Annotated in this window: 52 protein-coding genes (2 of these 52 running past the window's edge); 31 read left to right on the top strand and 21 right to left on the bottom strand. The window is 60.7% G+C overall.

What is annotated here, in order from left to right; genetic code table 11:
- A protein-coding gene (locus tag AACH73_RS14480) for an alkaline phosphatase PhoX (RefSeq protein WP_272742642.1) crosses the window boundary here: on the bottom strand, positions 1-1,287 show its 5' portion. It extends 150 nt beyond the left edge of the window; only the first 1,287 of its 1,437 coding nucleotides appear in the window; it begins with the start codon at positions 1,285-1,287; its stop codon lies beyond the left edge, outside the window.
- 276 nt (positions 1,288-1,563) lie between these two features.
- Here AACH73_RS14480 and rplM point away from each other — a divergent pair, with 276 nt between their 5' ends.
- From rplM to AACH73_RS14605, 25 genes are all read left to right on the top strand, one after another.
- Positions 1,564-2,040 carry a 50S ribosomal protein L13 gene (gene rplM, locus AACH73_RS14485; protein WP_272742643.1) on the top strand — a complete coding sequence of 159 codons (477 nt, stop codon included), beginning with the start codon at positions 1,564-1,566 and terminating at the stop codon, positions 2,038-2,040.
- 2 nt (positions 2,041-2,042) lie between these two features.
- A complete protein-coding gene (gene rpsI, locus AACH73_RS14490; protein ID WP_013480297.1) occupies positions 2,043-2,525 on the top strand; it encodes a 30S ribosomal protein S9 in 483 nt (160 codons plus the stop codon).
- A 245-nt stretch (positions 2,526-2,770) separates the two neighbouring features.
- Complete coding sequence (gene argC / locus AACH73_RS14495) at positions 2,771-3,703, top strand: N-acetyl-gamma-glutamyl-phosphate reductase (protein ID WP_338735743.1); 933 nt, start codon at positions 2,771-2,773, stop codon at positions 3,701-3,703.
- A 1-nt stretch (position 3,704) separates the two neighbouring features.
- On the top strand, positions 3,705-3,944 hold the full coding sequence (locus AACH73_RS14500; protein ID WP_272742645.1) for a hypothetical protein: 240 nt from the start codon (positions 3,705-3,707) through the stop codon (positions 3,942-3,944).
- A complete protein-coding gene (locus AACH73_RS14505) occupies positions 3,944-4,204 on the top strand; it encodes a DUF1467 family protein (protein ID WP_272742646.1) in 261 nt (86 codons plus the stop codon). Before AACH73_RS14500 ends, AACH73_RS14505 begins: the two co-directional genes overlap by 1 nt.
- A 93-nt stretch (positions 4,205-4,297) precedes the next feature.
- Positions 4,298-5,617 carry a proline--tRNA ligase gene (gene proS, locus AACH73_RS14510; protein WP_272742670.1) on the top strand — a complete coding sequence of 440 codons (1,320 nt, stop codon included), beginning with the start codon at positions 4,298-4,300 and terminating at the stop codon, positions 5,615-5,617.
- Complete coding sequence (locus AACH73_RS14515; protein WP_272742671.1) at positions 5,617-6,900, top strand: lipoprotein-releasing ABC transporter permease subunit; 1,284 nt, start codon at positions 5,617-5,619, stop codon at positions 6,898-6,900. Before proS ends, AACH73_RS14515 begins: the two co-directional genes overlap by 1 nt.
- 7 nt (positions 6,901-6,907) lie before the next feature.
- Positions 6,908-7,606 carry an ABC transporter ATP-binding protein gene (locus AACH73_RS14520; RefSeq protein WP_338736357.1) on the top strand — a complete coding sequence of 233 codons (699 nt, stop codon included), beginning with the start codon at positions 6,908-6,910 and terminating at the stop codon, positions 7,604-7,606.
- 265 nt (positions 7,607-7,871) lie between these two features.
- Positions 7,872-11,300: a DNA polymerase III subunit alpha gene (gene dnaE / locus AACH73_RS14525; protein WP_338735744.1), complete on the top strand. Its 3,429-nt coding sequence runs from the start codon at positions 7,872-7,874 to the stop codon at positions 11,298-11,300.
- Positions 11,301-11,552: 252 nt separating this feature from the next.
- Positions 11,553-12,320, top strand: coding sequence for a 30S ribosomal protein S2 (gene rpsB / locus AACH73_RS14530; RefSeq protein WP_013480305.1), 768 nt, complete (start codon positions 11,553-11,555; stop codon positions 12,318-12,320).
- 189 nt (positions 12,321-12,509) lie between these two features.
- The gene (gene tsf, locus AACH73_RS14535; protein WP_013480306.1) at positions 12,510-13,412 is read left to right on the top strand and encodes a translation elongation factor Ts; all 903 of its coding nucleotides are present in this window, start codon (positions 12,510-12,512) and stop codon (positions 13,410-13,412) included.
- A 171-nt stretch (positions 13,413-13,583) separates the two neighbouring features.
- On the top strand, positions 13,584-14,315 hold the full coding sequence (pyrH, locus tag AACH73_RS14540) for a UMP kinase (protein ID WP_272742648.1): 732 nt from the start codon (positions 13,584-13,586) through the stop codon (positions 14,313-14,315).
- 171 nt (positions 14,316-14,486) lie between these two features.
- Positions 14,487-15,044 (top strand): ribosome recycling factor, encoded by a 558-nt coding sequence (gene frr, locus AACH73_RS14545; RefSeq protein ID WP_272742649.1) that lies wholly within the window; start codon positions 14,487-14,489, stop codon positions 15,042-15,044.
- Between the two features lie 92 nt (positions 15,045-15,136).
- Entirely contained in the window at positions 15,137-15,895 is a 759-nt protein-coding gene (gene uppS, locus AACH73_RS14550; protein ID WP_272742650.1) for a polyprenyl diphosphate synthase, read from the top strand.
- The gene (locus AACH73_RS14555) at positions 15,879-16,709 is read left to right on the top strand and encodes a CDP-archaeol synthase (protein WP_272742651.1); all 831 of its coding nucleotides are present in this window, start codon (positions 15,879-15,881) and stop codon (positions 16,707-16,709) included. The genes uppS and AACH73_RS14555 overlap by 17 nt, the downstream gene beginning before the upstream one ends.
- Positions 16,706-17,905 carry a 1-deoxy-D-xylulose-5-phosphate reductoisomerase gene (gene dxr, locus AACH73_RS14560; RefSeq protein ID WP_272742652.1) on the top strand — a complete coding sequence of 400 codons (1,200 nt, stop codon included), beginning with the start codon at positions 16,706-16,708 and terminating at the stop codon, positions 17,903-17,905. Before AACH73_RS14555 ends, dxr begins: the two co-directional genes overlap by 4 nt.
- A 44-nt stretch (positions 17,906-17,949) precedes the next feature.
- The gene (locus AACH73_RS14565; RefSeq protein ID WP_338735745.1) at positions 17,950-19,152 is read left to right on the top strand and encodes a M50 family metallopeptidase; all 1,203 of its coding nucleotides are present in this window, start codon (positions 17,950-17,952) and stop codon (positions 19,150-19,152) included.
- A gap of 80 nt (positions 19,153-19,232) precedes the next feature.
- The gene (gene bamA, locus AACH73_RS14570; RefSeq protein ID WP_338735746.1) at positions 19,233-21,641 is read left to right on the top strand and encodes an outer membrane protein assembly factor BamA; all 2,409 of its coding nucleotides are present in this window, start codon (positions 19,233-19,235) and stop codon (positions 21,639-21,641) included.
- Positions 21,642-21,678: 37 nt separating this feature from the next.
- Positions 21,679-22,350 carry an OmpH family outer membrane protein gene (locus tag AACH73_RS14575; RefSeq protein WP_272742655.1) on the top strand — a complete coding sequence of 224 codons (672 nt, stop codon included), beginning with the start codon at positions 21,679-21,681 and terminating at the stop codon, positions 22,348-22,350.
- Positions 22,351-22,593: 243 nt separating this feature from the next.
- Positions 22,594-23,607, top strand: coding sequence for a UDP-3-O-(3-hydroxymyristoyl)glucosamine N-acyltransferase (gene lpxD, locus AACH73_RS14580; protein WP_272742656.1), 1,014 nt, complete (start codon positions 22,594-22,596; stop codon positions 23,605-23,607).
- Between the two features lie 8 nt (positions 23,608-23,615).
- Entirely contained in the window at positions 23,616-24,113 is a 498-nt protein-coding gene (fabZ, locus tag AACH73_RS14585; RefSeq protein ID WP_272742657.1) for a 3-hydroxyacyl-ACP dehydratase FabZ, read from the top strand.
- Complete coding sequence (lpxA, locus tag AACH73_RS14590; RefSeq protein WP_272742658.1) at positions 24,110-24,895, top strand: acyl-ACP--UDP-N-acetylglucosamine O-acyltransferase; 786 nt, start codon at positions 24,110-24,112, stop codon at positions 24,893-24,895. Before fabZ ends, lpxA begins: the two co-directional genes overlap by 4 nt.
- Positions 24,895-25,740 carry a UDP-2,3-diacylglucosamine diphosphatase LpxI gene (gene lpxI / locus AACH73_RS14595; RefSeq protein ID WP_272742659.1) on the top strand — a complete coding sequence of 282 codons (846 nt, stop codon included), beginning with the start codon at positions 24,895-24,897 and terminating at the stop codon, positions 25,738-25,740. Before lpxA ends, lpxI begins: the two co-directional genes overlap by 1 nt.
- The gene (gene lpxB / locus AACH73_RS14600) at positions 25,709-26,890 is read left to right on the top strand and encodes a lipid-A-disaccharide synthase (RefSeq protein ID WP_272742660.1); all 1,182 of its coding nucleotides are present in this window, start codon (positions 25,709-25,711) and stop codon (positions 26,888-26,890) included. The genes lpxI and lpxB overlap by 32 nt, the downstream gene beginning before the upstream one ends.
- A gap of 138 nt (positions 26,891-27,028) precedes the next feature.
- Entirely contained in the window at positions 27,029-28,252 is a 1,224-nt protein-coding gene (locus tag AACH73_RS14605) for a serine hydrolase domain-containing protein (RefSeq protein WP_272742661.1), read from the top strand.
- Positions 28,253-28,307: 55 nt separating this feature from the next.
- Here AACH73_RS14605 and gltA read toward each other — a convergent pair whose 3' ends face one another.
- Complete coding sequence (gltA, locus tag AACH73_RS14610; RefSeq protein ID WP_338735747.1) at positions 28,308-29,597, bottom strand: citrate synthase; 1,290 nt, start codon at positions 29,595-29,597, stop codon at positions 28,308-28,310.
- A 562-nt stretch (positions 29,598-30,159) separates the two neighbouring features.
- Here gltA and AACH73_RS14615 point away from each other — a divergent pair.
- On the top strand, positions 30,160-30,828 hold the full coding sequence (locus AACH73_RS14615; protein ID WP_272742663.1) for a DUF4131 domain-containing protein: 669 nt from the start codon (positions 30,160-30,162) through the stop codon (positions 30,826-30,828).
- Entirely contained in the window at positions 30,798-32,243 is a 1,446-nt protein-coding gene (locus tag AACH73_RS14620; RefSeq protein WP_338735748.1) for a ComEC/Rec2 family competence protein, read from the top strand. Before AACH73_RS14615 ends, AACH73_RS14620 begins: the two co-directional genes overlap by 31 nt.
- On the opposite strand, the gene lexA is transcribed toward AACH73_RS14620, so the two are convergent.
- The 4 genes from lexA to AACH73_RS14640 form a co-directional block, all read right to left on the bottom strand.
- Entirely contained in the window at positions 32,240-32,947 is a 708-nt protein-coding gene (gene lexA / locus AACH73_RS14625; protein ID WP_272742665.1) for a transcriptional repressor LexA, read from the bottom strand. The genes AACH73_RS14620 and lexA overlap by 4 nt on opposite strands.
- Positions 32,948-33,057: 110 nt before the next feature.
- Positions 33,058-33,852, bottom strand: coding sequence for an indole-3-glycerol phosphate synthase TrpC (gene trpC / locus AACH73_RS14630; RefSeq protein ID WP_272742666.1), 795 nt, complete (start codon positions 33,850-33,852; stop codon positions 33,058-33,060).
- Positions 33,853-33,855: 3 nt separating this feature from the next.
- Positions 33,856-34,869, bottom strand: a complete 1,014-nt coding sequence (gene trpD, locus AACH73_RS14635) for an anthranilate phosphoribosyltransferase (protein WP_272742667.1) — start codon at positions 34,867-34,869, stop codon at positions 33,856-33,858.
- Complete coding sequence (locus tag AACH73_RS14640) at positions 34,862-35,455, bottom strand: aminodeoxychorismate/anthranilate synthase component II (protein ID WP_013480326.1); 594 nt, start codon at positions 35,453-35,455, stop codon at positions 34,862-34,864. Before AACH73_RS14640 ends, trpD begins: the two co-directional genes overlap by 8 nt.
- A 213-nt stretch (positions 35,456-35,668) precedes the next feature.
- Between AACH73_RS14640 and AACH73_RS14645 the strand changes: the two genes are divergently transcribed.
- Together AACH73_RS14645 and AACH73_RS14650 are read left to right on the top strand one after the other, a co-directional pair.
- Positions 35,669-36,682 carry an IS30 family transposase gene (locus AACH73_RS14645; protein ID WP_338734282.1) on the top strand — a complete coding sequence of 338 codons (1,014 nt, stop codon included), beginning with the start codon at positions 35,669-35,671 and terminating at the stop codon, positions 36,680-36,682.
- Positions 36,683-36,796: 114 nt separating this feature from the next.
- Positions 36,797-38,092, top strand: coding sequence for an ISNCY family transposase (locus tag AACH73_RS14650; protein ID WP_338735749.1), 1,296 nt, complete (start codon positions 36,797-36,799; stop codon positions 38,090-38,092).
- Between the two features lie 484 nt (positions 38,093-38,576).
- Here the strand turns inward: AACH73_RS14650 and AACH73_RS14655 are convergent, their stop codons facing one another.
- From AACH73_RS14655 to dusB, 9 genes are all read right to left on the bottom strand, one after another.
- Positions 38,577-41,006, bottom strand: a complete 2,430-nt coding sequence (locus tag AACH73_RS14655; RefSeq protein ID WP_338735750.1) for a beta-galactosidase — start codon at positions 41,004-41,006, stop codon at positions 38,577-38,579.
- A gap of 66 nt (positions 41,007-41,072) precedes the next feature.
- Positions 41,073-42,620: a DHA2 family efflux MFS transporter permease subunit gene (locus tag AACH73_RS14660; protein ID WP_272742077.1), complete on the bottom strand. Its 1,548-nt coding sequence runs from the start codon at positions 42,618-42,620 to the stop codon at positions 41,073-41,075.
- Between the two features lie 4 nt (positions 42,621-42,624).
- Complete coding sequence (locus AACH73_RS14665) at positions 42,625-43,053, bottom strand: MarR family transcriptional regulator (protein ID WP_272742076.1); 429 nt, start codon at positions 43,051-43,053, stop codon at positions 42,625-42,627.
- Between the two features lie 193 nt (positions 43,054-43,246).
- Positions 43,247-44,593 (bottom strand): GTPase HflX, encoded by a 1,347-nt coding sequence (gene hflX, locus AACH73_RS14670; protein ID WP_272742075.1) that lies wholly within the window; start codon positions 44,591-44,593, stop codon positions 43,247-43,249.
- 115 nt (positions 44,594-44,708) lie between these two features.
- Positions 44,709-44,957 carry an RNA chaperone Hfq gene (hfq, locus tag AACH73_RS14675; protein WP_013480329.1) on the bottom strand — a complete coding sequence of 83 codons (249 nt, stop codon included), beginning with the start codon at positions 44,955-44,957 and terminating at the stop codon, positions 44,709-44,711.
- A gap of 181 nt (positions 44,958-45,138) precedes the next feature.
- Entirely contained in the window at positions 45,139-46,011 is an 873-nt protein-coding gene (locus tag AACH73_RS14680; RefSeq protein WP_338735751.1) for a D-amino-acid transaminase, read from the bottom strand.
- 116 nt (positions 46,012-46,127) lie between these two features.
- Entirely contained in the window at positions 46,128-47,531 is a 1,404-nt protein-coding gene (locus AACH73_RS14685) for a sigma-54 dependent transcriptional regulator (RefSeq protein ID WP_272742073.1), read from the bottom strand.
- Complete coding sequence (locus tag AACH73_RS14690) at positions 47,531-49,741, bottom strand: PAS domain-containing sensor histidine kinase (protein WP_272742072.1); 2,211 nt, start codon at positions 49,739-49,741, stop codon at positions 47,531-47,533. Before AACH73_RS14690 ends, AACH73_RS14685 begins: the two co-directional genes overlap by 1 nt.
- 244 nt (positions 49,742-49,985) lie before the next feature.
- The gene (dusB, locus tag AACH73_RS14695; protein ID WP_272742086.1) at positions 49,986-50,969 is read right to left on the bottom strand and encodes a tRNA dihydrouridine synthase DusB; all 984 of its coding nucleotides are present in this window, start codon (positions 50,967-50,969) and stop codon (positions 49,986-49,988) included.
- A gap of 65 nt (positions 50,970-51,034) precedes the next feature.
- On the opposite strand from dusB, the gene AACH73_RS14700 reads away from it, so the two are divergent.
- Positions 51,035-52,177 (top strand): bifunctional 2-C-methyl-D-erythritol 4-phosphate cytidylyltransferase/2-C-methyl-D-erythritol 2,4-cyclodiphosphate synthase, encoded by a 1,143-nt coding sequence (locus tag AACH73_RS14700; RefSeq protein ID WP_338735752.1) that lies wholly within the window; start codon positions 51,035-51,037, stop codon positions 52,175-52,177.
- A gap of 273 nt (positions 52,178-52,450) precedes the next feature.
- Here the strand turns inward: AACH73_RS14700 and AACH73_RS14705 are convergent, their stop codons facing one another.
- The 6 genes from AACH73_RS14705 to AACH73_RS14730 form a co-directional block, all read right to left on the bottom strand.
- Positions 52,451-53,260 carry an MBL fold metallo-hydrolase gene (locus AACH73_RS14705; protein WP_272742070.1) on the bottom strand — a complete coding sequence of 270 codons (810 nt, stop codon included), beginning with the start codon at positions 53,258-53,260 and terminating at the stop codon, positions 52,451-52,453.
- Positions 53,257-54,033: a TatD family hydrolase gene (locus AACH73_RS14710; RefSeq protein ID WP_272742069.1), complete on the bottom strand. Its 777-nt coding sequence runs from the start codon at positions 54,031-54,033 to the stop codon at positions 53,257-53,259. Before AACH73_RS14710 ends, AACH73_RS14705 begins: the two co-directional genes overlap by 4 nt.
- Before the next feature lies 1 nt (position 54,034).
- A complete protein-coding gene (locus AACH73_RS14715; protein ID WP_272742068.1) occupies positions 54,035-55,045 on the bottom strand; it encodes a DNA polymerase III subunit delta' in 1,011 nt (336 codons plus the stop codon).
- 1 nt (position 55,046) lies between these two features.
- Positions 55,047-55,685 carry a dTMP kinase gene (tmk, locus tag AACH73_RS14720; protein WP_272742067.1) on the bottom strand — a complete coding sequence of 213 codons (639 nt, stop codon included), beginning with the start codon at positions 55,683-55,685 and terminating at the stop codon, positions 55,047-55,049.
- Positions 55,686-55,747: 62 nt separating this feature from the next.
- On the bottom strand, positions 55,748-56,512 hold the full coding sequence (locus AACH73_RS14725; protein WP_338735754.1) for a septal ring lytic transglycosylase RlpA family protein: 765 nt from the start codon (positions 56,510-56,512) through the stop codon (positions 55,748-55,750).
- A 72-nt stretch (positions 56,513-56,584) separates the two neighbouring features.
- Entirely contained in the window at positions 56,585-56,938 is a 354-nt protein-coding gene (locus AACH73_RS14730) for a DUF1304 domain-containing protein (protein WP_272742065.1), read from the bottom strand.
- Positions 56,939-57,136: 198 nt separating this feature from the next.
- Between AACH73_RS14730 and AACH73_RS14735 the strand changes: the two genes are divergently transcribed.
- Positions 57,137-57,671, top strand: partial view of a hypothetical protein gene (locus tag AACH73_RS14735; RefSeq protein ID WP_272742064.1) — the 5' portion only. Its footprint extends 125 nt past the window's final position; 535 of the gene's 660 nt are visible here — the first part of the coding sequence; the start codon lies at positions 57,137-57,139; its stop codon lies off the right edge, out of view.

Consider the following 57,671-nt stretch of genomic DNA (forward strand, 5'->3'; position numbering starts at 1 on the left):
GGCGAAGGTCGTGACCTTGCCGTCACGGGTGAGTATCTTCAGATGGTTTTTCAGCGTGTCGGAATAGCGGTCTTCGCAGGCGAAGATCTGACCGCGCGGTGAAACGACGATATTGTCCACATAGTCGAACAGCAGGTCGTTGTTCGGCTCGGCAAAGAGCTGGATACGGCCGGGGGCGCGGGCCTCCTGAGGTGTGCCTTCGTGGGGGCTGGGCACATAGCGCATGATCTGGCCGTTTTCGCCGGGACCGCCGGAGGTGCAGGTAAAGTAAAGCTCGCCCTCGCCGAAGAAAATGCCTTCTTCGCGCGCGAACTGCGCCGCGCCCTTGGCGTGGGCGCGGGTGCGCAGATCGTTATTGGGGCTTTCGACCTCGTCGAGATCGACCCATTCGCTTTCAAACCAGTCGCCCTGCTGCCAGAAGATACCGCTCTTGTTGTCGGTAAGGGCGTGCGGCTTGCCCTTGATGACCAGGGCCTGCAACCTACCGCCTTCCCGCAGCTTGCCCGGCACCTTGGGGATGAAGCGATAGAAGGCCGAGTCCCCGGCGTCTTCGGTCAGATAGACGATACCGGTCTTGGGATCGACGGCTACGGCCTCGTGCTCGAAGCGGCCCATGGCCTTGATGGGTTCAGCCTTGACGAGGCCTTCGGCGCGCGCCGGGACTTCGAAGACATAGCCATGGTCCTTGCCGACGCCGTTGGGGGCCTTTTGCGAGGTTTCCTCACAGGTCAGCCACGAGCCCCAGGGCGTCGGGCCACCGGCGCAGTTGGTCGAGGTGCCGACCAGCGACAGGTGATGGCTGACCAGTTTCTGTTCCTTAATATTATAGACCAGCGTGGTGGTGCCGCCGTGCAGCGGCCGACCGTCGGGCGCGAAGTCATAGACCCTGGCCGCATCGACCTTGCCAAACAGTTCGTTCTGCGCGCCGAAGGGGCCCATCTTGCTGAGGCTATGCTTGATTTCGTGGTTGCGCACCAGCAGCACCGTGTCCGGGCCGTGCGGGAAGCAGGCCATGCCGTCGTGCTTGCCCGGCACGATCAGGCCATCGCTCATGGTTTCGCCCTGACGCGAGAAAATGCGATAGGTGAAACCGGCGGGCAGGTCGGCGATACCGTTGGGGTCCTTCACCAGCGGGCCATAGCCTTCGATCTGATTGACATAGGTATCAGACGCATTTTCCGTCAGGCGGTGGGCCGCGGCGGCCTTGCTGATCCACAGGGCCATGCCGGTAAAGGCCGCAGAGGTGGCCAGGGACGAAGACAGGACGGTACGACGGGACAGCGACATGGGAACACCTTTGCGCGGGAAGGGAAGGTATCGTTTGGAATCGGATACGCCTTCTGTAAAGACAGGGGCGCACAGAATTATGACGTTTGAATACGGTAATTTAATACCTAATTCAAAAATACCAATAAAAACAATTGCCTGTTTCAATTTTTGTCAAAAATAAGTGTTGACGCGGCTATTTGCCTCGTCTATACGCTCCCGACTTTTCCGGCGGTGGCGTCTGTCACGGCGGGAAGCACCCGTTTCAAACCCCGGATTTCACCAAAGGAATCTCCCATGCTTACCTCTGCGACCGCGGCGCTCAAGCCCGCCAATGTCGAGAAGAAGTGGATCGTGATTGACGCCCAGGACGCCGTTGTTGGCCGTCTGGCTTCCTTCATCGCCATGCGTCTTCGCGGCAAACACAAGCCGGACTATACCCCGCACGTCGATTCCGGCGACTACGTCATCGTCATCAATGCCGACAAGGTGCACTACACCGGCAAGAAGCTGACGGACAAGATCTTCTACTGGCACACCGGTCACCCCGGCGGCGTTAAGCAACGCACCATGGGTCAGATCCTCAGCGGCAAGTACCCTGAGCGCGTCCTGACCAAGGCGGTTGAGCGTATGCTGCCCAAGGAATCGCCGCTGGCCCGCGCCCAAATGACCCACCTGCGTATCTACGCCGGTTCGGAGCACCCCCACGAAGCTCAATCGCCGGAAGTCATCGACTTCAAGGCCCTGAGCCGCAAGAACGTCCGGAGCGTCTAAGAATGTCTGAAGTTCAAGCTCAAGGCCTCGAAGCCCTCGCTTCCCTGTCGTCGAACCCTGAAAATGCGCCGGTCGAGCGCGTTCAGCAACTCGACAAGTACGGCCGCGCCTATGCCACCGGCAAGCGTAAGAACGCCGTCGCCCGCGTCTGGATCAAGCCGGGTTCGGGCAAGTGGATCATCAACGACCGCGCGCAGGAAGTCTATTTCGCGCGTCCGGTTCTGCGCATGATGATCGCTCAGCCGCTGAACCTGACCGACCGCGCGTCGCAATTCGACGTCATCGTCTCGGTCCACGGTTCGGGTCTGTCGGGTCAGGCGGGTGCTATCCGTCACGGCCTGTCTAAGGCTTTGACCTATTACGAGCCCGCCCTGCGCCCGGCGCTGAAGGCCGCGGGCTTCCTGACGCGCGACTCGCGTGTCGTCGAGCGTAAGAAGTACGGCCGCGCCAAGGCTCGCCGTTCCTTCCAGTTCTCGAAGCGCTAATGGAGGTCTTGGGGGAAACTTTGTTTCCCCCAAGTGCCCCCTTCCGGAATACGGAGAAAAACACCCTCGGGGCGGCGGTTTGGTCGTCTTGGGGGTGTTTTTCGCTTTTTTCAGGGCTGTTTTCCCAATAAGACGCTCTGACTTCATATCTCCCCAACGTGTTGGGGAGGGGGACCGCACGAGCTTGCGAAGCAAGCGAGATGTGGTGGTGGGGTATCTTTCGTCCGCTGACCAAGGAGCGTATCATGTCCCATAAGGTTTTCATCGACGGCGAAGCCGGCACCACCGGTCTGCAAATCCGCGAGCGGCTGGAAAAGCGCCCGGAGATCGACCTGATCCGCCTGAGCGATGATCGCCGCAAGGACACCGAAGCCCGTCGCGAAGCGCTCAATGCCGCCGATGCCGTCATCCTCTGCCTGCCCGATGAGGCGGCGAAGGAGGCTGTAGCCCTGATCGAAAATCCGGACGTGGTGGTGATTGACGCTTCGACGGCGCACCGCGTCGCTGAGGGCTGGACCTACGGCTTTCCCGAAATGACCGAGGATCAGCGCGATCTCATCCGCGCCTCAAAGCGCATCAGCAATCCCGGTTGCCACGCCACCGGCTTCATTGCCCTGACGCGGCCTCTGGTCGAACTGGGCGTCCTGCCGCCATTCTTCCCGATGGTGGCCACGTCGCTGACCGGCTATAGCGGCGGCGGCAAGGCCATGATCGCGGAGTTCGAAAGCGGGCAGGGGCGCGAACGCATCTATGCCACCGGCCTGACGCACAAGCACCTGCCGGAAATGCAGCTCTATGCCGGGCTGGAAACCGCGCCGATTTTCTCGCCGACCGTCGCCAATTTTGCGCAAGGCCTGATCGTCGAGGTGCCACTGCACCTGTGGGCCCTGCCGGATGCGCCTGACCTGCCCACCATCTACAACATCCTCACCGCCCACTATGCCGGTGAACCCTTTGTGCGCGTCGCTTCGCCCGAAGAAACAGCGGCGGCCACCTCGGTCAATGGCGATGCCTTACGCGACACCAACCAATTGCTGATCCACGTCTTCGGTCAGGAAGACGGTGACACGGCCAACCTGGTCGCGGTGTTCGACAATCTGGGCAAGGGAGCGTCGGGCGCGGCGGTGCAGAATCTCAACCTCGTGCTGGGCCTCGACGAAACCGCCGGACTGCTCTGAGATGAGAGCGGTTTGGCTCGCTCTGGCCATCACGGTTGCGCCGGTTTCCGCCCAGACCGCCCCGGCATCCCCCACCGCTTCGGTGGCGCCGGTAGCAGAAAAGGCTGAAACCTCTGAACATAAAGGCGGCTTTCCGTGGGTGACCTTTATCATCCTGTTTGTGGTGTTTGGCGGCTTGACGATGTTCCGCAAAAAGGACCAATCTTCCCCTGATGTGACGGATAAGGACAAGGCGTCATAATGGGACCTCTGACCAGCATTGCCATTCTTCTGATGATCTGGTGGGTGACTCTGTTCGCCGTCCTGCCGTTCGGCAATATCAGCCATCACGAAGCGGGTATTAAAACCAGGGACGGCGGTGATCCCGGTGCGCCGGTCTTCCACAACCTCAAAAAGAAGCTGCTGATCAATACGGCGGTGGCCGTGGTGGTGTGGCTTATCGTTCTGGTGATCGTCAACTATCACCTCATTCCGCTGCCGGAAATCCCAGCGGCCAGATAGGCCCGTCCTATTTCCGCCTTTTTAGCATTGATCAATGACGGCGAAGCTGGCTAGTACAGGGCCAGTTTGCTGCAATCCCAAGGTTCCCTGCCCATGCGCCTGTCGCGCTATTTGCTTCCGTTGCTTAAGGAAAATCCTTCCGAAGCCCAGATCGTCTCGCACCGTCTCATGCTGCGCACCGGCATGATCCGTCAGGAGGCCGCCGGTATCTATGCCTGGCTGCCGCTGGGTCTGCGGGTGCTGCGCAAGATCGAAAAGATCGTGCATGAGGAAATGCAGCGCGCCGGTGCGGTCGAGCTTCTGATGCCGACCCTGCAACTGGCCGATCTGTGGCGCGAGTCGGGTCGCTATGACGACTACGGTCAGGAAATGCTGCGCATCAAGGACCGTCATGAGCGCGAGATGCTCTATGGCCCGACCAATGAGGAAATGATCACGGAAATCTTCCGTGGCACGGTCAAGTCCTACAAGGATTTGCCGATGAACCTCTACCACATCCAGTGGAAGTTCCGCGACGAGCAGCGCCCGCGCTTCGGCGTCATGCGCGGCCGTGAGTTCCTGATGAAGGACGCCTATTCGTTCGACATCGACGAGGTCTCGGCGCGCAAGGCCTATAACCGCATGTTCATCGCCTATCTCAACACCTTCAGCCGTCTGGGCCTGAAGGCGGTGCCGATGCGCGCGGATACCGGCCCGATCGGCGGCGACCTCAGCCACGAATTCATCATCCTCGCCGAAACCGGCGAAAGCGCCGTCTTCTGCCACAAGGATCTGGTCGATATGCCGGCGCCCGGTGCCGATGTGGACTGGGACGATCTGCAAGGGCTGGTTGATCAGCGCACGTCGCTCTATGCCGCCACCGAAGAAATGCACGACGAGGCGGCCTTTAATGCCGTTCCGGCGGACAAGCAGTTGTCGGCGCGCGGCATCGAAGTCGGCCACATCTTCTATTTCGGTGAGAAATATTCCGCGCCTATGGGGGCCAAGGTCTCCGGTCCCGACGGTTCGCAGGTCAATGTGCACATGGGCTCTTACGGCGTCGGCGTGTCGCGCCTGATCGGCGGCATAATCGAAGCCAGCCACGACGAAGCGGGCATCATCTGGCCCGAAAGTGTCGCGCCCTTCGATGTGGCCCTGATCAATCTGCGCGTTGGCGACGAAGCCTGCGATGCGGCCTGCGACAAGGCCTATAAGGCGCTGACCGCCGCCGGGCGTGACGTGCTCTATCACGATACGGACGACCGTCCGGGTGCCAAGTTCGCCTCGATGGACCTGATCGGTATTCCGTGGCAACTGATCATCGGGCCCAAGGGCATTGCCGAAGGTCAGGTCGAAATCAAGCACCGCGCCACGGGCGAACGTCACACGGCGGCCTTCGACGCCGTCCTTGAACAACTGACCAAGGCAAAATGATGAAGGGGCTGTTGTCGCTGTTTTCTTTCTCCGCGTGGGAAACCGATCTGGCGCTCAGGTATCTGCGCACCAAACGCAAGGACGGCGGCATCGCCCTCATCGCCATCATCAGCTTTATCGGCATCACGCTGGCCGTGGGTGTGCTGATCATCGTCATGTCGGTGATGAACGGTTTTCGCGACGAGCTGATGTCGCGCGTGCTGGCCTTTAACGGTCACGAGTTTGTGGCCGGTGAGCCGCTGACTGACTGGGAAGGCCGCGACGCTATGCTCAAGCGCCTGCGCGCCATTCCGGGCGTTATCGAAGCCTCGCCCTACGTGGAATCGCCCGGTCTGGCTCAGGGGCCGTTTTCGCAGGCCGGTCTGGCCTATATGCGCGGCATCGACGTCGCGACGGTGAAGAACACGCCGATTATCCGCGACAATATCAAGTCTGGCTCGCTGGATGGATTTGGCGAAGGCGAATATGGCGGCGATCTGGTCCTGATCGGCGAAGGTCTGGCCAGCCAGATGAATGTGCGTGTCGGCGACGAACTGACCCTCCTGTCGCCGTCGGGCAGCACGGCCTTTGGGGCCATGCCGCGCCGCAAGCCCTATGTGGTGGGCGGTATCTTCAAAAGCGGTGTGTCGGAACTGGATGCGGCGTTTGTCTTCATGCCATTACAGCAGGCACAACTCTTTTTCGATCGGGAAGGGGAGTGGGATGCCGTCGAAATCAAGGTCAAAGACCCTTACAATATCAAGGACTACTACCCGGCCTTCCGTAAGGCTGTCGGGGACAAGGCCGTCCTGCTCGACTGGGCGCAGCGCAATGCGCCTTTGTGGAACGCGCTTCAGGTCGAACGCAACGTGATGCGCCTGATCCTGATGCTGATCGTGCTGATTGCCGCCATGAACATCATTTCCGGCATCGTCATGCTGGTGAAGAACAAGACGCGTGATATCGCTATCATGCGCACCCTGGGCGCGGATCGCACCTCGATTACCAAGATATTCTTCCTGTCGGGGGCCATTATCGGAGCCACCGGCACGGTGCTGGGCGTCGCTATCGGCACGCTCTTTTGCATCTTTATTCGGCCGATCCAGCAGATCGTCGAAGCCATCTTCCACGTGAAGGTCTTTAATGAAGAGGTCTATTACCTCGCCTATATACCGGCGAAGGTCGAGCCGACCGAAGTGCTGATCATCGTGGGCTTTTCGATGATCGCTACCTGCGTGGCCACCCTGTTCCCGGCCCTGTGGGCGTCTAGGCTCGAACCCGTGGAGGCCCTGAGATATGAATAATGGGCTTATGAGTGATGTGGTGCTGTCCCTGCGCGGCCTGGTGCGCGCCTATCCCATCGCCGATGGTCGCACGCTGGACGTGCTCAAGGGCGTCGATCTCGATTTGCGCGCCGGTGAGGTCGTCGGGCTGATCGGGCCCTCCGGTTCCGGTAAGTCGTCGCTGTTGCATTGTATCGGTTTGCTGGAATCGTCCGAAGAGGCGCAACTGACCATCGACGGCGAAGACTTTACGCGCGCCAGCGAGGCCGCCCGGACCCGCGCACGACTGCACAAGATCGGCTTTGTCTATCAGTTCCATCACCTGCTGCCGGAATTTACGGCCTTGGGCAATGTCGCTCTGCCGCAGCGTGTGCTGGGTCTGCCGCTCAAACAGGCGGAAAAGCGGGCGAGGGGGCTTCTGGAGCAACTGGGGCTCGGCGAACGCCTTGATCACCAGCCGGCGCAACTGTCAGGCGGTGAACAACAGCGCGTGGCTATTGCGCGCGCCCTGGTTAATGGTCCGCGCCTGCTGCTGGCCGATGAGCCGACGGGCAATCTCGATCCCCAGACCTCTCAACAGGTGTTCGACGCCCTGAGGACGATCGTCAAGGCGCAGGGGGTCGCGGCCTTGATTGCCACCCACAATCTGGAACTGGCCGGGCATATGGATCGCGTGGTCAGCCTCAAAGACGGCCGTCTGGTGGAAACCGTTCCGGGAAACCTGTAAAATTATATCGTTTTAAATCAACGATATACATGATTTGTTCACGCTGTTGATAAAAGGGTGTTGACGCGGAACAAAATAAGAATATAGAACAAAGCATGAATTGATCATCTGTTCTTTCAGGGGACAAACTATGCTGGCCATCCATAACGTATTGTCTTTCGCCGCCGTTGCCGCTTTTGTGGCGCTTGTCTGTCAGGCGGCTATGCTGATCGGGTGAATCGTCCGACAGTAGCCGCCCTGTGAACCGCACGGAGAGGCTTTTGAGATGAGCGACGGTTTTGTCCATCTGCGGGTACGATCGGCCTATTCCCTTCTGGAAGGTGCGATCAAGGCCTATGATATGGGCAAGCTGGCGGCCAAGGCGAAGATGCCGGCCATAGCCATCTGCGACCGCGGCAACCTGTTTGGTGCGCTCGAATTTTCTCAGGTGTGCAAGGATACGGGCGTGCAGCCCATCATCGCCTGCGCCCTGCCGGTCAAGGGTATAGGCGGTGCCCTCAGCGACCGATGGGCCAAGATACCGACCATTGTCCTGATCGTTCAGAACGAGCGGGGCTATCTCAACCTCACCGAACTGTCGTCCAAAGCCTATCTCGATATTGAGGCGACGGACGAACCGCACGTCCTGTGGGAAGAGGTGGTTAAACGCGCCGAGGGCCTGATCCTGCTGTCGGGTGGTCCCGACGGTCCGATCAACCCGCTGTTCAAGCAAAACCAGCCGGACGAAGCCAATGCCGCGCTAAAGGACATGCACGCGGCCTTCGGGGACCGATTCTATATCGAGCTTCAGCGGCACGACGGGTCGCCGCACGGTGGTATCCGCGGAGATTCGGCGGAAAGCGGTCTGGTGCAATTCGCCTATGCGCATGACGTGCCACTGGTAGCCACCAATGACGCCTATTTCGCTGACCGTGACATGTTCAAGGCGCACGAGGCCCTGCTGTGTATTTCCGACAGCACCTTTATGGGCGTGGCCGACCGGCGCAAGGTGACCAAGGATCACTGGCTGAAGCCGCCGCTGCTGATGCGCGAGGTGTTTTCGGACCTGCCCGAAGCCTGTGACAATACGCTGGAAATCGCGCGCCGCTGCGCTTTTCTGGTTAGCAAGCGCGATCCGATTTTGCCGCGCTTCGATACCGGTGCCGGGCGCTCGGAAGACGAAGAACTGGCCTTTCAGGCGCGTGAAGGCCTGAGAATGCGTCTGCAACAGGTCGAGCCGGCCTTCCCTGAAGAGGAATACTGGGCGCGTCTCGACCGGGAGGTGGGCGTCATCCAGAAGATGGGCTTCCCCGGTTACTTCCTGATCGTTTCGGACTTCATCAAATGGGCCAAGGCGCACGATATCCCCGTCGGGCCAGGCCGGGGGTCGGGGGCCGGTTCGCTGGTCGCGTGGGCACTGACCATCACCGACCTTGATCCGCTGCGTTTTGGTCTGCTGTTCGAACGCTTCCTAAATCCGGAGCGGGTCTCCATGCCCGACTTCGATATCGACTTCTGTCAGGAACGCCGCGAAGAGGTCATCACCTACGTTCAGGAAAAATACGGCCGCGAGCGGGTGGCACAGATCATCACCTTCGGTACGCTTCAGGCGCGCGCCGTGCTGCGTGATACCGGACGGGTGATGCAGTTGCCGCTGGGGCAGGTGGACCGTCTGTGTAAGATGGTGCCGAACAACCCGGCCAACCCGACCACCCTGGCTCAGGCTGTCGAAATCGAACCCCGCCTGCGCGAAGCCCGCGACGAGGAAGAGTCCGTTGCCAAGCTTCTGGATACGGCGCTGAAACTCGAAGGCCTGTACCGCAACGCCTCGACCCACGCCGCGGGTATCGTGATCGGCGACCGCCCGCTGACCGAGCTGGTGCCGCTGTATCGCGATCCGCGCTCCGACATTCCGGCGACGCAGTTCAATATGAAATGGGTCGAAAGCGCCGGTCTGGTCAAGTTCGACTTTCTGGGTCTGAAGACCCTGACCACGCTGAACCGCGCCTGGCACTATCTGAAAAAGCGCGGGCTTGAGGTCGATTTCTCCACCCTGCCGCTGGATGACAAGACCACCTATGAGCTGCTGGCGTCGGGTCAGTCGATCGGCGTGTTCCAGCTCGAAAGTCAGGGGATGCGCGACACCCTGCGCAAGATGCGCTGCGGGTCTATCGAGGAAATCACCGCACTGATTTCGCTCTATCGTCCGGGCCCGATGGACAATATCGACACCTATGTCGATCGGAAGTTCGGGCGTGCCGAAATCGACATGCTCCATCCCTCTCTGGAGCCGGTTCTGCGGGAAACCTACGGCGTCATCATCTATCAGGAACAGGTGATGCAGATCGCCCAGATCCTGTCAGGCTACAGCCTCGGCGAAGCCGACCTGCTGCGCCGGGCCATGGGTAAAAAGAAGAAAGAGGAAATGGACTTGCAAAAAGCAAGGTTTATTTCCGGCGCCAAGGAGAAGGGGGTTCCCGAAAAGCAGTCGGACTCGATCTTTGAACTGGTGAACAAGTTTGCCGGCTATGGCTTCAACAAATCACACGCCGCCGCCTATGCCTTTATTTCGTACCAGACGGGCTGGCTGAAGGCCAATCATCCGGTCGAATTCTTCGCCGCCAACATGAGCCTCGATATCACCAATACCGACAAGCTGGCGGTATTTTATCAGGACGCGCGGCAGTTCGGGGTGACTATTCGCCCGCCCGATATCAACCGCTCCAAGGCTGATTTCGACGTGGAAAATGGCGAAGTGCTGTACGCGCTTGGGGCCATCCGCAACGTCGGTCTCGAAGCCATGCACAGCGTGGTGGCGGTGCGCGAAGCGGGGGGACCGTTCAAGGACATTTTCGACTTCCTCGAACGCATCGACCCCAAGGCGGTCAATAAGCGGGCCATCGAAAATCTGGCGCGGGCCGGGGCCTTTGACTCGATCCACCCCAACCGCGCGCAGATCATCCAGAGCGCCGATCTGCTGATCGCCCACGCTCAGAGCATGGCCGCCGAGCGCGCCTCGGCGCAGGTCAGCCTGTTCGGCACCAATGATTCGTCGCGCCCGCGCTTGCCCAATATTCCCAAGGCCTCCGGGCCGGATGCGCTGGACGAAGAACTGTCCGCCGTCGGCTTCTATCTGTCCGGCCACCCGTTGCAGGACATGGTCGATGTGTTCAAGCGTCGTAATGTGACCCTGTACGCCGAAGCGCTGGCGCTGGCTCAGGAAGGCCGCGAAGCCTTCCGGATGGCCGGGGTGGTGCGTCGTCGGCAGGAGCGCGCCTCGGCCCGCACCGGGGAAAAGTTCGCCTTCGTCAACCTCTCTGACCCAAGCGGCGAATACGAAGTGATGTTCCAGCCTGAAGCCCTGCGTAAATACCGTGAGCATCTGGAACCCGGTCAGTCGATCCTGCTCAAGGTGCGCTGTAAGGGCTCGGACGGCGAGGTGCGTATGTTCGGTGAATCCGCCGAACCTATCGCCGGGGCTCTGAAGACCGATGATATGGGCCTGCGCCTGACCGTCTCTCCCCGTGGTTTCGATGTGGATGCTTTTAAAATGCAACTGGATGCCGCGCGCGGGCAGGGCGGGGAAATCACCCTTCTCAGCGAGATCGACGGGAACGAGGTCGAATTGAAAATGCCGCACCGCTATCGTCTGGACGCCAGCCTGCGCGGGGCCTTGAAAGCGATGAATGGCGTCCTATATTGTGAAGACGTATAGGAGAGGCGAAAACGGCCTGACCGCCGTCAGCACTTCTTCGGGCGCAATTTTCCTCAAAATCACTTGATTTTTTTGTCGATTGTGCCTAGTTGCGCACCATCTCACACGCGGACACGCGGGGGGATGCTGTCTGCACCTTTGATTTCCTGTGGTTTTCAAAGAAACAGATGTCATCCGACCGTTCCGAGGTTTCGGCTTGCCGAGGCTTTTTTCGTCCGCGGAGGTCTATCGGAATGAAAAGGAAATCTACTCATGGCTATGCCTGAACTGTCTATGCGCGCCCTGCTCGAAGCCGGTGCGCACTTTGGTCACCAGACCCACCGCTGGAACCCGAAGATGGAGCGTTACCTCTTCGGTTCGCGTTCCAACATCCACATCATCGACCTGTCGCAAACCCTGCCGCTGCTGCATCAGGCCCTGCTGAAGGTGCGCGAAGTCGCCGCCAACGGCGGTCGCGTCCTGTTCGTCGGCACCAAGCGTCAGGCCGCCGGTCCGGTCGCCGTCGCGGCCAAGCGTTCGGCGCAGTATTACGTCAACCACCGCTGGCTCGGCGGCACGCTGACCAACTGGCGCACCATTTCGGGTTCGATCGCGCGTCTGCGTGAACTGGAACAGGTCATGGAAAACCCGGTTGGCCGTTCCAAGAAGGAACTGCTGACCCTGACGCGCGAGCGTGACAAGCTGGAGCTGTCGCTGGGCGGCATCAAGGACATGGGCGGTATCCCCGACCTGATGTTCGTGATCGACACCAATAAGGAAGCGATCGCCATTCAGGAAGCCCGCAAGCTGAACATCCCGGTGATCGGCATCCTCGACTCGAACTCCGACCCGGACGGCATCACCTTCCCGGTTCCGGGTAACGACGACGCCGCGCGCGCCCTGCAACTGTATTGCGACCTGATCGCGGACGCCGTGCTCGACGGTCTCGCCGCGGGTCAGTCGGCTTCGGGTATCGACCTCGGCGCTTCGGAAGCCCCGATCGAGCCCGCGCTCATCGCCGAAGAGACCGGCGAAGCCTGATCTGCTTAGGAAACCTGAACGGAGCCTAAGCACATCAGGCTCCGTTCAGCGCATTTGCTGTTACGCATTTGTCATACCCTCAGGCTATGGAGCCGCTGAGGGATAGCTTTTAGTTGGTCGCGCCACTGATTCTGAAAGACTCACCTTGTCTTTTGGGGTGCGCACTGCAAATTTTTATGGAGGAATTCCATGGCTGAGATCACCGCCGCTCTCGTTAAGGAACTGCGCGAAAAGTCCGGCGCCGGCATGATGGACTGCAAGAAGGCTCTGTCGGAAAACGACGGCAACGTTGAAGCCTCGATGGACTGGCTGCGTACCAAGGGCCTGTCGAAGGCTGCCAAGAAGGCCGACCGCGTCGCCGCCGAAGGTCTGGTCGCCGTGGCCTCTTCGGGTACCACCGCTGTGGCCGTCGAAGTCAACGCCGAAACCGACTTCGTGTCGCGCAACGAGCTGTTCCAGAACCTGGCCCGCAATGCGGCTCAGGCCGGTCTGGCTGCGGCTGACGTCGAAGGTGTGCAGGCGGCTATCAATGACGAAATCACCAACCTGATCGCCAATATCGGTGAAAACATGGTGGCCCGTCGTATGGCCAAGCACAGCGTTTCGCAAGGCGTGGTGTCGTCCTACATCCACAACGCGATCGCCCCGAACCTGGGCCGCATCGCCGTTCTGGTGGCCGTTGAGTCGGCGGGTGACGCCGAAGCCCTGAACGATATGGGCCGCAAGATCGCCATGCACATCGCCGCCACCCAGCCGCTGTCGCTGTCGTCTGACGATCTCGACCCGGCCGCCGTGGAGCGTGAGCGCACCGTTCTGACCGAAAAGGCGCGCGAAGAAGGCAAGCCGGAAGCCATGATCGCCAAGATCGTGGACGGCCAGATCTCGAAGTTCCAGCGCGAAGTCGTGCTGCTTGAGCAGCCCTTCGTCATGAACCCGGATCAGACCGTGAAGCAACTGATTGCCGACACGGCCAAGGCGCTGGGCACCGACGTCACCGTCACCGGCTTCACCCGTCTCGCCCTCGGCGAAGGCGTGGAAAAGAAGGTCGATGACTTCGCCGCCGAAGTCGCCTCGATGATGAATCAAGGTTAAGGCTTAAAAGGGAAATCGGCCATCGGCTTGATTTCCCGACCTATGCACGATTTAAGGGCGCAGCATCGCAAGGTGTCTGCGCCCTTTGACTGTTCAAAGTCGGAAATCTCGGCTAGAGCAGGTCTGAGATACGCCATTGCCCCAAAGCTGATTCATTTGAAGGATTTTCCCATGTCTTCGCCCGACGTCCCGACTTATAAACGCATCCTCCTGAAGATCTCCGGTGAGGTCCTGATGGGGGAGCAGGGGTTCGGCATCGACATGAACACCGTCAAGGCGGTGGCCGAAGAGGTGGCCGAAGTCGCCGGTATGGGTGTTGAACTGTGCCTCGTCATCGGGGGCGGCAATATCTTCCGCGGCCTGTCGAAGGCGGCGGTGGGGATGGAACGCTCCTCCGCCGACTATATGGGGATGCTGGCCACTGTGATGAACGCGCTGGCCATGCAGAACGCGCTGGAAAAGCTGGGGGTCAGCACGCGCGTGCAGTCGGCGATCCAGATGAATGCCGTCTGTGAGCCCTTTGTGCACCGCCGGGCGCAACGCCATCTGGAAAAAGGTCGCGTGGTGATTTTCGCCGCCGGCCTGGGGGCACCCTATTTCACCACCGATACAGCGGCGGCCCTGCGTGCGGCGGAAATGCGCTGCGACGCGCTGTTCAAGGGCACCTCGGTCGATGGCGTCTATACGGCAGATCCCAAAAAGGACGCTTCGGCGACGCGCTATGACTCGCTGAACTATATGGAGGTCTTGTCGAAGGATCTGCGGGTGATGGACGCTTCGGCGGTGTCACTGATGCGCGAAAATGGTATTCCGATCGTTGTCTTTTCGATCCGTGAGCCGGGCGGTCTGCGCAAGGTGATCACGGGGCAGGGCGTCCATACGGTCATATCAAGCGAGGCCTGAGCGCCCTGACCGTTGAAAATACGAGACGGTCTCATATTTATCCGCGACATGAGACGGTCTTGAAAGGAAGACCAGAAGTCGTTTTCAATGACCTCTGGTCCTATTCGTCTAACGCGCGTCTTCCCTCTGTCGCCCACTGACAGGGGAGCGCTTCAATACAGAGATACCCAAATGAGCAAGCCTGACCTCAATAAGTACAAGGACCGCATGGACAAGTCCGTTACGTCGCTGAAGGACGATTTCGGCGGTCTGCGCACGGGCCGTGCCTCGGCCGGTCTGCTGGAAGGCATCACGGTCGATGCCTATGGGTCCGCCATGTCGATCCTCTCCTGCGCCGCCATCTCGGTGCCGGAACCGCGCATGATCAGCGTCAATGTGTGGGATAAGGGGCTGGTCGTATCGGTTGAAAAGGCCATCCGCAATGCGGGTCTCGGTCTCAACCCGGTCACCGACGGTCAGACCCTGCGCGTGCCGATTCCGCCGCTGACCGAGGAGCGCCGCAAGGAGCTGGCCAAGATTGCGGGCAAGTACGCCGAGGAAAAGCGCGTGGCCGTGCGCAATGTGCGCCGCGACGCCAATGACGAGCTGAAGAAGGCCGAAAAGGACTCGGCCATTTCCGAAGACGAACAGAAGAAGATGACCACCGAAGTGCAGAAATTCACCGATGAAGCGATCAAGCGCATCGACGAGATGCTGAAGGTGAAGGAAGCCGAGATCATGCAGGTCTAAACCTGCGTCGTGCCCGACTCACAGAGCCGGGCTTTAACCTGCGTATCGCCTCTTCAGACAGGCCTCTGTTTTTTTCAGGAAAGCGTCCCTTTATGCCCTCAGGGCCGGATCATATCGGTACAGGCACAGCACCGGTGCCGCTGCACGTGGCCATCATCATGGACGGTAACGGGCGCTGGGCCAAGGCGCGCCGCCAGATACGCACCTTTGGCCATAAGGCCGGGGTAGATGCGCTGCGCAAGACGATCAGCGCCGCGCCAGGGCTGGGGGTCACGCATATGACCGTGTTCGCCTTCTCCACCGAGAACTGGCGCCGCCCGGCCACCGAGGTGTCCGACCTGATGGGGCTGCTCAAGGCGTTTATCCGTTCCGATCTTGATCGTCTGGCGCGTGAAGGCGTCTGCGTCCGCATTATCGGGGATGTGGCCGGATTGCCGGCGGATATCCGCGAGTGCGTGGACGAGGCGCATCAGCGCACCCGCGACAACAGCCACTTCTTTCTTCAGGTGGCGCTGAACTATGGGGCGCAGGCCGATATTCTTGAAGCGGCCAAAACTTTTGCTTTGCAAGTGAAGTCCGGCGAGGCGGCGCTTGATGACCTGACGCCGGAGCGTTTTGGCGGACTCCTGTCCACGTCAGGCCTGCCGCCGCTGGATTTGCTGATCCGGACCTCGGGTGAACACCGGCTGTCGAACTTCCTGCTGTGGGAGGCCGCCTATGCCGAGTTTGTCTTTCAGGACGTGTTGTGGCCGGACTATGACGGCGTGTCGCTGAAGGCGGCTCTGGATGAATTCCGCCGCCGCGAACGCCGCTTCGGCGCTGTTGAGGCCAGTGATGTCGCTTCCGCCTGACGCGAAACCGAAAAAGTCGTCACGCGAGTTACTGTTTCGCATCGCCTCTGCCGCGGTGCTGATCCCGGTCGTCCTGCTGATCATTGCCTATGGCAACTGGGCATTTCTGCTGCTGCTGAGCGTCGGGGTGGCGCTGTTGGCCATCGAATGGGGCACGATGGCGGCGCCGAAACTGTCGAGCCGCATGGCCGTCAGCATCAGTCTGGCGATACTCGGCGGGGTGTTTACCGTCTATCTGTTCAACATGCTGGCCGGTCTGGCGGTTCTGGTGCTGGGGGCGGCGTGCGCGGGTTTCTATTTCCGCTACCTGAAGGGACCGCACCTCGATGCCGCCTATGGGGCGTTCTACATAGGCTGGCCGGCCCTGGTGCTGATCTGGCTGCGCGAAACGCACAACGGCGTCTATTGGGTCTTCTTTGCCTTCCTGATCGCCTGGGCGGCGGACAGTGCGGCCTATCTGGTCGGCAAGCTGGTCGGCGGACCCAAGCTGTGGCGCAAATATTCGCCCAACAAGACCTGGTCGGGCTTTGCCGGGGGCATGATCGCCGGCATGTTGACGGCCGGAACTCTGGCCGACATCACCAGGCTGTTTCAGTCGAGCACTGCCGCCCTGATCGTCGGCCTTCTGGTCGCCTTCGCCACCATGGGCGGTGACCTGTGGGAGTCCATGCTCAAACGCCGGTATGGCGTCAAGGATTCCGGCACGCTGATCCCCGGTCACGGCGGTCTGCTCGACCGGGTGGACGGGCTGATGTTCGCCATCGTCGCCATCGGCGGTATCCGCTGGCTGGTCATGCTGGGGACAAAGTTATGAGACGTATCTCCATCCTCGGTTCGACCGGTTCCATCGGCGTTTCGACGCTGAACCTGATCGAAGAAACCCTGACGCCCGGCGTCGATTACGAGCTTGAGGCCCTGTGTGCCGGTCGTAATGCGGCCTTGCTGGCCGAACAGGCGCTGAAATTCAGGCCACGTCTGGCCGTCCTATCCGATGCCTCGCTATGGGCCGATTTCAGCGAACGCATGAAGGGCTCCGGTATCGAGATCGCCTGCGGTCCCGACGCCGTGGAAGCCGCAGCGGCGCGTCCCGTCGATTGGGTCATGGCGGCCATTGTCGGCATAGCCGGTCTGCGTCCGGTGTGGGCGGCGGCCGGAACGGGGGCCACGGTGGCGCTGGCCAACAAGGAGAGCCTTGTCTGCTGTGGCCGCGCCCTGATCCTGCGTGCCGAGGCGGCCGGTGGGCGCATCCTGCCGGTCGATTCGGAACACAACGCCATTTTTCAGGTCTTTGAGGAGGCTGAGCGGGCGCGCATCCGCCGCCTGATCCTGACGGCTTCGGGCGGGCCATTCCGCGGTCGCCAGCGCAAAGACCTGGCCCATGTCACGCTCGAGCAGGCGCTGAAGCATCCCAACTGGTCGATGGGGGCCAAGATCACTATCGACAGCGCCTCTCTGGCCAATAAGGGGTTGGAGCTGATCGAGGCGGCCTATCTGTTCGACATGCCGTCGGCTCAGATCGACGTGCTGATCCATCCGCAATCCGTCGTGCACAGCCTGGTCGAATACAGCGATGGCTCGACCCTGGCACAGATGGGACCGCCCGATATGAGGGTGCCGATCTCCTACTGCCTCGGCTGGCCGCAGCGCCATAGCTGGGCCGCGCCGTCGCTCGATCTGTGCGCACTCTCGACCTTGACCTTCGAGCGCCCGGATACCGAGGTCTTCCCCATGCTCCGGCTGGCGCGTGAGGCGCTGGAGGCGGGGGGGCTGATGCCTGTCGTCTATAATGCCGCCAACGAGGTGATGGTGCAGGCCTTTCTTGAGGGCCGCATCGGTTTCCTCGACATTCCGGCAACGGTCGAAGCCGCCATGATGCGGGCGCAATCGCTCTCTATGGCTTTCGGAAATGATTTGCGCCATGATGTGGCACAAATCGAGCGGGTGGATGCCGAAACGCGATCACAACTGATCGCTTCCGGAGACGATACGCGCCGGGCAGCGGGAACATAGGGCAGGCCTTTTTGCGGGCGTGACGGGATAAAGTACGGACACTAATGATCTTTCAAATTCTGGCCATACCCACATTCCTGCTGGTGATATCCCTGATCGTGACCTTTCATGAACTGGGTCACTTCAGCGTCGCCCGCCTGTTTAAAACGAAGATCGAGCGCTTTTCCGTCGGATTCGGCCCGGTCATCTGGTCCAGACGCGACAAAAATGGTGTGCTTTGGTGCCTGAGCGCCCTGCCTCTGGGGGGCTATGTCAAGTTTTCGGGCGATGAACATGTGTCTTCCATGTCACCCGACGCCGAAGAATTGGAAAAGGCCCGCCGCGCCATCCGTGAGCGCGAAGGTCCGGGCGCGGAAATGGCCTATTTCCATTTCAAGCCGGTGTGGCAACGCTTTCTGATCGTGCTGGCCGGTCCGGTCGCTAATTTTGTGCTGTCTATTCTGATCTTCGCCGCCGTCTTCATGATTGTGGGCAAGGGCATGGCGCCCGGCACGGTCATGGGATTCCCGGAGCCCAATGGGCCGGGGGCCCGCTCAGGCCTGAAGGTCGGCGATCAGTTCGTCCGCATCGACGGCCGCGAGGTCAAGACCTCCGAAGACGTGATCATGCTGGTGCGGATGCGCGGCAACGAGTCCGTACCGGTCGAGGTGCGTCGCGACGGGCAGATCGTGCGCCTGACCGTTACGCCGGAGCGTCGACTTATTCCCGAAGCCTCCAAACATGTGCCGACCTATGCCGGCGTGCTGGCTGTGGCCATTGGCGACGGTAAGCCGCGTGTGCCGTGGCCGCACGAAGCCCTGTGGCTGGGGACGCAGAAGACGCTCGGCGTGCTTGACACGACCCTGACCTATATTGGCCGTATTTTCACCGGAAAAGAAAACGGAGATCAGCTGTCGGGCATTATCGGCATGACCAAGGCGACGGGTGATCTGACCGCCGAAGTCGCCAGCATCAAGGCGACGCCGGGTCAGATTGCCTTTAGCTGGATGCTGACCATGTTACAGATGGCGGCCTTCGTCTCGGTCGGTATCGGCTTCGTCAACCTGTTGCCGGTACCGGTGCTCGATGGCGGGCATCTGGTCTTTTACACTTACGAAGCCATTGCGCGGCGGCCACTCAGCGCCACCGTGCAGGGGCTGGGATACAGATTTGGACTTGTGGCCTTGTTCGGTTTGATGTTGTTCGCTACATGGAATGACCTTAACCGTACCGGCATCATCAAGTTTTTCGGGGGGCTGTTTTCATGACCGGCACAGATCAGGGCCTTATCCCTGTCTACTCCCTCCGTTCGTGACGGCCAAACATACAAGCGGAACGATACCTTTCCATGAATAGTCCTGCCTCCACTACCTCCAAGATACGTCCTTGGACCGCCAGCGTCAGCCTGCTGGCGCTTCTGGCGGCCACCGGTCCCGCTTTGGCGCAACAGGCGCCGGCCGCCGACGCGGCTCAGGCCCCGGCCCCTCAGGCCGCCCCAGCCCCACAGGTCGCCGTCATCGGGCGAATCAAGGTGGAAGGCAACGAACGGATCGACGCCGCCACGGTCATCTCCTATCTGCCGGTGCAGGTGGGTCAGACGGTCAACGATCTCCTGATCGACCAGTCGGTGAAGACGCTTTACCGCACCGAACTGTTCTCCGACGTGCAGATCGTCATGAACGGCAACGAAATGGTTATCAGCGTGGTCGAAGCGCCGATCATCAACCAGGTGGTGTTCGAGGGTAACAGCGCCCTGTCGAAGGACAAGCTGCGCGACGAAGTGACGATCCGCCCGCGCGGCGTGTTCACCAAGGCCAAGGTGCAGGCCGACGTCCAGCGCATTATCGAGCTTTATCGCCGCTCAGGCCGCATCTCGGCCACGGTGACGCCGAAAATCGTCGAACTGCCGCAAAAGCGCGTCGATCTGATCTTCGAAATCGACGAAGGTGTGAAGACCGGCGTGGAGAACGTCAACTTCGTTGGCAACAAGGCCTTTTCGGACAATGAACTGGCCGGGGTGGTCGTCACCAAAAAGTCGCTGTGGTGGAAGTTCTTCTCCTCGAACGACAACTACGATCCGGATCGTATGGATTACGACCGCGAGCAGTTGAAGAAGTTTTATACCAACCGCGGCTATTACGACTTCCGCGTCGTCTCGGCCGTGGCCGAACTGACGCCGGACCGCAAGGACTTCGTCATCACCTACACGCTGGACGAAGGTCAGAAGTATAATTTCGGCCGCGTCGTGGTGAAGACCGAAAACGAGAAGCTGAACGGCGAGAACCTGCAACGTATGTTGCCGATCCAGCCGGGCCAGCTCTATGAGAGCGACCTGATCGAAAAGTCGGTCGATGCCCTGACCTATGCGGCCGGGCAGGCGGGCTTTGCCTTCGTGGACGTGCGTCCGCGCGACGAAGGCAATCCCGAAACGAAGACGGTCGATGTAACCTTCAACGTGCGCGAAGGTGCCCGCGTCTATATCGACAAGATCGACATTGTCGGCAACGCCCGCACGCTCGACCGCGTCGTGCGCCGTGAAATGCTGGTGTCTGAAGGCGATGCCTACAACAAGGCCCTGATCGAACGTTCCAAGATGTTCGTCAATGCGCTGGGCTTCTTCAAGGACGTCGATATCAAGGAAACGCCGGGTTCGGCCCCTGACCGCACCAATATTCAGGTGCAGGTCACCGAGCAGCCGACCGGCGAACTGAGCTTCGGGGCGGGCTTCTCGTCCTATGAAAAGTTCATCCTCGACGTCGGCATTACCGAACGCAACTTTCGGGGTCGCGGTCAGAACGTGCGCGCGCGCGTGTCGCTGGGCTCGATCCAGAAGAATATCGACCTCAGCTTCACCGAGCCGCGCTTCATGGGCCGCGACGTGTCGGCGGGCGTCGATCTGTTCTCCAGCTCGTACAACTATTCGGGCGTCAGCTATTCGTCGAAGACGACCGGGGCGGGCCTGCGTCTGGGCTACAGCCTGAACGGCTACTCCATCCTGCGCCTGCGCTATAACCTGCGCAGCGACGAACTGCGCTATTCGGGCTCGTCGGAATGTGACGCCCTGCAATATAGCTGCGGCAACGGCGTGACCTCCAGCGTCGGCTACACCCTGTCCTTCGATCGCCGCAATGACTACGTGCTGGCGACGCGCGGTTGGCAGGCCATCCTGCGTCAGGATTTCGCCGGATTGGGCGGTGACACGCGCTATGTTCGCTCCGAGCTTGAAGGCCATTGGTATCACGGCTTCCGCAAGGATATGGTCCTGCACCTGCAAGGCATCGCCGGCAATATCACGCCGGTGGGCGGCGACGCCGTTCGCATCAATGACCGTTTCTTCAAGGGGGGCACCACATTCCGCGGCTTCGAAAATGCCGGTATCGGCCCGCGCGACAGCAATACGACCTACGCGCTGGGCGGTGAAACCTACGCCATCGGCACCGTCGAAATGGGCATCCCCAACGGCCTGCCCGAACAGTACGGCCTTAAAACCGCTCTGTTTGTCGATTTCGGTACCCTGGGGGGCATCGACGACCGCCTGAAATATTGTAGCGCGGCTCAGGCGGCGGTCGGTAGCTGTGCCGCCGGTTCGCGCCTCAGCTATATCCAGGACGAAATGTCCCTGCGTGCGTCGGCAGGCGTGACCATCCGCTGGAAGTCCCCCATGGGTCCGATCCAGTTCGATATCAGCCAGATCCTGTCGCGCGAAGATTACGACAAGACCGAAACCTTCCGCTTCTCGCAATCCACTCAGTTCTAACCCACGCTTACCAAAGCCATCAACGAGTTCTCACGCTATGAAAAAGCAACTTCTCCTCACCGTCTGCGCCCTGTCGGCCACTGCCCTGACCTCGGTTGCCATCGCCCAGACTCCGGCCGCTGCGCCGGCGGCGGCCCCTGCGGCCACTCAGCCCCAGACCAAGCCGGGCCCGGTCATCGCCGGCGTCTGCGTCTATTCCAACGAAGCCGTCATGGCCAATGCGGCGGTTTCCAAGGCCGCGGCTCAGCGCCTGCAACAGATCAACCAGCAGGCCGAGGCCGAACTGGAGCCCGACGCTCAGGCGCTGGAAAAAGAGCGTGCCGGCCTCGCCGCTCAGCAAAAGACCCTGACCAAGGACAAGTTCGACCCGCTGGCTCAGGCCTTCATGGGTAAGGTCAAGGCTTTCCAGGACAAGGCCTTTATCGTCAATCAGGAACTGGGCCGTACCGAGCAGGACGCCAATGTGAAGGTGGCGCAACTGGTTGCGCCCGCCCTGTCGGCGACCTATGAAGCCAAGAACTGCGGTATGCTTGTGGACCGTAAGGCCGTGCTGTTTGCCAACCCGGCCATGGACATCACCGGTGACGTGATCCAGAAGCTCGACACCTCCAAGGTGGCGGTCGATATTAAGCGCGTCGTTCTGCCGGAAGCCGACCGTCAGAAGCTGCTGAAGGCCAAGGCCGAGCAGGACGCCCAGCAAGGCGGTTAAAGGGTTCAACCGGCCTTCGCGCCGGCTGAAAACTTTGTAAACACACAGTGAGCCTTGTCCGGCGAAATATGCGCAAGCATCGCTGGACAAGGCTCTGTTTATTTGAGCTATATGCACCTTTTCCGCCCTTTGGCAGGATGCGGCGGGGATGGTTTTTCTGCCTTGAGCGTTTTCTCAAAGGTGCGACCAGACAAAAAGCGTAGAGCGGACGTCCTTCCGCTTCGGTCAGGAGTAATGTGCGGGATGCCCGATCAAAGGTTCTTTGAGGTTGCTTCCGAAATCGCCCTCGATGATGTTCTCGGCCTGACCTTTGCCACGCTCGCGCCCGGTGCACACGGCGCGGGGCAGAGCATCAGCGGCTGTGCGCCCCTGTCTGTGGCCGGTGCTACCGAGGCGGCCTATTTCAGTGACCGCCGTTACCTTGAAAATCTGCGCCGGACGCGCGCCGGCTTTGCCTTTGTGCCCGAAGCCGACATCGCCCATGTCCCCGAAGGGACGCTGCCCCTGATTAGCCGGTCGCCGCAGGCCTCGTGGTCGCGTCTGGCCGCGAAGCTCTACAGCGCGCGCCGCCATGAGGGAGCGCAGGCCATTCATCCCTCGGCCCACATCGAAGAGGGCGTCACACTGGGGGTTGGGGTCATTGTGGGGCAGGGGGCCGAGATCGGCCGTGGTACCTCCATCGAAGCCTATACGGTGATTGGTCCCGGCTGTCAGATCGGCCGCAACTGCCGCATCGGCGCGCAGGCGACGATCTATTGCGCCCTGATTGGCGATGGCGTGCATCTGGCGTCCGGCGTGCGAATCGGCGAGGCTGGGTTTGGCGTGTCGGGTGATCACGAGGGGCTGATCGACGTGCCGCAACTGGGGCGCGTCATCCTTCAGGATCACGTGTCGATCGGTGCGGGAACCTGCGTGGATCGCGGGGCCTACGACGATACGGTTATCGGCGAAGCCTCAAAGATCGACAATATGGTTCAGATCGCCCATAACGTTAAACTTGGACGTAACGTTATCGTCGCCGCCCATTCCGGGCTGTCGGGTTCCGTCCAGGTGGGGGATGGCGCTATGTTCGGGGGACGGGCGGGCGTGATCGACCATATTGAAATCGGGGCCGGCGCGAAGGTCGCGGCGGGTGCCGTTGTGTTTAAGGATGTCCCGGCGGGACAGATGTGGTCGGGCTTCCCGGCCAAGCCGTCGCGGCAGTTTCTGCGCGAGGCGGCCTGGCTGAGCAAGGCGGCTACCAAGGATAAGGGCTAAGAACAGAAATGACCACGGATCAGGCCAGCGAGACGCCGGAAGGCGGGGCACCCGAAACCGGTATCGACATTAGCTATCAGGAAGTGATGAAGCGGATTCCGCACCGCTATCCCTTCCTGCTGATTGATCGCGGTGAAAACTGGATCAAGAACAAGAGCATGGTGGGCATCAAGAACGTGACGTTCAATGAGCCCTTCTTCAACGGCCATTTCCCGGAAAACCCCGTCATGCCGGGCGTGCTGATCATTGAGGCGCTGGGGCAGACCGGGGCCGTGCTGATGTCCAAGTCGCTGGACGTCTCAGTCGAAGGCAAGACCATCTTTTTCATGGGCGTCGATGGCGTGAAGTTCCGCAGTCCCGTGCGTCCGGGCGATCAGTTGCGGATGCATGTCGAAGTGACCCGTCACCGGGGGGATGTGTTCAAATTCCGTGGCGAAGCCTTTGTGAACAAGAAAATCGTTTGCGAATGTGAATTTGCCGCCATGGTGGTCGAGAACCCGCAATGAGCATCCACCCCACCGCCATTATCCACGACGGGGCCCGGCTGGGCGAAGGGGTGAGCGTCGGCCCGTGGTGCATCGTTGGTCCACATGCTGTGCTGGGTGACCGTGTCAGCCTGCAATCGAGCGTCGTCATTCAGGGCCATACCGAAATTGGTGCCGACAGCCATGTGCACCCCTTTGCCGTTCTGGGCGGTTCGCCCCAGCATCTGGCGCACAAGGGCGAAGACACCCGCCTCGTTGTCGGTGAGCGCAATCAGATTCGTGAACACGTCACCATGCACACCGGCACGGTGAAGGGCGGCGGCGTGACCACGGTCGGCAATGACTGCCTGTTTATGGTCGGCAGCCATGTGGCGCACGACTGCGTCGTCGGCAACAATGTCGTGCTGGCCAATAACGCCTCGCTCGGCGGCCATGTGCAGGTCGGCGATTTCGTATTTCTGGGCGGCCTGTGTGGCGTGCATCAGTTTGCGCGCATTGGCCGCTACAGCTTTGTCGGCGGCGCGGCGATGGTCACCAAGGACGTCATCCCCTACGGGTCCGTCTGGGGCAATCATGCGCGTCTGGAAGGCCTTAATCTGGTGGGTCTGAAGCGTCGCGGCTTTTCGCGTGACCTCATCCTGTCGCTGCGCACCGCCTATCGCATGATGTTCGCACCGGAAGGTACCTTTCAGGAGCGTCTGGACGACGTGCTGGAAAACTTCAGCGATATTCCGCAGGTCGTTGAGATTGTGCAGTTTATCCGCGAAGACTCCAACCGTCCCATCTGCCTGCCGGTGGAGTGATGGACAAGCTCGGCCTCATTGCCGGTGGCGGGCTGGTGCCGGTTGAAATCGCCCGTTACCTACAGCGTAGCGGGCGACCCTATTGCGTGATCCGCCTCGAAGGACTGGCCGACGCGGAGCTGTCGGCGCATCCCGGCCACGATATTGATGTCGGTCATTTCCAGAAAATCTTTGTCACCCTGGCGCAGGAAGCCTGTCGTGCGGTGTGCATGGTCGGCTATGTCAAGCGCCCGGATTTCGATGCCATGGAGCGCGACGAGGGCGGGGCGGCGCACCTGCCCGCTATTCAGGCCGCCGGGCGCGGCGGCGACGACTCGCTCCTGCGTCAAGTTGCCAAGGTGTTTGAGAGTCAGGGCTATGCCATAGTGGGCGCGCACGAGGCCAATCCGGAACTGTGCCTCGAAGAGGGGCTTCAGGCCGGAGAAGCCCCGCCGCCCGAAGCGCGCGAAGATATGGAGGATGCCTTCCGTGTCGCGCACGCCCTCGGGGCGCTGGATATCGGTCAGGCGGCGGTTGTCGCCGGGCGGATTACGTTGGCCGTCGAGGCGCAGGAAGGCACGGACGCGCTTTTGAAGCGTGTGGCCACCCTGTCGCCGGTGCTGATCGGCACGGCGGCGCGGCGCAAGGGTGTGCTGGCCAAGGTGCCGAAACCGATACAGGATTTGCGGCTCGACATGCCGACCATCGGCGTGCAGACGGTCGAGGCGGCTGCGGCGGCGGGTCTCTCTGGAATTGTCGGGCAGGCGGGGGCACTGCTCGTCGTGGACAAGGCGCGCGTCTATGCCCGTGCCGCCGAACTGGGACTTTTCATCTATGGACACGCCCCCAATCCGCAAGCCGATTAAGCTGATGCTGGTCGCAGCCGAAGCCTCCGGCGACATGCTGGGGGCGGGGCTGATGCGCGAACTGCAACGCCAGTCACCGGTGCCGCTCACCTTCTGTGGCGTCGGCGGCAAGCGCATGGCCGAGCTGGGCATAGAAAGCCCCTTCGATATTTCCGAACTGTCGATTCTGGGCCTGATCGAAGGGCTGAAAGCCTATAAGCGCGTAAAGGCGCGTGTTGCCGATACGGTAGCGCAGGCGTTGCGCGAAAAGCCCGATGCGGTGGTTCTGATCGATTCCTGGGGTTTCACGCTGCGCGTGGCGCACGGCATTCGCGCGGCTCTGCCCGATGTGCCCCTGATCAAATATGTCGGGCCGCAGGTCTGGGCCACGCGGCCGGGACGCGCCAGAACGCTGGCGCAAAGCGTCGATCTCTTGCTGGCCCTGCACCCGATGGACGCCCCCTATTTCGAAAAAGAGGGGCTAAAGACCGTTGTCGTGGGCAATCCGGCCCTGAATGTCGATTTCAACACCGCCGATCCCGAGGGTCTGCGGGCTGGGCTGGGCATCGGCGAGGCGCCTCTGCTGCTGGTTTTGCCGGGCAGCCGTCCGTCGGAAATCAAGCGCCTGATGCCGGTCTTCCGTGAGACCATCGAAACCCTGTCGCGTCAGCGTCCCGAACTGGTCTTCGTGGTGCCGGTGGCCGATACGGTGCGCGATCAGGTGCGTGACGGTCTGGCCGGTGTGCAGGCCCCTTTGCATCTGCTGGACAGCGAGACAGATAAGCTGTCAGCCATGCGCGCGGCGACGGTGGCGCTCGCCTGTTCCGGTACGGTGACGACCGAACTGGCTCTGGCCGGGTGTCCGATGATCGTCGCCTATAAGGTCGAGTCCCTGACCTATTTCCTGTTCAAACACATGTCGCCACTCACCCACGTCACCCTGTTCAACATCATGGCAGGCAAGGGGGTGGCCCCGGAATTCATCCAGCACGATTGCACGACGCCCAATCTGGTCGCCGCGCTCAGTCAGAGGCTGGACGATCCGGCCTTCCGCGCCGCTCAGACCGAGGCCCAGTACGCGGCGCTTGACCTAATGGGGCGGGGTCAACCGGCCCCGGCCATCCGGGCAGCCGAAGCCGTGCTGCAACACCTGATGCAGGTCAGGCATTAAAGCACACGGCGGATTTCGCCCTTGTCCTGACGCGATTCTCGCCTAATTTAGGGTCTGGTTTTGACGCGATCTCAGAGAGAACCGCCCTTCGGCGGCGCGTTAACACAGACTTAAGATATAAATCGCACATCATTTACCATGACCCGTTTTTCGTATCCTTTGGGGGGTATGACGCGCCGTGCGGCGGTAGCCTTGAGTCTGGCGGCTCTGGGCGGCAGCGCCCTGCGCCCCCAGATCATGGCGCAGGGCCCGCAAACCGGTGAGGGGCCCAACACGCCTGCCCTCAAGGACTGGCCTACGCTGGACGCCCTGGCGCAGGCCATGATCGACACCCGTCAGACGCCGGGCCTGAGCCTGAGCGTCATGCACAAGGGCGTCATGCTCTATTCCAAAGGCTTTGGTCAGTCGGATATCGACAGCGCCGTCTCTCTCACGCCGCAAACGAGCCTGCGCATCGCCTCGATCACCAAACAGTTCACCGCCGTGGCCATTCTGGTGCTGGCCGAACAGGGGCTGCTGAGCGTTCACGACCCGCTGTCGAAATTCCTGCCGGATTTCCCACGCGCCACTGAGGTCAGCCTGCGTCAGTTGATGAGCCACACCTCCGGTATCGGCGACTATATCAACCGTCAGGACCACAGTATTCTGGATGAGGCACGCACCCGCGATTACAGCAGCGAGGATATTCTCAAGCTGATCCGTGCGGGCAAGCCGCTCTATCGCTTTGCGCCCGGCATGGGCTGGGCCTATTCCAATTCCGGTTTTACCTTGCTGTCGTCGATCGTTGAGCGCCTGTCCGGTCAGACCTTTGCCGATTTTTGCCGCAAACACCTGTTCGAGCGCGCCGGCATGGCCAATACGACCATCGACCAGAGTTGCGAGGTCACCAATGCGGTGACGCGCGGCTACACGCCGACCCGAGGGGGCTTCCTGCCCAACCTGCCGGTTTCGCCCACCTTCCTGCGCGGGGCAGGGGCCATCCGTTCGACGACCGAGGACCTGTGTCGCTGGCACGCCGCCCTGCTGAACCATCAGATTGTCAAGCCTTACAGCGTCGAGGCCATGATGACGCCGGCTCTGCTGAAGACCGGTAAGCCCGCGTGGGAGCGGCAGGGCAATGAGCCCCTGAACTATGGGTTCGGCGTGGGGCTGGGCATCACCGAAGACAGCCGCCGCTATTGCACGCATGGCGGGCGGATTAATGGCTTCACCGGCCATCTGCGTAGCTTTATCGACGAGCAGGTGACGCTGGCCATCCTCTATAATTGCGACGGCGGCGGCGCGGCGAGCTTCGGGGCCGCCCAGAAGGCCCTGCGGCAGGAGGCCTCCCGGTTGGGTTTGGAAGCCGCCACTCAGGTATGATGGCAAAAAAAGCCCGCCGTTTCCGGCGGGCTTTTCCGTTTTCGCTTGAGCCGCTTTAGCCGCGTTGCGACAGCGGCACGAAGTCGCGTTGCGTCGCGCCGGTATAGAGCTGACGCGGACGGCCGATCTTCTGACCCGGATCCTCGATCATTTCCTTCCACTGGGCGATCCAGCCCACGGTGCGCGCCAGAGCGAACAGCACGGTGAACATGGTGGTGGGGAAGCCCATGGCCGACAGGGTGATGCCGGAATAGAAATCGACGTTCGGGAACAGCTTGCGCTCGATGAAGAATTCGTCCTTCAGGGCGACGGCTTCCAGCTCCTTGGCGACCTGGAACAGCGGATCGTTTTCGCGGCCCGTCGCGGCCAGAACTTCGTAGGCCGAGGTCTGCATGACCTTGGCGCGCGGATCGTAGTTCTTATACACGCGGTGACCGAAGCCCATCAGCTTGTAGCGGCGGTCCTTCACGCCAGCGATGAATTCCGGGATCTTTTCCGGCGTGCCGATTTCACGCAGCATGTTCAGCGCTTCTTCGTTGGCCCCGCCGTGCGACGGACCCCACAGGCAGGCGATGCCGGCGGCAATACAGGCGAACGGATTGGCACCCGACGACCCGGCCAGACGCACGGTCGAGGTCGAGGCGTTCTGTTCGTGGTCGGCGTGCAGGATGAAGATGCGGTCCATAGCGCGGACGAGCGCCGGATCGACCACATAGTCTTCGGCCGGAACGGCGAAGCACATGCGCAGGAAGTTTTCGGCGTAAGACAGATTGTTCTTCGGGTGAACGAAGGGCTGACCGACGCTGTATTTAAAGGCGCGCGCGGCGATGGTCGGCATCTTGGCAATCAGGCGGTGCGCCGAGATTTCGCGCTGCTGAGCGTCATGGATGTCGAGGCTGTCGTGATAGAAGGCCGACAGGGCACCGACCGCACCGGTCATGACCGCCATCGGGTGCGCGTCGCGGCGGAAACCGTCGAAGAAACGGTCGAACTGCGCGTGCAGCATGGTGTGGCGCGTGATGGTGTTCTCGAAGGTTTCGTACTCCGCCGCCGTCGGCAGTTCGCCGTGGAGCAGCAGGTAGCAGGTTTCGAGGAAGCTCGACTGCGAGGCCAGTTGATCAATCGGGTAACCGCGGTGCAGCAGCACGCCCTGATCACCGTCGATGAAGGTGATCTTCGATTCGCACGACGCCGTGGAGGTAAAACCCGGATCGTAGGTGAAGGCATCGGACTGCGCATAGAGTTTACGGATGTCGATCACATCCGGGCCCAGTGTGCCCTTCAGGATCGGCAAATCCATGACCTTGTCGCCGACGGTGACCTTGGCAGGAGGTGTCTGGGTCATGACGTGCTTACCTCTTATCTTTGTGTGCAATGCAAACGGCATTTTCGTTGCACCTGCTATATAAAGTGAAAACCTAAATGAAAAGGGTCTGTTTCGATCCTCGCGCTGCCCTCGCGTTGGAAGGTCGTGCCGGACCCCTGAAATCAAGGGGGCGTGGCTTCTCTTATTGCCCTTGGCAGGCGGTGGCGACGCCATCCTTGTGAGCATAAACATCTATTTTTAAAAGATATTTCTGTTTGTATGGCGGAGCGCAGGGCGGCGTCAATTTGTCTGACTTAACAAATTTTTGTGAAGAGAAAGGGGTATTAACTTTAAAGGTCAAAGCGACAGATATCGTCCATTTTTACCGTGGGTAAAAATCAATTTTATAAGCGACAACGCATTTTAGACGTCTCTTGCACCCCGTGCGAGGCCGTGTTTTGTAAGCTAGGGGTGTAGCCCATCATGGGGAGGGCAGGGTTTGCAGCGACTTCGCGCCGCTCTTTCGCGGGTCAGGTTTACTGACATCGGCCGCTATATCCGCGACGGTGCCGCGCAGCAGACGGGGCGTCTGGTCCTGTAGTTGCCGGTCGCCCCGGGGGTGGGCTGCGCCGCTTATCTCAGTCTGCGTTTTGAGCCGCCGTGGTTATGGGTCGTCGGCGCGATAATGATCGCGGGCGGCCTTTATGCTCTGGCGCTTGGAGCGTATTCCGAAAAGTATGCAACGCTTTTCGGAGTCAAACACGCGACCCAAATTCGCTTTGAACAGGAGGGGAGGCGGGCGATACGCACATTCTGCCTGCTGCTTCTGATGGTCGCGCTGGGGGTCGGTCTGTGCAAGCTGCGCACGCACCGGGTGGCCGCCCCGGTTCTGGCCGCGTCACAGATGGAGGTCACGCTTGAGGCGGTAATTGTCGATATCGTCGGGACAGACACTTCCGAGCCCCGACTTCTGCTGGCTCCGCTCAGACTGTCGGGTGTCGCACCGGAACAGACCCCCATACGCGTTCGGCTGAGCCTGCGCGCCCTGCCTCCCGATCTGGCACCCGGTCAGGCAATTTCTGTGTTCGCCATTCTTCATCCTCCGGCGGGACCGAGTCTCCGGGGGGGTATGATTATGCGCGCACGGCCTGGTCCGATGGGGTCGGTGCCGTCGGATTCGCGCCGGGCCGCATCCGGACCCTGGAGGCGCCACCCCTGCCGGCGCGGCTGCAACGGATCGTGGCGCTCAATCACCTGCGCTGGGACGTGACCCGACGCCTGGTCACGCAAGTCGAGGACAGCCGCATGGGCGGATTTGCCGCTGCCATGGTCACGGGGCATCAGGCCTTTCTGGCCCCTGACCTGGTCGAAGACATGCGCGATTCGGGACTGGCGCACATCCTATCCATCTCCGGCCTGCATATGGCTATAGTCGGGGGTTTTGCCTTTTTTGCCTGCCGTGGCGCTCTGGCCCTGATCCCGGTAATTGCGCTGCGCTACCCCATCAAAAAGCTGGCGGCCGGCGTGGGGATGGTCGCCGTAGCGCTCTATCTGGCACTTTCGGGTGCCCCGGCCCCGGCGATCCGCGCCGCCGTGGTCGCGTGGGTAGCCTTTGGGGCCATCCTCTTCGACAGTTTACGCGCACTCGCCATAGCGGCTCTCATCGTGCTCCTCCTGATGCCGGAGGCGGTGCTGGAACCGGGGTTTCAGATGTCGTTTTGCGCCACAGCGGCGCTTCTGGCTCTGGCGGAAGTGTCGCGCAATCCCATCCGCGAACTGGACGTGCCATGGTGGGTGCGGGGTTGGCAGGGCATGTGGCATGGACTGAAGGTCTCGGTGCTGGCTTCGACGGTGGCCGGGCTGGCCACCACACCGTTCGGCGTCTTCTATTTCAGCCGCGCCCAGATGTATGGCCTGATCAGTAACCTGCTCGAAGCCCCGATCACGGGGTTTGTCGTCATGCCGGCTCTGGCTGTTGGCACGGTACTGAGTGCCACGCCTTTGGGCACGCCCGTGCTGTGGGTGGCCCAGCAGGGGCTGTCTGTGATCGCGGCCATTGCGGGTTTTGTGGCAGATTTGCCCGGCGCGGTGTTGACGGTGGCGGCCCCGCCCAATCTGGCGCTGGCCCTGTCCACGGCGGGTGTTCTGTGGATGTGCCTGATCCGCGGTCAGATGCGCTGGGTCGGCCTGCTGGCGGCTCTGGCGGTCATCTACTTGCCGCGCGAGGCAGCGCCCGATTTCTGGCTCGATGCCGAAGGCAGCAATGCGGCAATCCGCGTCGATGGCACGGCCTATAGCTTGCGTCCCACTGTGCGCCAGTATGGTTATCAACTGTGGCTCAAACACTATGCGCTGAGTGATGCCCCTCTGAGGAGCGCGCAGGATTATGTGTGCAAGAGCTATGTTTGCCTGCCTGCGGCCACTGCGCCCTACCGGGTGGGCTTCGCTTTCGGCCGCAAAGCGCCCAAACCGGAACAGATAGAGGCCCTGTGCCAATCCGCCGATCTGATCGTTCTGCGCTCTCAGGTGATCGAATGGCCGGCGGTCTGCGCCCGTGTCAATCGCATCACGGCTTCAGACTTTGAACGGCTGGGCGCGATGGAACTGACGCGCACAAAGAGCAAAGACTGGCACATCAAGGCCGCCCAGCCTCTGAGAGGTCGGCGGCCGTGGACCAAGGGTTAGTGATAGCGGCGCATCAGGCCCACCAGCTTGCCCTGAACGGCCACTTCGTCGGCATTGTAGATGCGGGTCTTGTAGGCCGGATTGGCCGCCTCAAGGGCAATCGACGCACCCTTCTTGCGCAGACGCTTCAGGGTGGCCGTATCGCCATCAACCAGTGCCACGACGATTTCGCCCGACTGCGCCGAGTCCGACTTCTTGATGATCACATAGTCACCGTCGAGAATACCGGCATTGATCATCGAATCGCCTTCGATTTCGAGAAGATAGTGTTCACCCGAACCGACGAAGATTTCCGGCACGCGGATACGGTCGCGCTCGGCACCCAGCGCTTCAATGGGTACACCAGCGGCAATTTTGCCCAGCAGCGGCAGCTCGCGCCCTTCGTCATTGGCGGGTTTGGACGCCGGGGCCGGGGTAGCAGGGCGGGTGCCTTCGACCACCTGCGGCACAAAGGCCTGACGTCCGCGCGGCGGCGCGGCGGTCGTGGCCTGATCCGGCAGCTTTATGACTTCCAGAGCCCGAGCCCGGTGTGCGAGGCGACGGATAAATCCGCGTTCTTCAAGAGCGGTTATTAGCCGGTGGATCCCCGACTTCGACGCCAGATCCAGCGCCTCCTTCATCTCATCAAAGGACGGAGACACCCCCGTTTCCTTGATGCGTTCATGAATGAACATCAGAAGTTCGCGTTGTTTGGTCGTCAGCATAGGTCCACCCGCTGCAAAAGTTTGTCCCCGGACATGGCAATATTTAGCGCATGAATGGTGAACAAGTCATGAACTTGTGCAAAGTGTTCTGTATGCGTTCTTGATTCTTGTCAAGCGGGCGTGAGCAGATTCTTCGCCGCCTGAGTGACATCACCCTGCCGCATCAGGCTTTCGCCGACCAGCATGGCCGTGGCCCCGGTTTTTTCGAGCCGCGCCACGTCCTGCGGCGTGAAGATGCCGCTTTCGGCGACCAGAACGTGCTGCGGTCCGACCATGGCCGACAGCTCTTCGGTCGTTTTCAGATCGACGTCGAAAGTTCTTAAGTTCCGGTTGTTTATACCGATCAGCGGAGAGGCGAGCTTAAGCGCGCGCTCCATTTCCGGTGCGTCATGTACTTCGACCAGGGCGTCCATACCATAGGCATGGGCCGCCGCGATCAGATCGGCGGCGAGGGCATCGTCGATCATGGCCATAATCACCAGAATGGCGTCGGCGCCGATGCTGCGCGACTCGGCAACCTGCCACACATCGACCAGAAATTCCTTGCGGATGCAGGGCAGTGTGACGGCGTTGCGGGCCGCCACAAAGTGCGATTCGTGCCCCATAAAGCTCGGCGCATCGGTCAAAATCGACAGACAAGACGCTCCGCCGGCCTGATAAGCCGCCGCCAGACTGGCCGGTTCGAAATCTTCACGAATCAGGCCCTTGGAGGGGCTGGCCTTTTTGACTTCGGCGATCAGCGACAGGCTGCGCGGCTGTTTGTGGGCCACCAGCGCGCGTTGAAAGCCACGTGGCGCACTGACGTCCTTGATGCGTGCCTCCAGCGCTGACAGGGACGCCGCAGGCTTGCGTTCGGCGACTTCCGTGCGCTTGTAGGTGGCGATCTTTTCCAGAATATCGGACATGACTTAGCTGTTCGTAAGGGTGACAAGTTGGTCGAGCGCGACCAGGGCCTTGCCGTCATCGAGGCTGGCGGCGGCGTGATCCAGCCCTTCGCCCAGGGTCTCCACCGCCCCGCCGACGAGGAAGGCGGCTGCGGCATTGAGCATGACGATATCGCGATAGGGGCCTTTTTCGCCCTCCAGCAGGCGACGCAGGGCCGTGGCATTGTGTTCCGGGGCACCCCCTGTAATGTCAGCCAGCGCCGCGCGCGGCAGGCCCACGGCTTCGGGGGTAATGGTGAACAGGCGCAGCTTGCCGTCCTTCCATTCCGCCACCTCGGTTTCGCCCGTGGTGGTCAGTTCGTCCAGACCGGAACCGTGCACGACCCAGGCATGAACGGCCTCAAGCTGACCCAAGGCCTTGGCAATCGGCTCGATAAAGCGCGGGGAGGGCACGCCCACCACCTGACGGCGCGCACCGGCGGGATTGGTGAGGGGGCCCAGCAGGTTGAAAATGGTGCGGAAACCGAGCTGCTGCCGGATCGGGGAGACGTGTTTCATCGCCCCGTGATGCGCTACGGCGAAGAGGAAGCAGATACCGGCTTCGTCCAGCGCCTTGCGCTGCTGCTCCGGCGTGGCGTCGATATTGACGCCCAGCGCGGCCAGAACATCCGCCGTGCCGGATTTCGAGGTAATGGCGCGGTTGCCGTGCTTGGCGACCTTCAGGCCACCACCGGCCGCCACGAAGCCTACGGCTGTGGATATGTTGAGCGTGTGCAGGCCGTCGCCACCGGTGCCGCAAACATCGACCGTATCATAAGGGTGATCGAGTGTTTTGGCGGCGGCCCGCATAGCGCGGGCGCAGGCGGCGATTTCGCCGACGGTTTCGCCGCGCAGGCGGATGGCGGTCACGGCGGCGGCCACCTGAGCCGGGGTCGGTTCGCCGCGCAAGCAGGCGGAAAAGAAGATTTCGGCGTCGGCGTCGGACAGGGTCTGACCGTCTGCCAGCTTGGCCAGCAAGGGTTTGAAGGCGTCAGACATAGAGGTTGTGGCTCTCGATACCGGCCAGTCGCAGGAAGTTGGCCAGAATCTGATGGCCGCCTTCGGTGGCGATGGATTCCGGATGGAACTGCACGCCGTGGATCGGTCGCGTGCGGTGCTGAACGCCCATGATTTCGCCGTCGTCGGTCCAGGCGGTAACGATCAGGTCGTCCGGCAGGGTTTCACGCTTGATGGCCAGCGAGTGATAGCGCGTCGCCGTGAACGGATTGGGCAGGTCCTTGAACAGGCCGATATCCTTGTGATGGATCTGGCTGGTCTTGCCGTGCATCAGCGTCTTGGCGCGGATGACGTCGCCGCCATAGGCCTGACCGATCGACTGATGCCCCAGGCAGACGCCAAAGATCGGCAGGTCTTCGGGCGCGGCGCGCAGCAATGGCAGGCAGATGCCGGCCTGATCCGGCGCACACGGTCCGGGCGACAGCAGAACCGCCTTGGGCTTCAGCGCCAGCGCGTCCTGAACGCTAAGCGCGTCGTTGCGGTAGACCTGCGTTTCCGCACCCAGTTCCGCCAGATAGTGCACCAGATTATAGGTGAAGCTGTCGTAATTATCGATGACAAGGATCATGGCCAACTCCCATGCAAGCGATATAGGCAAAGGCGACACAAAAACCAAACGGAAATGGCCCGACGCCCGGACGTTTCAACGGTTTCGCGCCTCAGCACGTCTAAATTTCCCATAAGATTTATTATGCGATATTTTGGTGTAGCGCGGTGGACTCTATTTTGAAGTGCGAATGATCAACCAAATCAGTCGCCTCTTCAAAAGCGAGATATAACATTGGGCCATCATTACCGCCACATCGACATGGCTGAGCGTCGCCAGATTATGAAGCTTCTGGAGCGCAAGGTTCCGTTGTCGCAGATCGCAAAGATCGTTGGACGCCATCAGTCGACGATTTATCGTGAACTGCGCCGCAATTTTTTCCGAGATAAGTACCCGGAATTTTCAGGCTGGTTTCCGTGGACAGCCAGCGAACTTGCCCGCAAACGGCGGTTTAAACAGCGCAAGCTTGAACGTAATCGTACCCTCCGGGCTTATATCATCGACAAGCTTCAGCAACATTGGTCACCAGAGCAAATCGCTGGAAGGCTGAAACTTCATCCAAGGCTCGAAGCCCAGACTGGACGTGTTTGCTCCGAGACGATCTATCGTTTTGTCTATGATCGCAGCAACCGTGACATGGCGCTATATACGCTTCTTGCCAAACGAAGACGTAAACGACGTGGATTGCGGGGGCGGAAACCACGCGGCTCCCATATTCCGTTGTATTGCAACATAAATAAGAGGCCTGAAGATATCGCTAGTCGCGAGACCTTCGGTCATTGGGAAGCGGATCTCGTGATTTTCCGCCGTGAATACGGCAAGGCAAATATTACCAGTTTGCTAGAGCGAAAGAGCCGCTATCACATTGTCATACGCAACAAGGACCGTCACTCGGTCGGTGTACTTGGTGCGATTGAACAATCTTTACGGGCCCTTCCATCACAAGGCCGGCAGACCATTACTTTTGATCGCGGAACTGAGTTTATGGCCTGGCGCAGCCTCCATGAAACGTCTGGCATCAAAAGCTACTTCTGCGACACCGCTTCTCCCTATCAGAAAGGCTCTGTTGAAAATGCCAACGGTCGCCTCAGGCGCTATCTGCCATTGGAAACGAACCTGGCCATCGTCGAGGACGCGAAACTGTCCGAAATGGCTCGGCGGATGAACAATACGCCCCGCCAGTGTCTAGGTTACCGGACACCGAGTGAGGTGTTTCAGGCCGAACTGGCGCAGATACCCCTGCCCTGATAAGATAAACCGACCATTCGCACTTCAGGTAGAGATCACCCGCCCATATGAGAATGTCACCCCTAAACCAGTTAGGAATGTCACTCTCCAGCTTTTTAGCTGGAGGTGCTGAAGATGGCAGTTCGCATCATGAGCGACAAAGAGTTGGCGCGGTTCGAGGTTCTACGCGATCTCGACCATGAGCGCCTCACCGCACAAGCCGCCGCAGATATACTAGGCCTTAGCCGGCGCCAGACGCTTCGGCTGCTCAAGGCCTACCGGACGTGCGGTGTTAACGGTTTGGTATCAAAGCAGCGCGGCCGTCGGAGCAACCGGCGCAAGCCTGAGAACGTTCGCGCCGAAGCTCTGGCGATCATCCGCGATCGCTATGCCGATTTCGGCCCTACTTTGGCCGCTGAGAAGCTGCGCGAGCTTCACGACATCTGCCTTGGCCGTGAGACCATTCGTCTCTGGATGGCGGAGGAAGGCCTCTGGACGACGCGTAAGAAACGCCGGCCACGCGTCTACCAGCCCCGCTATCGGCGCGACTGTGTCGGCGAACTGATCCAGATAGACGGCTCAGAGCACCGCTGGTTCGAGGGCCGTGGGCCGATGTGCACTCTGTTAGTCTTCATCGACGACGCCACCAGCCGGCTAATGCATCTACAGTTTGTCGAGACGGAATCGACTTTCTCTTATTTCGCGGCAACCAAGGCCTACCTTGAGGCTCATGGCAAACCCGTCGCCTTCTATAGCGACAAACACTCCGTGTTCCGCGTCGCCAAGCCGGGTGTCACCGGCGATGGCATGACGCAGTTCGGCCGTGCCTTAAGCCGTCTGAAGATCGAGATCATTTGCGCCAACTCCAGCCAGGCCAAGGGACGCGTGGAACGCGCCAACAAGACCTTGCAGGACCGCCTAGTGAAGGAACTGAGGCTCTCCGGCATCAGCACCATGGAGGCTGGCAATACGTTTCTCCCTGCCTTCGTCGCGGACTACAACAAGCGCTTCGGCAAGGCGCCCGCCAACTCTAAGGATTTACACCGTCCCATGTCTCCCCGCGATCAGCTCGACGACGAGTTTACCTGGCAGGAAGAGCGCACGCTTTCCCAGTCGCTCACCCTGCAATACGACAAGGTGCTGTTCATCTTGGAGCCGTCCGAGACCGCCCAAGCGGCGATCGGCAAGCGAGTCACGGTCGTCGACTATCCTGACGGCCGCATTGCCATCCGCTACAAGGGCGAAGAACTCGCCTACCGGACCTTCGACAAGATCCGGAAGGTCAACCAAGCCGCCGTTGTAGAGAACAAGCGGCTCGGCTCGTTGCTGGAGATGATCAAGGCCTACCAGGATACCCAACCGCCAGAGAAGCGCAGCCGAAAGGCGCCAAAGCGTCGGGACCAGACTGGTCACATGTTCAATGTGGGCTAAGTCAGCAACCACTCCACCTTTGCGGCAGATATGTTTAGCGCTGGACGACGGCTTATTTCCCGCCAAGATGCGCTACGGGTATCATATTCGATAACCCCGTAGGTACGCCCGCACGTGCGCCAGCTCATACAAGGTGCGACGTTTGGCGCTTCGTCCCAAGGAAGCTCATAGAGCCGGCGCAATTCCGCGGTCACCGCCTCAAGCGTTGGAAACTCTCCGAGCCACTCCGCATGGGCTTCATCTTCGATCACAAACATGCACGCACCTTAGCATGCATCGAGGCTGGCTAGACAGAAAACAAGATAGTCAGTGCATCGGTCGTTAGTCGGTCGCTGCGCTAGCTTGAAAAGCTGCGCGCCCGCCCGCCGCCTTACTCCACCGACAGTGCCAGTGACATTTCTAACTGGCACAAACCGCGACATTTCTATCCGGACTAGACATTTGGTGGCGGTATATGTGCCGGTTTCGAGGCCTGCCTTCAGAGCTATTTCAGCGTCAGTTCGTATTCCGGTATCAGCCGGATTGCGTCGATGCGCGCCACCTGACCGTTCGTGAATTGCGGTTTCACGCTGGTGTCGAAATAGACTTTTGAATCTTCCCGCAACGGCATAACACTGAGCGTCAGCGGCTTCGCCAGCTTGTCGGCATAACGCTTGAGCCCGATACGCCACGTCCGTCCGATATAGTATTCGTCGTCGAGCATCTGCGGCCCCGAAAACAGCCGCGCCACATCGCCCTGATAATCGACATCCAGATAGACGTCGGATACCCCTTTCAGCGCGTCCTCAGGCACTTTTACGGTCCATGCGGCCGAGGCTCCGAAACTCTCCGGTTCGGGCACGACGGGCGTATTGCGCGGCCCATAGTTCTTGAGCGGCGGAGCCTTGCCAGCCAGACGCAAAGCCCGCCATTCGGCGCTGAGTTTCACCTCTGGTGCCGTGGCCGACCAGCGTTGAAACAAACCCGAGAATTTCTCAGATTTTAGTTTCAGATTTGCGCTTAAATTACCTGACAAATATGGATAAATCGCAAATTCAAACCTCGGATCGTTTTGCCGCAACGTCGCGCCGCCCTCGGCGTTACCAAAGACGTGCGCGGCGCTCAAAATCAGGTGTGGCCGGCCTTGCACGGTCACGGTAGTCAGGCTCTGCGCCTGAGCTTCGCTGAGCAGGAGCAGACGCGCGATCTTGCCGTTTGTGCCGGTGACGGTAACGATGCGCCCCGCGTCAGGCGTCACCCGTATCCACCCCCCCTGACCGGTCTTTTTAGCCCCTGTTACGGCGCGCACGACCTTGGCGTCAAAGACAAATTCCGGTTCGATCTGACCCGTCGCGGCAAACACATAGAGATCACCCTTCCCGTCGTTGATCTTCGTTACCGGCTGGGTCGTCGCCCACAGGAGATCGACGCCCGACAGATCGAAATGGACGGGCCAGATAAAGGCGGCCCCCTCTTCCACCGTCACGCCTTTGGACGGCAGGGTTAGGGTTTCGCCGCTCAGCTTCACCTCAAAGCGCGTGTCGGGGTGGGCCGGTGTGGCGTAATGGCGCACATGGTTATTGACGAAGACGAAACCCGACTGGCCATCGCCGCGGAAGGCCCAGCGTAGGGTTTTGAGGTCATCGGCGGTTTCCGGCTTAACCTGCGGCGCATAGACGGCCATGGGCGCCAGACGATCCCCGAAGGCCTGAAGAAAGGCATGGATGGGTTTCAGACGATTGAGAACCGGATGCGCCTGTCCGTACTGGCCCAGCGGGGCCTGAAAATCGTAACCCAGCCTGGGCACGTCATTGTACCCGCCGCTGGCCACACTTTCATCGCGCGACGGCGTTCCGGACGGGTTCTGACCGCCCTGAAACATGTAATAGCCCAGAAGGTTGACGCCCGAGCCCAGCTTGGTGATCACCATGTCAGCGATATCATCAGGGCTGATCAGGGGGCGGCGGCGATACATTTGCGGGACGCCCCCACCGTATTCCGCCCCGAAAAACGGCGTGATATTGCTATCCCGGGCTCCGTCATCCTGTGTCGAGGTGCGCCCCTGCGCCCCCAACCCCTTTTCATTGCGCACGCCAAACTGAAACATATAGCTCGACTTGGGCGGCAGGATGCCCGATGCGGCCGACCACGGCTCATCAACATAGGTGCCGAAAACCGGGATCACCTCGCCGCGCGGAAAGACCGCATTGTCCCAGCCGGTAACCGTATAGAGCGGCACATCAAAGCCATGCGCACGTAACATATCCTTTAGTCTTGAAATATGTTCGCGCCCCTGAAGTGGCCCGTTGCGGTTATATTCGTTCTCGATCTGGATGCCGATGACGGGGCCGCCGTCCTTCCACAGAAGCCCCCTCGCCTGTTCCGCCACCTGTGCAAAGAAGGTATCGACGTAGCCAAGATAGGTCGGGTCGTTGCTGCGCGTCGGGACCGAGTCAACTACCCAGTCCGGAATGCCGCCAAAGCGCACTTCCGCATGGGCCCAGGGGCCGGGACGCAGATAGACATAGAGGCCGTGTTTCTGCGCCAACTGTATGAATTTGCGCAGGTTGCGGTTGCCGCTCCAGTCGAAGACTCCGTAACGTTCCTCGTGGTGCTGCCAGATAACGTAGGTGGCGACGACCGTGACGCCCGCCGCCTTCATTTTAAGGAGTTGCTCCTCCCAGTATTGTTCCGGAAAACGGGTATAATGAAACTCACCCATGACCGGCAAAACGGGTTTGCCAGCAAGCGTCAGATAGCGATCATTGACGCTGATGAGCTGCCCCGAAGGCGACAGGCCTGTCCCCATCTTCAACAGGCCTTCGCGCGGCGCCGGAGGCGCCATCTGCGCATCGACCCGCACGGTTTCCGCCGAAGCGAGCCCGCACAACAGGCTCAGCACAGCCGTCGAAGCGGCCAGAAGATTTCGGTTCATAGGCATTTCCCTTTTTGGTTGGGAAATTTGTACGATAATAAATCGGGCTCGCCAAGCGATATGACCCTAGTGGTCGGCCGCTACGGAGACGGGCGCACTCTCGGCAGCCTTCCTGACGCGGATAAGCAACAGCAACGGAATGGCGGCGAGGGTCAGCAGGAACATCAGCCAGAACCCATCGACATAGGCGATCATGCCGGCCTGACGGGTCACTTCGGCATTGAGCGCGCTTAGGCCCCCCGGACCGCCGAAATAGAGGCTGGCTATGGTCGGATCGTACAGGGCCGGATTGTCGCGCGTTACGTGTTCGGCAATATTGGCGTGGGCTTCCTGACTGTTGCGCGCCCACAGGGCCTGCACCACCGCGATGCCGATGGACGAGCCGATATTGCGCACCAGACTGTAGATAGCGGTGCCGTCGGCGCGCAGATAGGGCGCGAGGGTCTGAAAGCTGGCGGCGGAAAGGGGAACGAAAACGAGGCCCAGTCCGATCCCCTGCACCACTCCGGGCCAGATGATGTCGCCCTCGGACAGGACCAGCGTGTACGCACACATCAGCCAGAGCGAAAACGCTGTCAGGGCAAAGCCCACCGCCAGAATCAGCCGCAAATCGACCTTCCCCACCAGCCGCCCCACGACAAACATGGCCAGCATGGTGCCGATGCCACTGGGTGCCGTCACCAGACCGGCACGTTCGGCCGGATAGTGCAGAAGCCCTTGCAGCAGTTGCGGCACCTGCGCCCGCGTCGCAAACAGGATCATGCCGACAAGGAAGATAAACAGCAGGCCGGTCAGGAAGTTGCGATTGGTCAGCAGGCGATAGTCGAGGAAGGTCTGCCCTGCCGGCCGCGTGGCCGTATGGATGACGAAGACCGACAGCGCCACGGCGGCGATGATCGCCTCGATCCAGATTTCTGGCGCGGCGAACCATTCCAGTTGCTCGCCACGATCCAGCATCATCTGAAAGGCGCCGATGGCGAGGCTGAGCGCCGCAAAGCCATACAGGTCGAATGTGACCCGCCGGGCCCCGGCACGCGACGGGATAAAGCGCCAGATGCCCCACAGGGCCAGCGCCCCTACGGGCAGATTGATGAAAAATACCCAGCGCCAGTCGTAATTGTCGGTCAGCCAGCCGCCAACCGTCGGCCCCAGAATAGGTCCGATCATGACGCCCATCCCCCAGACCGCCATGGCCGATCCGTGCTTTTCGCGCGGATTGATATCGAGCAGGGTGGCCTGCGACAGGGGCACCAGAGCAGCCCCGAAGGCCCCCTGAAGGATGCGCGCCAGCACGATTTCCGGCAGGTTCTGCGAAATGCCACACAGCATGGAGGCGAGGGTAAAGCCGCCGATCGACCACAGAAAAACGGTTTTCACGCCGAAACGGTCGCTGAGCCAGCCCGTCAGGGGCGTGGCAATCGCGGTTGCGACAATAAAGGAGGTCAGGACCCAGGTGATCTGATCGACCGAAGCGTTGAGGCTGCCCTGCATGTGCGGCAGGGCGACATTGGCAATGGTCCCGTCCAGAGCGACAATGATCGTAGCCAGCATGATCGACAGAGTGATCATGGCCCTTTGTCGGGGCGTTATCTCGGCGGCAGGGGCTTCGGACATGGCGTCAGGCGTCCGCTATAATCAGTTGAAGTTGCTCAATAACCTCAGTGGCAATCGTCAGCTTTTGCGGATCAATACGGCTCAGGGTTTCGGCGCGGAAGACCGTTGCCTCCTGATGGATGCGTTCATAAACCGCCTGTCCTGCCGCCGTGACCGCTACGTGCTTGACCCGTCGGTCCGAAGGGGACGGCACGCGCTCGACAAAGCCTAGTCGGGTCAGGCGGTCGATCATGGCCACCATGCTGGCCGGTTCGACGGCAAGCATCTGCGCCAGTTCGCTCTGTGACGGGGCGGGCGTGCTCTTGGCTGCGGCGGCAATGGTCATCCACGCGGCTTCTGACATGCCCAGATCGCGCAACCGGCGGTCAAGCGCCGCCCGCCATTGCCGGGCCGTCATATGCAGGGCCTTTGAGAAACGCTCATCATAGTTCATGAAAAGACACCTTATTGTTAGGTGCCTAACTATTAAGTCGTGGCGGATTTGGCAAGGGGGGTGTGCGCGCACTTTTAAAGAAGTAGCCCGACTTTTAGAGCGATATGTCGAAAAATGTGGGCGGTTTTCGACCAAAATGCCGGGAAAAAACAAAAATTTAGAGCGGGAAGCCGCTATTTAAAATCATCCTTCTCTAACGCCCGCCGATCATCTGTTCGTAACGACCAAGGGCCTGGTCGCTGAGCTTCACCTTGAGGTGAATCTGACCCTGTTCATCGTCGAAGCGGTCCAGCACGCGGCCCTGAGTGTACAGGAAGGCCAGAAGCTGACCGTCCTGCGGCGCCAGTTCGACGTCGATTTCGGTGCCGGCCTCATCCACCTTGAGCGCGATGTCGCTGAGGAGCTTTTCGATCCCCTCGCCCGTGATGGCCGACACCATGATCGGCTTGTTCATGGCGCGATCCAGCACGGCACGGCTATAGAGGATGTCGCGGGCTTCCTCGTCCAGCAGGTCGATCTTGTTCCACACCTCGATCAGGCGCGATCTGTCGAGGTCCGGATGGATATGGGTCAGCACCTGCATCACGTCCTGCGCCTGCGCGTCGCTTTCGGGGTTCGACATGTCGCGCACGTGCAGGATCAGATCAGCTTCCAGCACCTCTTCCAGCGTGGCGCGGAAGGCGGCGACCAGTTCGTGCGGCAGGTCAGAGATAAAGCCCACCGTATCGGAAATAATAGCGGCCCGACCACCCGGCAGTTTCAGCGTGCGCAGCGTCGTGTCGAGCGTGGCGAACAGCATGTCCTTGGCCAGCACTTCGGCGCGCGTCAGGTGATTGAACAGGGTCGATTTGCCGGCATTGGTATAACCGACCAGCGCCACAATCGGGTACGGCACCTTCTTGCGGGCGCTGCGGTGCAGGCTGCGGGTGCGGCGCACCTCGTCCAGTTCGCCCTTGAGCAGTTTGATCTTGTCGGCGATCATGCGGCGGTCGAGTTCGATCTGGGTTTCGCCGGGGCCGCCGGTCGTACCGGTGGCGCGCTGCCGCTCAAGGTGGGTCCAGGTGCGCACCAGCCGCGAGCGCTCGTATTCCAGCCGCGCCAGTTCGACCTGAAGCTTGCCTTCACGCGTGCGGGCACGACGGCCGAAGATTTCGAGAATAAGGCCGGTACGGTCGATGACCTTGCGTTCCCAGGCCTTTTCGAGATTGCGTTGCTGGATCGGCGTCAGGGTGGTGTTGACGATGACAAGATCGGCTTCGACCTCTTCGCACAGCGTCACAATCTCCTCAACCTTGCCGGAACCGAACAGGGTGGCGGGGTTGGGCTTGCGCACCCGCGCCGTGTCGGCGGCGACAATCTCAAGATCGAGGGCGATGGCCAAACCTGCGGCTTCGTCCAGACGCGACTCGTCATAGCGGCGCGCCGCAGGCACACCCTGCGGCTGACGCGGCGAAGACGGCGCGTGCGGCGCGGCCATGTCAGGGTCGATGATGACCGCACGCTGGGTTTCCGGCGTGCGGTTTACAAATTTGGTGCTCAAAAGAGTCCTTTGGACGACAAGACGCACATCCCAAAAAGTATAAGCGGTTTTTGGATCAGATGTGCGTCAAAGCGAAAAGATCAAGGCGTGATCCGATCAATGATCGGAGCGCGACTTAATCGTCCGAGTCTTCTTCCTGCTCGTACAGTTGCACCGGCGCGGCAGGCATGATGGTCGAGATCGCGTGCTTATAGACCAGTTGCGACTGACCGTCGCGGCGCAGCAGCACGCAGAAATTGTCGAACCAGCTAACGATACCCTGAAGCTTGACGCCGTTGATCAGGAAGATGGTGAGAGGCGTTTTGGATTTACGAACGCTGTTAAGGAACGTGTCCTGCAGGTTTTGTTTCTTTTCGTGGGACATTTAGTCGCCCTTCTTGTTTGACATTGCGGGCCCAGGAGGGGCCTCACACACAGAGATAAGCAAAAGTCACGAAATCACAACGCACTGGCGTACATAATTTCGTGAAGTATCATACGCGACAACCGCCGTCCAATTCAACCGAACACCTCATAACATAATATTTCGGTGAAATTCCAAACCTTTACGCCTCTACCCCCGCCGTTCTTCGGGCACGCGACATATAGGCGTCGCGCAGCCGCAGCGACAATTCGCCCGGCACTCCGTCACCGATCCGTGATTCGTCGATCTGTACGATGGGCATAACGAAGGTCGAGGCCGCCGACAGGAAGGCCTCTTTGGCGCGTTTGGCTTCCTCCAGCGTGAAGGCGCCTTCGGAGACATCAACGCCTTCTGCCCGCAGGATGTCGAGCAGGCTGATGCGCGTCACGCCCGGCAGGATATTGGCACGCAGGCTGCGCGTCTTCACCTCGCCCTCGGCTGTGACGATATAGACATTGGCCGACCCGCCTTCGGTGACGAAACCTTCCGCATCGACAAAGATCACATCGGAAGCCCCCGCCTCACGCGCCGCCTGTTTGGCCAGCACATTGGGTAAAAGCCCGACCGTCTTGATATCGCAGCGACCCCAGCGGTTGTCGGGGGCCGAGATCACGCGGATGCCTTTACGCACCTTGGCTTCGGCCGCCTGACGATCAACCGGCTTGGCGGTGATGACCACAGCCGGCTTGACCGGCTCCGTCGGGAAGAAATGGTCGCGCGGGGCGACACCCCGGCTCACCTGAAGATAGACCAGCCCCTCACCGATGCGATTGCGACGGATGACCTCGTTCAGCACCACCACCAGAGCAGAACGCGGCATCGGCATGGCGATATGCAGTTCGCGTAAACTCCGCTCCAGCCGGTTCAGATGTCCCGCCAGATCGGCCAGTTGCCCGCCAAACACCGACCACACCTCGTAAACGGCGTCAGCAAACTGATAGCCGCGATCCTCAATATGCACGGCAGCATCGGCGTGGCGCACATAGGCACCGTTCACATAGGCAATACGGGACATGGAAAACTCAGGCTTAGAAGGAAAGACTCAAGGGGCCACAGGCCGCTTGACCCCATAACTGTTCAGCCACGAACGTCAAGGCTGAGCACAAGGTTAGGGCACGAGGCCTCCTCGCCTTACACCTCTTCGTCTTCGACACCGCGGATATGGGCCAGCCCCAGCGACTTCAGCTTGCGGTGCAGGGCTGAACGTTCCATGCCGATGAAGTTGGCGGTGCGCGAAATATTGCCGCCGAAGCGCACGATCTGCGACGACAGATATTCGCGTTCAAACACTTCGCGAGCGTCCCGCAGCGGCAGGGCGATGATGCGCTCCGGGCGTATGGCCCCGGCGACAGCCGATTCCACCACCTCAGCCGGCAGCATCTGCGCCGTGATCGGCTCGGACGGATCGCCAGAGGCCAGAATCAGCAGGCGCTCGATATTGTTGCGCAATTGCCGGACATTGCCCGGCCATTCGTGCACCTGAAGCGTCGCCATCGCGTCCTCGGACAGGGTGCGTTTGGGCAGGCCCTGAGCACGCGAAATGCGTTCGATGAAGTAGTTGACCAGTTCGGCGATATCGCTGCGGCGTTCGGACAGGCCGGGGACGCGCACCGGCACCACATTGAGGCGGTGGAACAGGTCTTCGCGGAAGCGCCCGGCGGCGATTTCCTGCGTCAGATCCTTGGAGGTCGAGGAAATGACGCGCACATCGACCTGCACGTCATTGACGCCGCCGACGCGCACAAAGCGCTGTTCGACCAGCACCCGAAGGATGCGGCTTTGCGACTCCATCGGCATGTCGGCCACTTCGTCGAGGAACAGGGTGCCGCCGTGCGCACGCTCAAACACGCCGATCTTGCGTGGCCGGCCCTCTTCGCCCTCTTCGCCGAACAGTTCGACGTCAAGACGCTCAGGCGTCACTCCGGCGGAGGAGATGGGCACAAATTCGCAGCGCGCACGCGGGCTCGCTTCGTGGATCATGCGCGCCACCAGTTCCTTGCCCGACCCGGCGGGGCCGGAGATCATGATGCGTGAATTGGCGGGGGCGACCTTGGCGATGGTGGTGCGCAGAAGCTGCGCCGCCGCCGAATTGCCGATCAGGCCATCCGGCACCACAGCCTGACCGCGCAGGCGGCGGTTTTCACGGCGCAAGGATGCCAGTTCAAGTGCTCTCTGAACCACCATGATCAAGCGCTCGGTTTTAAATGGTTTTTCGATAAAGTCGTAAGCGCCGCGCTTGATGGCCGAAACGGCAGTCTCGATGGTGCCGTGACCCGAAATCATGATGGCCGGAATATCCGGGTCCAGTTCGCGGATGACATCGAGCAGTTCCAGCCCGTCGAGCCCGCCCCCCTGCATCCAGATGTCGAGTACGCACAAGGACGGCTTGCGCGCCTTGATCGCCCGCAGCGCCGCGCCGGAATCGGCGGCCGTTCTGACCGAATAGCCTTCGTCTTCGAGGATGCCCGCGATCAGTTCGCGGATATCGGCCTCGTCATCGACCACCAGAATATCTACGCCAGATAATACCTTCATCACACCCTCATCAGTCTTGCCCCGCTATCGGGAGCTTCGTTGGTTTGAGCCGGAGCCTGGGTCTTGGGTAACCGCAAAACGGCCCGCGCCCCGCTCAGATGGACGGCGTCCGCCAAATAGAATTCGCCGCCATGATCTTCGAGAATGCGCTTGACGATGGCGAGGCCGAGCCCCGTCCCCTTCTCGCGCGTGGTTACATAGGGCTCGGTCAGACGGTCGCGGTCCTTGTCCGGCAGACCAATACCGTCATCCTCGATTTCAATGGTGAGGAACCCGTCGTTCAGATGCATTTCCACCCGCATCTGACCGCCCTCGCCGCCGCCATTGGCCATGTGGCGTGAGACGATGGCCTCACCGCCGTTTTTGAGCACATTGCCCAGCGCCTGCGACAAAAGCCGACCGTCACAGACGACCGTGACCTCGGGCAGGGGCTCGATAATGTCGATATGAACGTCCGGCTTGGCCACGCGCTGCGAAAACACCATCTGCCGGATCAGTTCGGCGGCGTTTTCTTCAGCAAAATTGGGCACCGGCATCCGCGCAAAGGCCGAGAACTCATCGACCATGCGCCCGATATCCCCCACCTGCCGCACAATCGTATCCGTCAGACGATCGAAAGTGTCGCCATCGGTTTCGATCTGCGAACGGTATTTGCGTTTCAGCCGTTCCGCCGACAACTGGATTGGCGTCAGGGGGTTCTTGATCTCGTGGGCGATGCGGCGCGCCACATCTTTCCACGCAGCATTGCGCTGCGCGGCCACAAGGCGTGTAATATCGTCGAAGGTCAGAACCGCGCCGCCCGTATCGAGAGATGAGGCGCGCACCCGCACGCGGCGCGTATCACCCTTGCGCACCAGATCGACCTCGGCCTCCTCCACCTTGTGCGGGGTCACCTTGTCCAGAAGCTCGCAGATTTCCGGCGCCAGTTCGCGGATATGCTGCCCGAACGAGTCTTCGGTCGGAATGGACAGGAAGTTGGCCGCGTGACGGTTGATGGCCGAAATCTGCTCGTTTTCGTCAATACCGATGATGCCCGCCGAAATTTCCGACAGCACGGTTTCGATGAAGCGACGGCGTTCTTCGGCCTCCTCATTGGCGGATTTCAGCGCCGCCTGCTGACTTTGCAGGTCGCTGGTCATGCGGTTGAAGGCGCGCGACAGGACGGCGATATCTTCCGACTGCTTGTCGGTCATGACGCGCGCATTCAGGTCACCCGACGCCACCTTGTCGGCCGCCTGCACCAGTCGGGCGACAGGCACGGCGATGGAGTCCGCCGCCGAGGTGCCGACCCAGATGGCCCCGATCAGCACCAAAAGCACGGTTTCCATATAGGCTAGGGCGAAAACCCCCTGCACCCGTACCGAGTTGCGGGCGGATTCCCGGAGGGCATCAATGGCTTCCTTGGCGCTTTGGACCTTGGGCACAATCCCAGGCGTCAGGGTCTTAACCGCGTAGAGCTTGGCCCCGTTATAGCCCTGAAGCGGGTAGATCATGCGGATCGTATCGGGCGCCGCAAACAAACCGCCACCGATATCACCTTCATTGGCCGTGTCGATCGCCACCTGATTGGGGGCCAGATAGGGCGGCGCGCCGGGATTTTCAGCCCGCGCCAGCACCTGCCCGCTGTCGTCAATAATATAGACCGCCGCCAGTTCGCCACGAATGGAAATCAGTTCGCGCAGAGCCTGTGAAAAGCTGAGACGTTCGACAAACATGCGTGTCAGCTCGGGGCGTTGCAGGTCGCGCGCAATGTCGGTCAGCGTATCGCGCGCCGTATTGGTCTGGGTCTCGATAAAGGCCGCCCCGATATCGGCGCTGTTTTCGACCGACGACTGCACCCGCGCCGAAAACCACGTTTCCACGCCGCGATTGACCAGCACGCCGAAGAACAGGGCCACAACAAAGGCCGGCGTCACGGCTGCCAGGGCAAACAGGGTCACGAAGCGCACATGCAGGCGCGTGCCGGCATCCTTGGCGCGCGACCGTGCCAGTTGCAGCACCCGACGCAATACGTAGAAGCTCAGGCCCAGCAAAAAGGCGAGGTTCAGACAGACCAGACTGAACAGAAAGACGCTGGATGGGCCCAGCGGCCCCGCCCCCGGCGCGGCAATAATAATCCAGATGATGAAGGCGGTCATCAGGGCCGACAGGGCATAGGCGCTGACCATAGCCAGACGGCCACGGCTGGCGGCTTTAAGCCCCCGAGTCATTCGGGCCCACGAAAGGCCGAAACGCCGTCTGATGTTTGCTTCCTTCAAAATTCGGTTTCCAGAGACCACGACACGGCACAAGCGAACGCCCCAGAGCGCCCACCGCGCAGAGTTGAAGCGCGGGACGATCTGAGGGTGGCATTTGTGCACTACTGTGTCCGAATATCAACATCTATGTTGCAGGAATGCGCCTGATTTGCCGCCGCCTGATCACAAAATGTTTTCGGATTCGTCCATCGCGGTATCAGACGAACAGGTTTTTCAACTCTTGCTCGATAAGGGCGGCGTCTTCCAGACGACAAAGACGCGCCTTGTCCTGACGACGGACAGCGGCGTCCTCATAATAATCGCCCGCCTCAATATACCAACCCAGATGCTTTTTGAACATTTTGAGGCCCAGGCTCGCGCCATAGAAGCTGAGACTGTCGTGCAGATGCTCAATAATGAGATCCAGACGCGCTGCCCCTGTTGGCTCAGGCCGCGCCTCGCCGCTGAGCGCGGCATCCAGTTGCGCCGCCAGCCATGGACGGCCATAGACGCCGCGTCCGATCATCAGGCCGTCGGCCCCGGATTGCCTCAGGGCCTCACGCGCCCGTTCGCCATCGGTGATATCGCCATTGACAATGACGGGAATGGACACCGCCCTCTTGACCTGCCGCACAAAGGCCCAGTCGGCCTCTCCCTTGTAAAACTGCTGGCGTGTGCGGCCGTGCACCGTCACCGCCTGCACCCCGATGGCCTCAGCCCGGCGCGCCAGTTCCGGTGCATTGCGGCTGTGGTCGTCCCAACCCATGCGCATCTTGACCGTTACTGGGCGCGAGCTCGCCCTGACCGCCGCCTCCATCAGGCGGCTGGCGGCATCCAGATCGCGCATCAGGGCCGATCCGCACAGCACGCCGGTCACCTCCTTGGCCGGGCAGCCGAAGTTGAGATCGACTATATGCGCCCCGGAGGCTTCGGCCAGAGCCGCACCGCGAGCAATAAAGTCGGGGTCCTTGCCGATGAGTTGCACGATCTTCAGACCGGCGTGTTCCCCCAGCGCGAATTTGCGCACCACGTCCGGACGCCCGCGCTCCAGCTCGGCACAGGCCACCATCTCCGTCGCGGCATAGACGGCACCCAGCTTTGAGGCCATACGGCGGAACGGCAGGTCGGACACGCCGGTCATGGGCGCGATCAGGGCGCGCCCGGCAATCTCCACATCCCCGATCCTAAGACTGTGTGTCATCATGGGCGCGAAATAACCGTGAAGCCCTCTTTACGCAATGGGCAGCCTGAGATTAAGACGAGGCCATGAGTTTCAATGCGATCATCGTTGCCGGCGGTTCGGGTCAGAGGTCCGGCGGTAAAAAGCAGTGGATGCCCTTGCGCGGCAAGCCGGTTCTCAACTGGTCGATAGAGGCCTTTGTCCACGCCGGAGCGACGTCGATCGTGGTGGTGGTGCCGCGCGATGACCTCGATCACGCCACCCTGACGCTTCAGGGGCTGGAACGGGTGCGCGTCGTGCCGGGCGGTACCACCCGCGCCCTGTCGGTGCAAAAGGGCCTCAATGCGTTGTACGAAACCGCCGGTCCGGATGATTGGGTGCTGATCCATGATGCCGCGCGGCCCCTGCTGACGGAGGACCTGATCAAGGCGCTTCTGACGCGGTTGAAGACGGCGCGCGCCGCCATTCTGGCCGTTCCGGTCACCGACTCGCTGAAACGCGCCGAAGACAGCCGCATCATCGATGCACCGTCGCGTAACGGCCTGTGGCGCGCCCAGACCCCGCAGGCCTTTCGCCTGAAAGACATAACCGACGCCTATGCCCGCTGGTCCGCTGAGGTCGAGGCGACGGACGAGGCCATGGTGGCCGCCGCTGCGGGAATCTGCGTCGAAATTGTCGAGGGGGCGCAACGCCTTCAAAAGCTGACCTATCCCGAAGATTTTGCCGTGCTGGAGGCCTTCATGCCCGCTCAACAGATGCGTATAGGTCAGGGTTTTGACGCCCACCGCTGGGGACCGGGCGAAAGCGTGTGGCTCTGCGGTGTCGAAATTACCCATGATCAGACGCTGATCGGCCATTCCGATGCCGATGCGGGTCTGCACGCCCTGACAGACGCCCTTCTGGGGGCGGCGGGACTGGGCGATATAGGCGATCACTTTCCACCGACCGACCCGCAATGGAAGGGCGCACACTCCGACCTCTTCCTGCGTCATGCCGTCGAACTGATCCGCCAGCGCGGCGGCGAGGTCGTCAATGTCGATGTGACGCTGATTTGCGAACGCCCGAAGATCAAGCCGCATCGCGCCGCCATGCGCCAGAGGGTGGCCGATATTCTGACCCTTGAACCGGACCGTGTCAGCATCAAGGCCACTACCACAGAGAAGATGGGCTTTACCGGGCGCGAGGAAGGCCTCGCCGCTCAGGCAGTGTGTCTGATCACCCTGCCCTGACCTGTCTCATTTTGATGCAGTGCACAAAACTGGTATTTTTAATTATATAATGAAATCAATATTTTTCTTAATTTTCAGAACTGTGTTGTGTGATATATATACCCAAAATTAGCTATAAATGCTGCTTTGCGACATATTTCGCGTGACAGGAGTCCCAGAATATGATCAATTGTAAACGTTCGGGGTGGCTTTGTTCTTAAAAGCCTTATTTTGATCATTTTTTTCGCTGCTTTTTTTTGTGTGTTCAGCCCTCACCACCCCGAACAGGCTTTCTCACAGATCCGTCTCGATCACCATCTGATCATAGGCCGGAACGACGCCGTCGGGCAATTTCGCCCGCAGCTCCTCGTAGTCCATTTCCTGATGCAGATTGGTCAGAATGGCCATTTCCGGCTTGACGTGCGCGATCCATTCCAGCGCCAGATCAAGGTGCGCGTGGGTCGGGTGCGGTGCGTAACGCAGAGCATCGACGATCCAGACTTTCAGCCCATATAACGACGCAAAGCTGTCTTGCGGCAGGTCGCTGATATCGCTGGAATAGGCCACGTCGCCGATACGATAGCCCACGGAGCGAATGGGTCCGTGGATCTGATCGAAGGTGACGACCGGCATGTCGCCGCCGTCGCCGTTGAGTTGGAATCCCTCGCCAAACGCGGGCAGGTCCATCGGCGTGCAGATCGGCGGATAGCCGAACTTCCCCGTAAACACATAGCCAAAGCGCGTCAGCAGGGTTTCGCGCGTTACCGCGTCCATATAGCCGGGCACCTGTTTCTGACGCAAAAGGGCAAAGGTGCGCATGTCGTCTATGCCGTGCGTCTGATCGGCGTGGTCATGCGTCCACAGCACCGCATCGAGATGTTTAATGCCCGTCTGCACGATCTGACTGCGGAAGTCGGGAGAGGTATCGACCACCACATTGGTCGTCTGTTCCGGACGGGACGTGTCGAACACCTGGAACAGGGCCGAACAGCGGCTGCGGCGGTTTTTCGGATTATGCGGATCGCAGCGCCCCCAATAGCCATCCGCACGCGGCACGCCGGTCGAACAGCCTGAACCCAGTATAGTGGTCTTCAGCCGCCTCATGCGCGCGGTATCCGCTTGAACAGGGCATAAAAGGCATCGGTCGTCCGCGCGATCGTGTCTTCGCGCGTCCAGCCGCGGATTTCCGCCAGCTTGTCATAGACGTGCGTCACGTAGGCGGGTTCGTTGCGCCGTCCGCGCATAGGTATGGGCGCCAGATAAGGGCAGTCGGTTTCGACGATGATGCGTTCGGCAGGCATGTCCGCGATGATGTCGCGCACGTCCTGCGCCGCCTTGAAGGTGGCGATGCCCGACACTGAGAAATAGGCCCCGATCCCGGCGGCCTTCTTTGCCAGTTCCGCACCCGATGTATAGCAATGCAGCAGAAAGGTGAACGGCCCTCTGGCGTGTTCGTCGGACAGTATCTCCCACATTTCGGCGTCGGCCTCGCGCGTGTGGACCACCAGCGGCAGGCCACTTTGCCGCGCCGCGTGGACATGGGTGCGGAACACGGAGGCCTGAACGTCGCGCGGGCTGTAGTCATAGTGAAAATCCAGCCCGCATTCGCCAATGCCGACCACCTTGGGCCGGTGCGCCAGTGTCAGCAGGTCCGCCACGCTGAGGTCGGGATTTTCCTTAGCCTCGTGCGGGTGGGTGCCCACCGTGGCCCAAATATCCTGGTGCGTCGTCAGGTCGTAGCAGGTTTCAAAATTCGACACCCGATCGCAAATATTGACCATCAAGCCCACCCCGGCCTCACGTGCGCGACCGATCACCGCGTCACGGTCTTCGTCGTATTGCGGGGCGTGAAGATTGACGTGACTGTCGATAAGCATGTTACCTGAGCGCCTTGATATCGTTGACGATGGACCAGAAATATTCGCCGCGGTCCAGATTGACCCCTTCGGTTTCGGCCACAACCGTGCTGAGCCTGACCCACAGCTCGGACCATTGCCGTCCGCGCGCCGGCGCATCGGCGCTGAGCGCCCGCTCCTGCACCCGGTCACTGAGCGCGGCGATAAATTGCGCGAACTTTTTGGGGCCGTCGATCTTTGAAGAGTTAGTCTTGAACATCGTCATCAGCGGCAGCAGATCAAAGCGCGCGGGCGGGGCCTCGGACAACAGCCGTGCCGCCAGCTCATCCATTTCCAGCGCCCCCTCTTCCCACAGCCGCAACCCCTTACCGGGTGAGCCCTTGGCCATCACCACCAGCCGTTCAAGCTGTTCGGGGCCAAGGTCGGCGCGCGCGGCGATAAAGCGCTGAACCGCCTCATCGTCCCACGGCGAGAAACCCAGACGGCGGCAGCGCGATCGAATGGTCGCCAGCAGCTTGCCCGGCGAATGCGAGATCAGGAACAGCAAACCCCGTTCAGGTGGTTCTTCAAGAATTTTTAGCAAGGCATTGGCCGAATTGATATTCAGGTCATCGACCGCATCGACAATGCACACACGATAGGCCGAACGCGACGGCGCCTTGGAAAAGAACTCCCCCACTTCGCGCACCGCATCCACCGTGATGTTCTTGCGCGTCTTGCCGTCCTTCTGCTCACGCTCCAGCACCAGAAGATCGGGGTGCGACTGCGCCACGATCAGGCGCGCATCCGGGTCCTCTTCGGACATGCCGAGAATACCGAAGCCCCGGTCGCGCTGATGCCCCATGAGATAACGCGCCGCGCGATAGGCAAAGGTCGCCTTGCCCACCCCTTCCGGCCCGCACAAAAGCCAGGCATGGTGCAGCCGACCGCGCGACAGCGCTTCGACAAAGGCCGTTTCCTGCGCCTCGCCTTGAATGAAATCAAAGACCTGGCGCGGATGAGCGACGGCGGTATCGTCTTCAGTCACCGCCATCTCAGCTTCCCTTCACTTCGGGAAAGCGATCCGAGACCATGCGCCAGATATCGGCCCCGATGTCCTCAATCGAGCGGTCAGCGTCGATCAGGCAATAACGATCGGGGTGCGCGGCCGCGCGTCTGCGAAAGCCCTCACGCAGCCGTTCGTGGAAGGCCAGCCCCTTGGACTCAAAGCGGTTTTCGGAATCGCCGCGCGCCAGCGCCCGCTTAAGCCCGGCCTGCGGCGGCATGTCCATCACGATGACCAGATCGGGCTGCGTGTCCCCCACCACGGCGGCATCTATGGTTTCGATCAGTTCCGGCGTCACACCGCCGCCGGCCCCCTGATAGGCACGGGTGGAGTCGGAAAAGCGGTCACAGACGATCCACGCCCCGCGTTCCAGCGCCGGGCGGATCACCTGCTCCAGATGGTTGGCACGCGCCGCATACATCATCAGGGTTTCAGACATCGGCGACCAGCGCCCGGCCTCCCCCGTCACCAGCAGGTCGCGCAGCGCCTCCGCACCGCTGGACCCGCCCGGTTCGCGCGTCTGCACCACCTCAAGCCCCAGATCGCGCAGATGCGCCACCAGCGCCCGCACCTGAGTGGACTTGCCGGCGCCCTCGCCGCCTTCGAATGTGATGAATCTGCCGGTCATGCTCGCCGATACATCGGCCAAGCGCCCGGCGAAGACAAGGCTAAAATGTCGGATCGGGTGATTTACTCGTCACGCGTCAGAATGGCGTCAAAATAGCCTGCCGCCAGAACCTGCTGCCGGTAAAGCTCAGCCTTCTGCGCGCCCTCGAAGGGCCCCAGCGACACGACATAAAGGCCGCGACGTTCATCGATCCGCGCACTCAGCGACTGGCTGACCCGCTCGGCATTGGTGCGCTCGGAAAACGCCCCGATCTGCACGCGATAGCGTTGCCGGTCGCTGTCGGCCGGTTGCGGGGTGGCCGCATAGACCGGCCGGGCGCCCAGCTCCGCCGGGCCCAGAAACTTGATACGTACCCGCGCCGTGCCGACCTGATGCACCCCCAAGGCCTGAGCCGCCCCCTTCGACAGGTCGATCAGCCGCCCATCGACAAACGGCCCGCGATCATTGAGCCGCAGCCGCAGGGTGCGGCCATTGTCGAGATTGGTCACCTCGATCACCGACGGCAACGGCCAGGTCTTGTGCGCCGCCGACAGGGCATTGGGGTCAAAACGCTCGCCTGTCGCCGTTAGGCTGCCCGACTCGTGGCCGTACCAGCTCGCCGTGCCGGTCAGGGTGTCGCCGACATCGGGCACATAGGGGCGATAGGTGTCGCCGCGCACCGTATAGGGCCGCAGGTTGGCGGCGCGATACTGCCCGTTTTTCACCACGTCCGGGCCATCGCGCGTGCTGTATTTCGGCCCGCCTGCACAGGCGGCCAGAAGCGAAACCCCTATCAAAACCAGAAGTTGCGCCGCTCTCTTCACCAATAGCTTCAATACGGTGGACATGTCACACCCCGCTCAACGCATTCTGTGCCCAAACAGGGTAAAAAGAAATGGAAAAGGCTTGGTTAATCGCCTTTACAGATGCAGCCCCAGCGCGATCAGGGCCAGCGCCGCCGGAAGCGCCTGAATAAACAGAATCTTGCGACTGGCCGTCGCTGCCCCATAGACCCCGGCCACCCCCACGCAGATCAGAAAGAAGACCTTGAACGCCTCTGCGTGCGGCCCCGGCACCAGCCCATAGATCAGACCGGCGGCCAGAAAGCCGTTATAAAGCCCCTGATTGGCCGCCAGAGTCCTGGTCTGCTCTGCAAATTCGCGGCTGAGCCCAAAGGCCTTTAACCCCGCCGGTTTCTGCCACAGGAACATCTCAAGGATAAGGATATAGATATGGATCAGAGCAACCAGCGCGGTCAGAACGGTGGCGATCATGGAGTGTTTCCCTGTGTTTACGCGGTTAAGCTATGCGAGGTCACGACAGGTGACAATATGAAGGCTTAAGACGCGAAGAATGTGGGGAAAGGATGCACCCCATAAGCCCCAGCGGGGCGCCTTGCCGCGAAGTTGTTGCTGGTGCGGCGTAGGTGACTACATTGACAGTATGTGGCACTGTCACGCGGTGGGGTTCGAATGTCGATATTCAAATATTTCACCAAAGAAGCGCACGCACTCGAACTCATCAAAAAGGGGGTGCTGATGATGCAGCCCCTCTCCCATTTTCGAGGGCGAGAGGCAGACGGCGTTCGCGGTGATCCCCTTGATGGTATTTTGACCTACGCGCCTGAAAACGGACTGGTTATGAATATGGAAGACGGTCGCGTTCTTACTCTGGAAGGCGGCAGCTTCAACTCTTCAGTCAGCCATAACGATATATTTGTCTATTGTGCCAGCAATCAGTTGTCCACCGAACTGGCCAAGATGTTCGGTGCCTTTTGTGTCGAGATACCTGACCCGGAGGTGCTGGTCCGCCGACTGAAGCAACGCGCGCATCCCACATCGCAACTCGACTATGAGAGGGTAGTTAGCGGTAAGGTTGAATATCGCGAGCACACCAAGGAACCGGGTGCCGATTGGGCGCTTCCCGAGCGACTAGTGCTTATCAAACCTGAAGGCTTTGCATGGCAGGATGAGTTTCGGATTGCAGTCGGGAAGCGCAATACCATGA

The sequence above is a fragment of the Asticcacaulis sp. DW145 genome, assembly GCF_037101385.1.
GTDB classification, from domain to species: Bacteria; Pseudomonadota; Alphaproteobacteria; order Caulobacterales; family Caulobacteraceae; genus Asticcacaulis; species Asticcacaulis currens.

Excerpts from the sequence above, each read along its gene's own strand:
- trpD (WP_272742667.1), bottom strand. The coding sequence starts at position 34,869 with ATGTCTGACGCCTTCAAACCCTTGCTGGCCAAGCTGGCAGACGGTCAG.
- AACH73_RS14575 (WP_272742655.1), top strand. The coding sequence starts at position 21,679 with ATGAAAAAGCAACTTCTCCTCACCGTCTGCGCCCTGTCGGCCACTGCC.
- AACH73_RS14730 (WP_272742065.1), bottom strand. The coding sequence starts at position 56,938 with ATGATCGCCACCGTTCTGACCGCGCTGGTTGCTCTGATCCATATCTAT.
- rplM (WP_272742643.1), top strand. The coding sequence starts at position 1,564 with ATGCTTACCTCTGCGACCGCGGCGCTCAAGCCCGCCAATGTCGAGAAG.
- AACH73_RS14505 (WP_272742646.1), top strand. The coding sequence starts at position 3,944 with ATGGGACCTCTGACCAGCATTGCCATTCTTCTGATGATCTGGTGGGTG.
- AACH73_RS14715 (WP_272742068.1), bottom strand. The coding sequence starts at position 55,045 with ATGGCGGTGACTGAAGACGATACCGCCGTCGCTCATCCGCGCCAGGTC.
- proS (WP_272742670.1), top strand. The coding sequence starts at position 4,298 with ATGCGCCTGTCGCGCTATTTGCTTCCGTTGCTTAAGGAAAATCCTTCC.
- dnaE (WP_338735744.1), top strand. The coding sequence starts at position 7,872 with ATGAGCGACGGTTTTGTCCATCTGCGGGTACGATCGGCCTATTCCCTT.
- AACH73_RS14500 (WP_272742645.1), top strand. The coding sequence starts at position 3,705 with ATGAGAGCGGTTTGGCTCGCTCTGGCCATCACGGTTGCGCCGGTTTCC.
- AACH73_RS14725 (WP_338735754.1), bottom strand. The coding sequence starts at position 56,512 with ATGTCCACCGTATTGAAGCTATTGGTGAAGAGAGCGGCGCAACTTCTG.
- fabZ (WP_272742657.1), top strand. The coding sequence starts at position 23,616 with ATGACCACGGATCAGGCCAGCGAGACGCCGGAAGGCGGGGCACCCGAA.
- lpxB (WP_272742660.1), top strand. The coding sequence starts at position 25,709 with ATGGACACGCCCCCAATCCGCAAGCCGATTAAGCTGATGCTGGTCGCA.
- rpsI (WP_013480297.1), top strand. The coding sequence starts at position 2,043 with ATGTCTGAAGTTCAAGCTCAAGGCCTCGAAGCCCTCGCTTCCCTGTCG.
- trpC (WP_272742666.1), bottom strand. The coding sequence starts at position 33,852 with ATGTCCGATATTCTGGAAAAGATCGCCACCTACAAGCGCACGGAAGTC.
- rpsB (WP_013480305.1), top strand. The coding sequence starts at position 11,553 with ATGGCTATGCCTGAACTGTCTATGCGCGCCCTGCTCGAAGCCGGTGCG.
- dxr (WP_272742652.1), top strand. The coding sequence starts at position 16,706 with ATGAGACGTATCTCCATCCTCGGTTCGACCGGTTCCATCGGCGTTTCG.
- lpxA (WP_272742658.1), top strand. The coding sequence starts at position 24,110 with ATGAGCATCCACCCCACCGCCATTATCCACGACGGGGCCCGGCTGGGC.
- pyrH (WP_272742648.1), top strand. The coding sequence starts at position 13,584 with ATGTCTTCGCCCGACGTCCCGACTTATAAACGCATCCTCCTGAAGATC.
- AACH73_RS14640 (WP_013480326.1), bottom strand. The coding sequence starts at position 35,455 with ATGATCCTTGTCATCGATAATTACGACAGCTTCACCTATAATCTGGTG.
- bamA (WP_338735746.1), top strand. The coding sequence starts at position 19,233 with ATGAATAGTCCTGCCTCCACTACCTCCAAGATACGTCCTTGGACCGCC.
- AACH73_RS14690 (WP_272742072.1), bottom strand. The coding sequence starts at position 49,741 with ATGACTCGGGGGCTTAAAGCCGCCAGCCGTGGCCGTCTGGCTATGGTC.
- argC (WP_338735743.1), top strand. The coding sequence starts at position 2,771 with ATGTCCCATAAGGTTTTCATCGACGGCGAAGCCGGCACCACCGGTCTG.
- AACH73_RS14710 (WP_272742069.1), bottom strand. The coding sequence starts at position 54,033 with ATGCTTATCGACAGTCACGTCAATCTTCACGCCCCGCAATACGACGAA.
- uppS (WP_272742650.1), top strand. The coding sequence starts at position 15,137 with ATGCCCTCAGGGCCGGATCATATCGGTACAGGCACAGCACCGGTGCCG.
- AACH73_RS14605 (WP_272742661.1), top strand. The coding sequence starts at position 27,029 with ATGACCCGTTTTTCGTATCCTTTGGGGGGTATGACGCGCCGTGCGGCG.
- AACH73_RS14565 (WP_338735745.1), top strand. The coding sequence starts at position 17,950 with ATGATCTTTCAAATTCTGGCCATACCCACATTCCTGCTGGTGATATCC.
- lpxI (WP_272742659.1), top strand. The coding sequence starts at position 24,895 with ATGGACAAGCTCGGCCTCATTGCCGGTGGCGGGCTGGTGCCGGTTGAA.
- frr (WP_272742649.1), top strand. The coding sequence starts at position 14,487 with ATGAGCAAGCCTGACCTCAATAAGTACAAGGACCGCATGGACAAGTCC.
- gltA (WP_338735747.1), bottom strand. The coding sequence starts at position 29,597 with ATGACCCAGACACCTCCTGCCAAGGTCACCGTCGGCGACAAGGTCATG.
- AACH73_RS14700 (WP_338735752.1), top strand. The coding sequence starts at position 51,035 with ATGAGTTTCAATGCGATCATCGTTGCCGGCGGTTCGGGTCAGAGGTCC.
- AACH73_RS14515 (WP_272742671.1), top strand. The coding sequence starts at position 5,617 with ATGAAGGGGCTGTTGTCGCTGTTTTCTTTCTCCGCGTGGGAAACCGAT.
- lpxD (WP_272742656.1), top strand. The coding sequence starts at position 22,594 with ATGCCCGATCAAAGGTTCTTTGAGGTTGCTTCCGAAATCGCCCTCGAT.
- AACH73_RS14660 (WP_272742077.1), bottom strand. The coding sequence starts at position 42,620 with ATGTCCGAAGCCCCTGCCGCCGAGATAACGCCCCGACAAAGGGCCATG.
- AACH73_RS14685 (WP_272742073.1), bottom strand. The coding sequence starts at position 47,531 with ATGAAGGTATTATCTGGCGTAGATATTCTGGTGGTCGATGACGAGGCC.
- tsf (WP_013480306.1), top strand. The coding sequence starts at position 12,510 with ATGGCTGAGATCACCGCCGCTCTCGTTAAGGAACTGCGCGAAAAGTCC.
- hfq (WP_013480329.1), bottom strand. The coding sequence starts at position 44,957 with ATGTCCCACGAAAAGAAACAAAACCTGCAGGACACGTTCCTTAACAGC.
- lexA (WP_272742665.1), bottom strand. The coding sequence starts at position 32,947 with ATGCTGACGACCAAACAACGCGAACTTCTGATGTTCATTCATGAACGC.
- AACH73_RS14705 (WP_272742070.1), bottom strand. The coding sequence starts at position 53,260 with ATGAGGCGGCTGAAGACCACTATACTGGGTTCAGGCTGTTCGACCGGC.
- tmk (WP_272742067.1), bottom strand. The coding sequence starts at position 55,685 with ATGACCGGCAGATTCATCACATTCGAAGGCGGCGAGGGCGCCGGCAAG.
- AACH73_RS14680 (WP_338735751.1), bottom strand. The coding sequence starts at position 46,011 with ATGTCCCGTATTGCCTATGTGAACGGTGCCTATGTGCGCCACGCCGAT.
- AACH73_RS14665 (WP_272742076.1), bottom strand. The coding sequence starts at position 43,053 with ATGAACTATGATGAGCGTTTCTCAAAGGCCCTGCATATGACGGCCCGG.
- dusB (WP_272742086.1), bottom strand. The coding sequence starts at position 50,969 with ATGACACACAGTCTTAGGATCGGGGATGTGGAGATTGCCGGGCGCGCC.
- AACH73_RS14555 (WP_272742651.1), top strand. The coding sequence starts at position 15,879 with ATGTCGCTTCCGCCTGACGCGAAACCGAAAAAGTCGTCACGCGAGTTA.
- AACH73_RS14520 (WP_338736357.1), top strand. The coding sequence starts at position 6,908 with ATGAGTGATGTGGTGCTGTCCCTGCGCGGCCTGGTGCGCGCCTATCCC.
- AACH73_RS14655 (WP_338735750.1), bottom strand. The coding sequence starts at position 41,006 with ATGAACCGAAATCTTCTGGCCGCTTCGACGGCTGTGCTGAGCCTGTTG.
- AACH73_RS14650 (WP_338735749.1), top strand. The coding sequence starts at position 36,797 with ATGGCAGTTCGCATCATGAGCGACAAAGAGTTGGCGCGGTTCGAGGTT.